This is a genomic window from Haloarcula argentinensis DSM 12282 (assembly GCA_000336895.1).
GTDB lineage: Archaea > Halobacteriota > Halobacteria > Halobacteriales > Haloarculaceae > Haloarcula > Haloarcula argentinensis.
The window spans coordinates 563,016-620,686 of the sequence record AOLX01000014.1; the positions used below are offsets into that span (position 1 = coordinate 563,016).

Below are 57,671 nucleotides of genomic sequence, written 5' to 3' on the forward strand. Positions count from 1 at the left end.
GGACGTCCTTGCTGTCGGTGGGGTATTCGGTATCCTGGGTATGGCGATCCGGCAGACGTCCGGTGGACTCGGGGTTCCGATCGATCCGCCTGCGGCAGGCGTCATCCTGACCGCTGTTATCGCCCGTCTAGTCTTTGGCTACCCGGTTATCGGCCGTGCCCGTGGAAGCGGCCTGCTCGATATGTCGCCGTTCGAGAGCGGAAAGATGCGGTCGGGTGAGGAAGTCGCAACGGACGGTGGAATGGCCGCCGAGCGACCGGCTGTCGAGCCGTGGCTGCCACACCAGTACAAATGGACACACGTCGCAATGCTCGGCCTCATCACCGGCATCCTTGGTGCATACATCTTCGCGAAAACCGGGAGTCTCTTCCTCCCATTCGGTATCTCAGCAGCGAGTCTGCTGTTCCTGAACCTCGGTGTGGAGAAATTCCCGGTTACGCACCACATGACGCTCCCGGCAACGTTCGTCGCCAGCATGGCGATGACGGACGGAGCAAGTGTCCTAGTCGCGCTCGGCCTAGGCGCGTTCTTCGGTATCCTGGGTGCGCTGTTCGGTGAGGTCTACCAGCGCATCTTCTACGCGCATTCGGATACGCACTTTGACCCGCCAGCCGCATCGATTATTACGACGACTCTCATCCTGGGCATTCTGGCACTGGCTGGAGTGTTCACGACGTCCGCCGCTATCCCTCTGCCGTAAGAACTCATACGGCTTTTTATTTACAGGTCCAATCGAATATACACACGATCTAATTGCCAAGCATGGACATCGAAGCGAGAATCAAGCGTCGACAACGCCGGAACGGTGAGCCACGGCTCATTCAGGATTACGAGTCGATCTCACCGGTCGTCCACATAGAGGAGCCGGCTGACCGCGGTCCAGTGCTTGAACGGCTTCTCGACCACCTTGATCCGGTGTTCGACGGGCAGCTTCCGCCGAACGCGTACGTGTACGGACCCCGTGGTTCAGGGAAGTCCGCAGTTATCACAGCGCTTTTCGCCAATTTAGAACAGCTTCCCACGGAGCAACAGGCGATCATCCACACGACGACCCGTGCACAGCCACCGACCTCGCCGTCGTTCGTGTACGTGAACGCCCGAGAGACCGCGAGCGAGTTCGCGTTCTACCATGCAGTGCTGGACTCGCTTGTGGACGACTCGGTGCCGGAACACGGGATCGGGACGGAGACGCTCAAATCACGACTCCACGAGCTAGTCCGAGAGCAACGCACAGGTATCGTCATCGCGGTTGACCACATCAGCGAACCGGAGAGCATTCAGGCCCCGGCTCTTGTTGACCTGTTTGCTGGCTTACCGAGTAACGTCAGCTGGCTCGCTATCGGTCGCGATGACCCGTCGGCAACTGAACTGACGCGGTACACCGCCGAGTCGATCAGTATTGACCGCTATCAACGGCAGATGCTTGTCGACGTGTTGATGACCAGGGCCTCGAACGGACTGGCCCAGCAGGGGCTCGACCACAGCCTGGCGAGGCATATCGCCGATTGGGCGGACGGAAACGCCCACGATGCCCTTGCCGCGCTGTTTATCGCCGCGGAGTTTGCCGAGGAACGGGGACAGGACCGCATCACACAGGCCAACGTCGACGCGGCCATCGCGGAGGTGCCCGATCCCTGCGTTTCGTTGGGGGTCGTCCTCTCCCTGCCGACGAACCGGCAGGCCGTCCTCAGAGAACTCATCGACTTAGAGGAGAGCGAACGCTCCTCGGTAACGGCAACGACGGAGGCGATTGCGTCGGTAGAATCGGTCGATCTCTCCGCCGGGACCGTCAAGCGGTTCCTCTACGAAATGGCGGAATCCGGTGTCGTTGATCGTGTCGAGGCGACGGTCACTAACGGTCAGGGACGCCCGCCAAGCCGTGTCGAACCGCGGTTCCCCGCCACGGCCTTCCGCCGGCTGTACGACCTGCAACAGTAGCCCGACGCTCCGCGGGCTGGTCGACGCTTTTCAGACGCGCTGTGATGGGTCACCTGTGCCGCCAGTCAGCGCGGACGCCAGTGCGCCGCGAACCACGACGTCGTCGCCGAACTGCGTCAACTGGATGTCCGGGATGTTCGACATCACCATGTCGTCAAGCCGCTCCCGGATCGGGTTTAGCACCTGCTCGGGGTTGTTGAGCGCAACGGCCCCGCCGACATAAACGACGAGTGGCGCGTACGCGTGAACGATGTTTGCAACGCCGATCGCGTTCCAGTGACAGATCTGATCGAGGACGTGGGACGCGAACTCGTCTTCGCCAGCATACTCGAAGATATCCGCCGCGGAAAACTCCTCAGTCTCGATTGGGAGCGCCGTCTCGACGGGGTCCTCCCGGTGTAACTGCGTGGCGTATCGCGGGATGTTCTCGCCCGAGCAGTACGCTTCCCAGTGGCCGTCGTGGCCGCAGCCACAGGTCATGAATCCGTTCGGATCGATTGTCAGGTGACCGACCTCGCCGGCGTTGCCGTCCCAGCCTGACAGGATGTTCCCGTCGACGGCGACCCCGGCACCGACTCCGGACGAGATAGTGAGATACACCATGTCATCGGGGCTCCGGTCCGAGTAGAACCGCTCGCCGATGACGCCGGCGTTCGCGTCGTTATGCAACGAGACCCGCTCACTGCCGATGAGATTTTCGACCGGCCCGGTCAGCGGAATCCGGTCGATGGTGTCGGGAAGGTTCGCCGGGTTTTCCACGACGCCTTCGGCCAGATCCATCGGACCGAAGGAACCGATCCCGGCGGCAACCACGTCTGTGGGTGCGATGTCGGCGGCATCACAGGCCTGCCGGATCGAGTCGAGGACCGCCTCCGTGACCGCGATACCTGCCGGTCCACGCGGTGTCTCAGTTTTGTGTGACGCGACGATCGAGCCCGTCTCGTCACCGATAACAGCCCGAATATGTGTCGCTCCGAGGTCGACCCCTGCGTAAGCGCCCATGCTGGTCGAAGGGTTGCCCCACCGATACTTAACTACACAGATTCTACTGCGGCTAGTAGTCTCGCTCCCTGCCCGAGATGTCCTCTCGCCCAACGGCCTCCTCGTAGACGACGCCGCGTTCAGAATCCAGGGTGACGGTCGACCCGTCGGAGACAGCATCGGGCAGGTCCGCGTTCGATATCATCGGAATCGACAGCTCGCGGGCGACGATGGCCGCGTAGCTCGTCACACCCTCATGGCCGTCGATGATGCCGCCGATGCGGCTAGTGTCGCCGACGAACTCGCCGTCGAACCCTTCCGGAACCGCCAGTATCGCCCCATCGGGGACGTTCGAGAGGTCGCCCGGCGACTCCCGGGGCGGGGCCGTCGAAATCCGATGGACGGGGCCGGTCACCAAGCCGTCGACGATGGACCGACCGCTGGCGACCGTTTCGGCCGCGACGTGGACTTTCAGCATGTTCGCCGTGTTCATCCCCTCCAGTTCGGTCATCATCCCGGACAGGACGACCACTGTGTCACCGCTGTCAGCGGCTTCGGTGTCGAGGGCCGACTGCACTGCTGTCTGAATGACGGCATCAGCGCCCTCGGTAGTGTACTCGGTCGTTACAGGCGTGATGCCCCACGAGAGCGCGAGCTTCCGGCGGACGCGCTCGCTTGGCGTCGACGCGACGATGGGAATCGACGGTCGGTACTTCGCCGATTTCAGGGCGGTGTAGCCGGACTCGGACGCGGCGACAATCGCCGATGCCCCGATGTCGCGGGCGAGGAACCGACCGGAGCGTGCGAGCGCGTCCGTCCGGGTATCACCGGCGTTTGGCACGCGCTGCTCGCGGGACTCAGCGTACTCCTCGCTGCCCTCGACATCGCGGATGATCCGATCCATCGTCTCGACGACGCGAGTCGGGTGGTCACCGATCGCCGTCTCGCCGGAGAGCATCACTGCGTCAGTTCCATCAAGCACGGCGTTAGCCACGTCGGAGGCTTCCGCGCGTGTCGGCCGCCGGGAGTGGACCATCGAGTCCAGCATCTCGGTTGCCGTGATGACCGGCACGCCAGCCTCGTGGCACCGGCGGATGATGCGCTTTTGAATGATCGGGACATCCTCAAGCGGGCACTCCACGCCGAGGTCGCCGCGGGCGACCATCACGCCGTAAGCCTCGTCGATGATCGAGTCGAGGTTCTCGACGGCCCCCGCCCGTTCGATCTTGGCGATGATCGGGATGTCGACGCCGCGCTCTTCGAGCGCCTGGCTGATCTCGTAAATGTCCTCGCCGTCGCGGACGAACGACGCGGCCACGAAATCGGGCTCCTTCTCGGCGGCCACGTCGAGTTCTTGCCTGTCGTTCTCCGTGATGGTCGGCAGGTCGAGTTCGACGCCAGGAACGTTGACGCCCTTGCGGGCGGAGAGCTTTCCGCCGTTCTCGACGGTCGCAAACACTGTGTCGTCCTCGACGCGCTCGACAGTCGTTTCGATGCGTCCGTCATCGAGCAACACGCGGTCGCCCGGTTCGACCGCCGTAATCGACTGCGAAAGACCGACCTCCTCCGGCGTCGCGTCGTCACCGACGACGTACCGGATAGTAGACCCTTCCGTGAGCTGAATCGGTTCGTCGATCTCCGCGGTCCGGACCTCCGGACCTGGCATGTCGAGCATGGCTGCGACCGGCTCCTCGACGGCTTCGTCTACCTCGCGGATTCGATCGATCATTTCACGGCGGTGTTCCGGCGAGCCGTGGCTCGCGTTCAGTCTGGCAACGGACATACCGGCCTTTGCAAGCGACGCGATATCGTCGATCGAGTCTGACGCGGGACCGAGAGTACAGACGATCTTTGCGCTACGCATTGTGACCTCCGTCTCCGGGGAACCACAGTTTACAGCGTTCATAGTTAATCATACCCTGCCGTTCCCCGCGAAGGGATAAGAAGCTTGCTGGACGGCGTAGCTACCGCGAAATCGCTTCCGTGTCGCCACTGAGAACCGAGCGGACTTCGTCGGGCGACACGACCGCAATGTCGCCCGGGATGGTTCGTTTGAGTGCGGCCGTCGCGGCACCCCAGGCAAGCCCGTCTGCAACAGTACCGCCGGAGAGATACTGCGAGAGGAAGCCACCGACAAAAGAGTCGCCGGTCCCGACCGGATGTGCGTCAGTCGACTCGAACGTCGGCTGCTCCGTTACGGTCCCGTCGGCAAGCGCGAGCGCGCCGTCACTGCCGCGGGTGATCACTGTCGCTTCGAACCCGTACTCGGCGGCGAGGTCCCGAGCAATCGTTTCCGCATCACCGGTCCTGTCCAACACGACGTTTGCGTCGCGTTCGGCGACGACGAGCACATCGACAGACGGGAATAGCTCGGTCAGAACTGAACGGGCTTTCGCCGGCGTCCAGAGCTTCGAGCGGTAGTTCAGGTCGAAGCTCGTGGTCGTACCCGCGTCCTGTGCGAGCGAGAGGAGGTCAGCAGTGGTCGATTCGAGCGTCTCGGAAAGCGCCGGTGTGATGCCCGAGGTGTGGAATCCCGCAGCGTCTGTGATGGTCCCCGTCGGAAGTTCAGCCGGTGTAGCGGTTGTGACACTGGCGTTTTGGCGGTCGTAGATAACATCGTTACCCCGTGGTGGACTGCCCTGTTCCAGGTAGTAGGTGCCCTGCCGGGCGCTGTCGGATTCGTCCCAGGCAATCTCGACCGACACGCCGTGGTGTTTGAGTTCACCCGTGACTCGGCGACCGACCGGTGAATCGGGGAGTTTCGAGGTCCACAGCGAATCGAGCCCAAGCCGCTGAGCGGCGACTGCAACGTTTGATTCTGCGCCAGCCGCCTTGACAGTGTACTGGTCTGCGGTCTCCAGTCGCTCATCGTCAGGTGGCGATAACCGCAACATCGTCTCGCCGAACGTCACTAACTCCGTCATATCCGACGTTGCTCACTGGCTGGGTATAAATCCTGGAGAACCAGTCGTCTGACGGGGCTGGTAGTCTCCGCTTACTATATTATAGTCAGTCAATTTGTAGTTTTAATCGCCGAGTACCGTCAGCATTAGTTTTCTCCAAAAGTTTATGTGCTATAGTAATTTACACACGCCAGTATGGATTCAGGGAGAAATGGTGGTGGGCCGTCTGTCTTTAGGCGGAACCTACTCCGCTCGATTGGTGCGGCCGGGCTGACCGGACTTGCAGGTTGTGGTGGTAGCGAGGGTGTGACAAATGGGGACGAGACGCCGACCCCAACTCCAGTTGGAAACTTTCCGGTGTCCGGGGATTCGGTGACGTTCGGTTTTAACGTCGCTTCTTCGGGAGCGTATTCAACGGCCGGTAAGCAGGAACTACGGGGTTTCAAACTCGCGGTCAAACACATTAACAACGGTGGTGGGTGGGTAACGAGCGAGAAGTACGAGTCGCCGCTTGACGGTGATGGCCTTCTGGATAAGGAAGTCGAATTCGCCGTCGAAGATACGGGCGGCAGTTCAGATACCGCCCGGAGCAACGCACAGCGGCTTGTCGATAGTGAAGATGTAATTATGCTTGCTGGTGGCACGTCCAGCAGCTCCGGTCTGGCCAATCAGGAGGTTGCGGCGCAGAACCAGGTCATCTACATGGCAACGATGGGTAACGCGAACTCGCTGACGGGTGCTGACTGCAACCGGTACTCCTTCCGCGAGATGTTCAACAACCGTATGGCGGCCGAAGCGCTGGCCCCGGCCCTCGGTGATGAGTTCGGAGACGACATCAACTACGTCAAGATCTCTCAGGACAACGAGTGGGGACGGACACTCCGGGACGATATGGAGACAACCCTCGGGAATCTCGGCTGGGCACCTGTCTGGGATACGACTGCACAGGTCGGGACAAGCGACTACTCCCAGTACGCAGCAGACATCAAGTCGGTCGATTTCGACGTGATCGTCCTCGGGCTTGGTGGCCTCGACGCAGTAAACGCACTCAGAGCGTTCCGAGACGAGTTCCCGGACTCGAATATCGTCCTTCCGATAGCCTCGAGAGATATTGCCCAGACCGCAGGCGGTGCGATAGAGGGCGTTATCGGAACAGTCGCCTGGAGTCCGGAGATCAACTCGCCGCTGTCGAATACTTTCCGAGAGACGTTCCGTGAAGAGTACGGCAGTTCGACGGGGACCTCGAAATCGGCGTCCCCATCAGGAGCAGCCCACATCGCATACACGCAAACGTTACAATATGCCAGCGCAGTCGAGCGGGCGGGAACGTTCAACCCGATCGATGTCATCGGAGCGCTCGAAGGACACGAGTACGACGCCGGTCTCGGAACACAGACCCTCCGGGCCTGTGATCACCAGGCGATGCGTCAAGTGCCGATTGTGAGAGGAAAGCCGGAGGTGCGGCAGTCCTATGGCAGCTACTACGGCCTAGTTGGAGAACCAGCGGATGTACAGTACGCCTGCGATAGCGGGCCAGCGGCTAACTGTTCGCTTGGGGGGAGCTAAGTATGAGTTCAGGAGATACACAGATACCAGACAGTTCAGAGACCGATTCGAACACCTCCGGTGGGATTCTAGCGACAGTCGTCCCGGATTTTATCCGGCGAAACTTCGCACTCAAATTCGGCATCGTCCTCTTCATTATGGCGCTGTCGGTTGGGCTCATCGGCCTTGCCGCGACAGAGCAAGTCAAGAACTACACCGAACAACAGGTTCTGAGCGACTACGAAAACGCCGCCGCACAGGAGGCAGACATCCTGTCACAGTGGGTTGACCGAAACCGGCTATCGACCCAATTCGTTTCTTCCGACGATATCTGGGCCAGTAGTGATACCGACGATATCGATATCGAACTTAACAATCGGAAAGCCGCCTTGTCCGCAGATGCTACCGACATCCATCTGGTCGAACGGAATGCCGGCCAATCACAGGTTGTCGCCAGCACATCTAACTCACAGGTGCTGACTAACTCACCGCTCGGATCGACGAGCAGGGCTTGGCTTACCGGTACGAACTTCGAAACGGCAAGCGATGTCGTCGTCTCCGACGTGTACCAGACGAACTCCGGCCCGGTCGTCGGCTTCGTCAGTCCTGTTGATGCCTCGCAGAACCGATATATCCTCATCGAGTATTCGCTTGACGAAATCGCGAACTCGCTTCAGGGGAACAACAGGGCCGAAGGCGGATTCACGCAGGTCGTCAACGGATCGGCGGTCGTCATGATCGACGAACCAAGAGACGGGAGCCGCGGCCTCGGCGAAAACATACTGCAGTCGTATAGCTCGAACAGCCCTGCCACCGAACCGATCGACGCGGCAGCTGACCTCCGCTCGTCGGAGCAACAGTCCGGCGTCACCGCTGACATGCCGGCGACCGACGTACTCAACGAGCGCTACACTGTCGGCTATGCACCGATTCAGGGCACTGACTGGGTCGTTCTCGTACACGCACCCAACTCCGCGGTCTTTGGCTTCGTCCAGAACGTCCAGCAGTACGGACTTATCGGCACGGCACTGATGGTGTTGCTCATCGCGGGTGTCGGTGCGATACTCGGGTACAACACGGCAACGTCGATTGACCGCCTGACCCGAAAAACGGACCAGATGCGACAGGGGAACCTCGACGTCGAGATCGCCACCAGTCGCATCGACAATATCGGCCGCCTGTACAGCGGATTCGCTGATATGCGCGACGGACTCAAACAGCAGATCAACGAGGCCGAGCGTGCACAGAAAGAGGCGGAGGTTTCCCGGGCCGAAGCCCTTGAAGTCAACAAATACCTCCAGAAGAAGGCCGAAGAATTCTCCGATGTGATGGAGGAGACGGCCGCTGGCAACCTCACCGAGCGGATGGCAACCGACGGCGAGAACGAGTCGATGGACCGTATCGCCAGCGAGTTCAACGGCATGGTCAATGAACTGGAAAAGACGATCGGTCAGCTCAACAGCTTCGCCGACGAAGTTGCAGAATCCGGAGACGTCGTTCTGTCAAGTGCGGAGTCCGTCCGTGACGCGTCCGAGCAGGTCGCCGAATCGACACAAAAGATCTCCGACGACGCTTACGATCAGAAGGATCGCCTCGCTACTATTTCCGAGGATCTCGATACCCTCGTGGACACACTCGAAGAACTGGAAGCGGAGAACCCGGACATCGACCTGGGCGACTCGCTCGAACGGTTCCGGACAGTTGCGACGACACTACAGTCAGCCGCCGAAACGAGTGACCAGATGATGGCCGAAACCCAGACCGTCGCTGGCGCAGCCGAAGAGCAGGCCGCAGAGCTCAACGAAGTGTCGTCACGGGCCGAACAGCTCAAACGCTACGCGAAGCCACTCGGGGATATCCTGAACCGCTTCGAAACCGAAGCCGAGCACGAGTTCGTCTTCTCGGGCGGTCCGTCACAGAGTCTCGGCGAAGAGGAAGAAGAGTAGCCCGCTTCACTGCGTTTACCGAAACCGATTTTCACACCGGCAACGTATCTCGCTCAATGAGCGACGACACGGGCGATATCTCACGGCCGGAACTCGCCGAGTACTGTCGAACCCAGGCTGCGATTCTTGCGGGGCATCTGGACCAGCGTAGTACGGAGCTCTCCGATTTGCTCGAAGAAATAGAACGGGACACTGCTAACGCTCGTGCGACATTGGCCGAGCGTTCCGGGCCGGATACCGATGCGGAAGCTACTATCGCCGAGATAGAGGACAAACAGGAGCGAGCACAGGCGGAGCAGGAGGAAATCGACGAATACAGGGCACTCGCACAGGGATATACGGATCTTGCCGAACAGCTCGCCGAGGGCTCCGGTGATCTCGAAACCGTTCTTGAATTCGAAATCGAAACCGACGCGCCGACGTATTTCGACGCAGAGACGACGATTCTGGGAGTTGCGACGGGAGAAGACCGGGGCTGAAGATTTTACCGGAGGCCTGATCAAGACCAGGCTGCCATACAACGCTGACATCTGCTGACGGCCATCGTTCTCACGGTGACCCAGTGCTAAATTCGAATAGCTTACGAGCAGAGGTATCCTCACTGCGAGGGTACGTGGCCCGGCTCGGCCTTTCTAGAAGTAAGTTGCCGTCCCAGCGCGATGAGGCTACGCTCATCGAGGTATTGATTCCGGTCCGAATCGGTAGCGACGCACTCGAATTCGATATAGCGATATGAGATTTATTTGTCCCAGGTAGATCACTGAGCTGTAGTATGAGGATTACCAGTAATAATTACAGAATCACACCACCCACGAAAATCTTAGCCAGAAATCCCTGCAGACCTGAGCTTACGAATTGAACGTGCGCTCGACGAGGTATTTGACCAGATAGAACCCGCCAATAAGAGTGATAATCATGACTACCAGTACAATCGCGATCATGAACAGAAGGACAAGTGCGTCGTTAGCCATCAGGCTCACCCGCCCGCGAGGGGTCGTTTCGTCGAGAACGCATATCGTTAGCTTCAGCCTCGACACGCTAATGTAGGTGGGTTTCGGTTCAACAGTCTACGGCACTATCTATCTGGCCTCCAGAGATCAGAGGTGCTCGGTGTTACGTGCACAGGAGGATGACAGAGCCACGCCGACCGAGGGCAACTTGAACGCAGAGATACGGCTGCTTTCGGAGCCTCTACCGCTCAACAGTGTGCGTAAACAGTGAAGCCTGACGCGGATTTTCGATACGAAAACAAATGACGAGCCGAATACGCCTGTTATAGAGCTCTAATCTACTGGGTTTCCGTGGCAACTATAACGATGGGCATCTACGTAAGGGCATCATTCGCAACATAATTTTGTCGTCCAGTTAGACGAGTGGTCCCGGCCTGAGCTACCGATCAAGAGCTAACCGAGAGGCAGGTAACATACCGGCGTCTCCGGATGGAAAGCGCTGACAGCTCAAATTACTGACGCCGAGAGACGGGGCTGGTTGGAACTGTGGCACGACAGGACTGATTGCTTCTACTGAGTTTTTCAGCCGGGACTGTTTCTGGCGAGGCACAGGACACGCAACTAGTCGACAGAACGGCTACTCTGGATATTGCTGCAAACACTCCTGTCGCTTATCCTGCCGCGGTCGGCGGGCAATACCTGGAAGGCTATGAGCTGGTCAAATGGTTCCGTGAGATGATGCGAAGCCCGGTTGCAACTGGAGTTGCCCGAGGCACAGTGCTTTTCGGGATACGAAGGCAGAACGACTACCTGACAGTCATACAGTAACGAATGTCTCCGCTAACTTGAACGAGCCCGACGCCGCTGTCACCTCTGAAGCACATGTCGTGCCCTGCTGGAACGACGGTATGAGGACGGCATAGACACGATGTATCTAGTCAAAAGCGTAGTCCTGCCCAGATGTTCACCTGTGGCGGCACACAGAACAGGCAGTCAGGCCGATAGCACGCTTGTGGCGGTTATTAGGCGACCACGACTGATCGGAGTCACACGCTCTTATCATCACAAGGACCGGACTACAGACCTGAGTACCATCCAACGTGACGGGCATATATTGTCGGGAAACTCTCAGACTGATTGAGAGCCGCACAGAGATCGCGCTGTTCTCTAGTAAAGGGAGGATCAGCACGGCTGATTCATTTTCTGTTTGAGAAACCGTGGCTGCTATGTAGTCTGGGGCGATTCGGGAACTAATTGTTGCAGGGAAATCGGTGCTACCGAACTGTTGGATAGACTCCTATCCATATCTGGCTTGGCTGAGTAACAAACCAGATCTGAATCATCCCGACTTACTTCCCAGTCGTTCACTAGATCAAATCAAATATTGGGGGATAGTTGACAGGCGGTACGCTGCTTTCGTCCGTCCGAATCTGTTGGGCAGGCAGACTAAACAAAGAGGACGGTAATCTGCGACCGATTTGTATTTGTGAATATGTACTCACTGGTTGATTAAGTATTGGATTATTGCCAGTATCGCGGCAAATAGCGGCGAAATAGGGTGTCACACGCCCAAATAAAGGCTTTTATCTCTAAGTATGGGACTACATTGAAGTCCCCCGCGTCCCAGGGGTAACTGTGTCCAGTGACAGTGAGCGAACGACGGTTCGGACGTACATTCCGGCCTATCAGAAAGAACAGTGGCAAGCCCACGCTGAGGAACTGGATATGAGTCAAAGCGAGTTCGTCCGGACGATGGTACAGGCGGGTCGAAGCGGATTCGAGTCAGCAGCCTCCGAGACGCCTGAATCGGACGACGCTGAGAGCGATAGCGAGGAACCCCGTTCTCCGGACGCTACCCCTGGGGGTGACGGGCTGAAAGACCGGGTCCGGGAGATCTTAGCTGACGGGGATTACTACGAGTGGGACGACCTACTCGCCGAACTGACCGATGATATCGAAGAACGCCTCGAAGATACGCTACAAGAACTGCAGTCCAACAACGAAGTGCAGTACAGCGGGCGACACGGGGGGTACGTTCGAGACGAATGAGCACGGATACAGCCACGCCAGACGCCGAGTCGGACCCTGTCGGGTATTTCCTCGATGACATCACGTATCACGGAAAGAGCGACCGGACCCGTGCGTCCTACGAGCGCGTCCTTCGGGACTTCGAGTCCTATCTGGCGGATGGCCACCAGGCCATTCCCATCCGAGAGGCTTCCCACCGGGACTGTATGGCATATGTCCACAGTCTTCGTGGAAACGTCGAAGAAAGCACAGTCGCAACGTATGCATCCTATCTACACCGGTTTTTCGCGTACATGACCCAGGTGGGGGTCTTCGAATCGAATCCGATGACGCTGGTCATGGAAGAGATGGACGAGTCCATCAACACCGACCCAACCCGCCGAGAGATAGACCTCCAGTCGATGCGTGCGTTCGTCGACAGCATCCCGCACCCACTTGAGCAAGCTATCGTAGTGACGCTATTGAAGACGGGAATGCGGGCCGGCGAACTGTGTAACCTCGATATCCGTGACCTCAACCTCGAAACCCCCGGCCCCAGGCCGGAGATACCGGTCCGGGCGGGGCTCGACGGGCGTCCGGACTCGTTGTTCGTCGCAGCGGAACCGACCCACGGAGAGACCAGTAATGAGGAGGAACGAACAGCATCCAACAAGCGCAAGCGCGAGACAACAGTCCCAATCGACGCAGAGCTGGGCTCAGTACTGCGGCGCTGGCTCGCAATCCGACCGGACACGCAGTCCCCGGCGGAGCCGCTGTTCGTCTCTACAAGCGACAGCTGGGGGGAGCGACTTACGCCGAACATGGTACACCATATCGTCGAGTCTCACGCCCGCGAGTTCGGTTGGTACACGGATGGTGGCGGAGCCGAAGAGAACGTGACGCCGCACTATTTCCGGCACTTCTTCACGACGCATCTCCGGGATCGGACCGGCGACCGTGGCGTCGTCAAATACCTCAGGGGCGACGTGGCACAAGATGTCATCGACACGTACACCCACGAATGGGGGACCCGAGTCAGGGATGTGTACGAGGCCGAAATCTACTCGCTACTGTGACTGTTATATTATTTATCTAACACTACAGCGATAGTGTGAATGGTAGCTGCGACACTCGTAAATCATATGCCGCTATATAGAAACGATCGATTCTGCTTCGCAGCTATGCTATCTCAATGGACGATCTCAGTGACCGCATACGACAGGAGTATCACCGGCGCGAACGGGACGTACCCAGAGACCGAAGACGCCAAGACGACACACGTCTCGGGGCTACCTACTCGGATGAAGTACTGATAGGGCTACTCGGGATCCAGAAGCTTCGACTCGGCAGTTCTGAGGTGTTCGAGGAGCGTCGTCTTCGAGATGTCCATCTCGGCGGCGAGCTCGCGGACCGAAATTCCACGCGGCCACTGATAGTAGCCGGCTTCGCGGGCCGCTTCGAAAGCCCGTCGCTGAGCCGGCGTTAGCGAGTCGGTTCGCAGCCCACCCACCGACCGCTCGGTATCGCTGTCCGGCGTGACGATGGATTCGACCGACACGTCAGCGTCGGCGTCGGCTTCGACGGCATCGAGTGCGGACTGGATTTCGGGCCGTTCGCCGGTGAAACTCACCTGCCACCGTTCGCGACCGTCTTCGATACGAACGGGCGCGCTGTGGACGAACCCGTGTTCGAGCAGCGTCGGGCAGACCAGCTCGTCCGGATCGTACTCCAGCAGGAACTGTCTGACGACGGTTCCGGGCGCGTCGTGTTTGTGTCCGATACGTGCCTGAAGCTCCTGTATCTCTCCGGCGTGGGGCGATGCACGGACTGCGTCAAGGCAGTTTTCGACGTCTGACTTCGTGGCTCCATACGCCGTAAACACGCCGTTGACCGATGCTGTCGGCGACTGGACGGTCTGTTGCACCGTGTGTGCCAGGATGCCACCATCGGTTCGGTCGGTCGCTTCGATAGCCCAGCAGTTCGGGTGCCACAGGTCGAGTGTAAGCCGTGCTCCGGCGCTATCGGTTTGACTCATGGGATGTGCTGCAATGTTTGATTGGTAACGGTAAGAGAGTAGTCATTGTCTGGTGTGTCCGACACCGGCTGTTGCAGTGTGCGATTCGACACGGTCCATCAGTGCTGATGCCGACACGACCAGCGCCAGATACAGTATCGCTACCAGCACGAACAGCTCTGTATACTGGTACGTCTCGTTAGCGATAGTACTTGTCCGGCCGTACAGTTCCTGCACAGTGATGAAACTCGCCAGCGAGGAGTACTTGATAAGGTACACGAGTTCGTTCGTCCAGCTGGGAAGCGCGAGTCGGAGGCCCTGTGGAACGACGACGTACCGTATCCCTTCGAGCTTCGAGAGCCCGATCGCGCGTGCGGCAGTCAGCTGCCCGCCGTCGACTGACTCTAGCGACGCACGCAGGTATTCGGACTGGTAGGCGGCGCTGTTCAGCGTGAAGCTGATGACAGCGACCCAGAACGCCTGTGCTGGGACGAAGCCGACACCGACTCCCGGGACACCTCTAAGAACCTGCGTCAGTGAGGTCGCGAAGTAGAGGACGAACAACTGGGCGAGCAATGGCGTCCCACGAATGAGTTCCGTGTACGACAGAGCGAACCACCGGGCCCACCGCCCGCCGTACACCCGGACGACGCTGAGCGGGAGCGCCAGCGCGAACCCGAGACAGACGCTGAAGACCGTCAGGAGAACGGTCGTCCAGATACCGTGTGCCAGCGCCGGCAGGTACGCCGTCGCGTCGGCGGCAAACCGGAGCGTGTCGGCGAACCACACGAGCGGCGCTCCGGCGACACCAAGTGGCGTGGCGAGCGACGCGACGGCATCCGCTGTTGTCAGGAACGGGGCCGCCGGAATAAATGGTGTGCCGCGGTCGAATCCGGAGACTCCTGCGAGGACGAAATCAGTGGTCCACCGGGCGAGAACCCAGACCCAGAACAGTGCCAGACCCACTGTGAGTGGGCGGACGGTGAAGACCGTCCCGACGCGGTCCCGGAGCCCCGGGTTCGGGGATGTTGTCGATTCAGCTGTGCTCATGCCGTTTCCTCGTGTGCATGCAATCTGCTCAGGAACTGTTCGGTTCGGTCCGCAGTGGGGTTCTGGAACAGTTGCTCCGGCGGGCCGTGTTCGACGATCTCGCCGTCGTCGAGGAACACGATGTCCGACGCGGCCGACCGGGCGAAGTCCATCTCGTGACTGACGACGAGCATCGTGATGCCCTCGTCGGCGAGGTCGCGCATCACCTCGACGACCTCGCCGACGAGTTCGGGATCGAGGGCGCTGGTCGGCTCGTCGAACAGCACCAGTTCCGGGTCCATCGCGAGTGCGCGCGCGATGCCGACACGCTGTTTCTGCCCGCCGGAGAGTTCAGCGGGGTAGGAGTCCGCTTGTTCCAGCAATCCGACCTGTTCGAGGTGGTTCCGTCCGGCCGCTTCGGCGTCAGCAGCGTCCATGCCGAGTACTTTTTTCGGGCCGAGCGTGACGTTCTCGAGCGCCGTCAGGTGCGCAAAGAGGTTGAAGTCCTGGAACACCATGCCGACCTGCTTTCGCAGTTCGTTGACGTCGGTGTCGGCTCCAGTCACGTCCTGCCCATCGAGGGCGATCCGGCCACTGTTGATTTCCGTCAGTCGGTTCACACATCGGAGCAACGTGGACTTGCCCGAGCCGCTGGGACCGATGAGAACCGTCACGTCACCTTGGTCCATCTCGAGGCCGACGCCTTCCAGTACCTCTTCGCTCCCGTAGGACTTGTGCAGATCGTCGATTGAGAGTAGTGGCTGTGTCATGTCGTTCCCTCCGGTACCGCGTAGTAGTCGCTGAGTCTGTCGAGTGACCGATTCGTCGCGAACGTCAGCACGAAGTAGACGAGGCTGACGGCGAGGAAAATCTCGAGTGCCGCTGTCGACTGTCCGCCTTCGTAGAGGTTCTGTCCTGTCGTCAGCAGCTCGCCGATTCCGATGACGATGGCGATACTCGTGTCTTTGAGGACGATGGTAAACTCGTTCTGGAAGCCCGGAACACTCCGGCGGAGCGCCTGCGGGACGACGACGTGCCGAATCGCTTCGAATCGGGACATCGCGACGGCGCGTGCCGCTTCCAGCTGCCCGTCGTCGACGCTCTGGAGCGCACCACGGAAGATCTGTGACTGGTAGGCGGCGCTCCGGAGGCCGAGTGCGATAGTCGCCGTGACGAACGCGCTACTGGAGATAGAGAGGCCGAAGTACAGGATCATAATGATGACCAGCAGCGGGGTACCACGGAGGACAACCCCGACCTGTTCGACCACCCGCCGGGCCCTGTCCGAGCCGTACACTTCTATCGCACCGGCCGGAAACCCGACGACGAATCCCAGGAGAATGCTGGCTACGGTGAGCGCGATAGTGACGACTGTCCCCCCGAGCAACAGGCCCATGTTGTCGATGACGAACAGCCAGTCGACGGTCTGCAGTAGGATTGCTGCCATGGCCTCACTTCTGTCCGAACCACTTCTCGGTCAGGTCCCGGTACGTCCCGTCGTCCTCAACTGTGGTCAGCCCACTGTTGAGCGCGCCCGCGAGTTCGTCGTTACCGGACTGAATCCCGAAGCCGAATTGCTCACCAGTCTCGTGGACGAACGCGGACTCAATGGGGCGATCTGCCACGAACGAGTTCGCGACGGGGACGTCGATGATGATGACGTCGACGTTTTCGTTCAGTAGGTCCTCGACGGCGAGCACGTAGTTGCCGTATGCGTTGTACTGGGACTCCGAAATCGTCCCCGCGTCGATCAGCTGGTCCTTGATAACGGATTCACCGGTCGTCCCCTTTTGTGCCCCGACTGTCGCTCCGGAGAGATCGTCCAGCGACGACGGCGAGAACGACCCGCTTTCCCGGGCGACGATGGCCTGATTCGAACTGTAGTATGGGTCAGAGAAGTCGATCGCTTCGTCACGGTCGTCGTTTATCGTCATGCCAGCTGCGACGACGTCGACATTCCCGTTGTTCAGCGCCGGAATAAGTGATTTGAACTCAAGTTCTTCCCAGCCGCTCAGTTCGTACTCCGACGCCGCGACAACGGCTTCCAGCAACTCGACGTCGAAGCCGACGAGTTCGCCGTCCTGTTTCATCTCAAACGGCGGAAAGCCCGGCGCTGTGCCCGCGGTAAGCGTCTGTGAGTCCCCGCTCCCCGATTGACAACCAGCGACCGACAGGGTCGCGACAGTGCCACCGATTGCCTGCAGATACCTCCGTCTGTCTACGCGTGCCTCTCGTGGCATAGTGCCACAATTGAATTAATCATATTTTAACATTGCGGTTACCGCAGAAGTCGCGAGAGTCAGGCCGACGCGACAGGGTCTGCAACCTCGGTAAACACCGAATCGAGGATGTCGAGACAGAGTTCAAGTTCGCGCTCGGTGACGTCGAGTGGCGGGAGGAGTCGGAGGGATTTCTGGCCACAGCCGAGCGTGAGGAGGCCGTGCTGGAGCGCTGTTTCCATCACGGCGTCGCGACGGTCGGCCGTATCGAACTCCAGTGCGGTCATCAGGCCGAGGCCACGCACGTCCTCGACCAGCAGACGGTCCGCCGAGATATCGCGGAGTCGATCCATGAAGTACGTCCCCTTCTCAGCGGCGTTGTCCAGTAGGTCGTGGTCCTCGATAGCGGCAAGCGTCAGCGCGCCACGCATCGAGCCGAGGATGTCGCCGGCCCCCCACGTCGAGGAGAGCCGAGACGTTTCGGACGGGAAGATGTCCGACCGGGAGATGGTCGCGCCGACCCGGAGCGCTTTGGCGCTCGTGATGACGTCCGGCTCGATGTCGTAGTGGTCGACGGCCCACATCTCGCCCGTGCGGCCGGCTCCCGACTGGATTTCGTCGGCGATGATCGGGATGTCGTGTTCTCGGCAGAGGTCGTCGACGGCAGAGAGGAACTCGGGGTTCGGAACACGATAGCCGCCTTCACCCTGTATCGGCTCCAGAATGAGGAACGCGACTTCTTCAGGCGGGATGTGGCCGGTGTCTGCGTCGAGTTTCGACCGGAGGCGCTCGACCCCGGCCTCCGAGTACTCCACGTCGTGAATCCCGCTGAGTTCGGGGAACTTCCGTCGATAGACCGACTTCGAACGGTTCAGGGAGAGTGCCCCCAGGGTCCGTCCGTGGAACGCGCCGTCGAAGGTAATGCCGTACTTCGGCGTCTCGCAGTTGTCGTAACAGATCTTCATCGCGTTCTCGACGGCCTCTGCGCCAGAGTTCGAGAGGAAAACGGTGTCGAAGTCGTAGTGGCTAGTAATGTCGGTCAACCGATCCATCAGGTGAGCAGGACCCGGTAGCGACGTTTCGTCGGGCGAGCCGCCGGTGCTGACGTAGAAGTCCTGGCCGGCGATTTTCAGCGGGTCGACCATGTCGAACTCGTCGGCCCGGTCGAGCACTTTCGGGTTGTTGTAGCCGAGCGGCGACGCGGCGACGTGGCAGGTGAAATCGAGCAGGACGTTGCCGTCCGCGTCTGTACAGAACGGACCGATTGCGTCCTCGGTGATGTCCCAGACGAAATCGTACACGTACGTGCTCGGCGCGGCGGTTTCGTGGTGGTACTCGACCCACTCGCTGCTCCGTGGGCCAGGAAGGCTATCGACACGCGGCTCCGCAGTATCGCGGTCCATGCTAACATAAAGGCAATCATTGGTAATAAATCACTGTGTTCTGGCCCCGCGTTGCGGACACGCAATTGAGTCCGTGCTGCGGTTCGAAACTGGGCTACAGGATCCGCTTGCCGAACGCGCTGGCGGCGAGTTCGGCCGCTCGCTCGCCCGTCGTGTTGCGCTGGTCGAGGATGGGGTTGACTTCGACGACGTCGAGCGAGCGCAGCACCGATTCGGCGGCGTCGCGGTCGGCGACCCGTTCCATCGCCGTATGTGCCTCCCGGTAGGTGACGCCGCCTGGGACTGGTGTCCCAACCCCTGGCGCGTCGTCCGGGTCGAGCCAGTCGAGGTCGAGACTCACGTGGATGTCGTCGACGCCGTCGGTCGCGATATCGAGCGCCTCGTCGGTGACTGGTCCGATACCACGCTTGTCGATGTCTTCCATCGTGAAGACGGAGATGTCGCTCTCACGGAGGACCGCTCGTTCGTCAGCATCGAGGCTCCGTGCGCCGACGATGACGGTGTTCTCCTCAGCGACATTCGGGGCGGTGGCCCACGGCATCTCTGCGAAGTCGCCGTAGCCGTGGGCGGCCGCAAGCGGCATACCGTGGACGTTCCCGCTGGGTGACGTAGTCGGGGTGTTGTAATCGCCGTGGGCGTCGAACCAGATGACGCCGAGTGCCGATGACTGAGCCGCACCGCGCATCGTCCCCATTGCGATAGAGTGGTCACCGCCTAACACCAGCGGGACGCTCCCGTCGGCTATTTCGGTCGCCACCCGGTCGGCGAGGGTGCCGGTCATTTCAGCGATAGCATCGAGGTACTTCGCGCTGTCGTCGTCGGACACTGGCTGGGACTGTAGGGTCGGCGGCGAGAGGTCGCCAACGTCAGTGTAGTCGACGCCGGCCGTGTCAAGCGCAGCGGTGAGGCCGCCGTAGCGAATCGCCGACGGGCCCATGTCGACGCCACGCCGGTCGGCACCGAGGGCGAACGGGACACCGAGCACCGCGACAGGTGACACGGGACGACTGTGGTCTCGCGAGTGGGTGGACTGAAGCGACATCCGTTGCTACGGCCATAGCCCGCGGGCGTTCATAGCGTCACCGATTCGCGAGAGCGCGACGATGTATGCTGCCGTTCGCCACGTGACATCGCGGTCCTCAACCTCGGCCTGAAGGGCCTCCCAGGCATCGAGCATCTCGGCTTCGAGTTCCTCGTTGACCTCCTCGCGTGACCAGCTTCGTCGGTTGATGTGCTGGAGCCATTCGAAGTAGCTCACGGTGACGCCACCGGCGTTCGCCAGGATATCCGGGATGACTGGGATGTCGCGCTCCTCGAACACTGTATCGGCCGCTGTCGTTGTCGGGCCGTTCGCCCCTTCGACGATAATGCTCGCCTGCACGTCCGCAGCGTTCTCCTCGGTCAGAACATTTCCGACTGCCGCGGGGATGAGGACATCGATATCGAGTTCCAGCAGTTCGGCATTGGATAGCTGCCGTGGTGCGTCAACAGCCCCTAGCTGGCCGTGTTCGTCGCCGTCAGCGGAAACCGATTCGATATCGAGGCCGGATTCGTCGTAGATGCCGCCGTCCACATCGCTGACAGCGACGACGGACGCACCCCACGAGTCGAGCAGGCGTGCGGCGTTCGCGCCCACGGCACCGAAGCCCTGGACGGCGACAGTCGCACCATCGATGTTCCCGTCGTAGTAGTCGAGTGCTTCGCGGGCGACGATAGCGACGCTTCGGCCGGGTGCCTCCTCACGGCCGTGTGTCCCACCGACCGCCGTCGGTTTGCCTGTCACGATACCGGGGACCGTCTCGCCTTCCTGCATCGAATACGCGTCCATGAACCAGGCGACGGTCTGCTCGTCGGTCCCCATATCGGGTGCGGGGATGTCTTTCGTCGGCCCGACGACTTCCCGTAGCTCCTCGGCGAACCGACGGGTCAGTTGCTCGGTCTCCTGTGCGTCGAGTGTCGACGGGTCGACGACGATGCCGCCCTTCGCGCCGCCGAAGGGGAGGTCCATCACCGAACATTTCCACGTCATCAACATCGCCAGCGCCGTACACTCCTCGGCGGAGACACTCGGGTGGTATCGCATACCGCCCTTGTACGGCCCTCTGACTTCGAAGTGCTGGACGCGATACCCGTCGAACACCTCGACACTCCCGTCGGACCGGCGGATCGGGACGGACACCTCGACGGTTTTCGATGGGTGGCGGAGCTGTTCAAGCATCCCCTCAGAAAGGTCGAGGTGTTCGGCCGCTTGCTCCAGCTGGTGGCGGGCAGTCGCGATTGGCGATTCGTCCTCGTCTGTTGCTTGCTCTGGTGGCTCCTTCTGTGTGCTCATGATTGGTTTGTGTTCGGTGGTGCGTACGCCCACTCGCTTCGGGACCAATGGGGCGAGTACGCTGAGTTGTTCAGCACGCTGATTCCGTCCTGACTGTCACCATCCGACGGCTGGAGTGAGACAGTGTATCGGCACCAATACCGGTATTGTTAATAAACATTTGGGACTGTCTGCGGGATGACTGGTTTGAATATAGCAAAAATCTCTGAGTACCGTTATTCGTCGCTCATGGATTATTGTAGAGTGGTTCAGAGGCTCATATGCGGGATATTTCGCAGATATAGAGTTGATATACTCAATGCAGATGCGGCCACATTGGTCAGCTGATGCCCCGCCAGATAGGACAAATATCGGCGTACGGATGCTTTATCCTGATCTGAACACTGAATTGAGCATCGTCCAGCGTTTTGACTACCTCAAAAATAGACTTGGCACGCAGTGGCGGAGTACTATACTGGAAGCGACCATCCACGACAGGTGTCAGTCCCGCATTGATCCGCTCGAAACAGCCTGTAGGCATGGCTATCGGGCCTGCTGCGCTATCACCGAACTCTTACTAACGATGGTACGACTGTTATTGTGGCTCATTTGCCGGGTGAACCACTCTGTTCGGCGGTCACAGTAGCGCAGCCGGGATTTGAGCTATCCAAATGTCGGAAACCGGGCGGCGTCGTCGTTTCGTGGTCGTCGCCGACACATAGCGACAAGTGTACAACGCCGTTGTTAGGTGCCCCGGTCGAACGAGGTCATTTCGAGATTGACTTCGATGAGGTTTGCGGCCTCCATCACCATCTCGGGAATTTCGGTGTCGAACCGGCTCCCTTTCAGACGGCTGGTCGGTGCAGTCACACTAACCGCGCCGACGACGGTCCCGTCGTTGTCCAGGATCGGCGCACCGATCGCCCGGAGGCCGCGGATCTCTTCCTCGTCGTTCGTCGCGAATCCCCGCTGCTGAATGGTTTTTAACTCGTCATAGAGCGTCTCTCGGTCCGTAATCGTATGCTGTGTCTGTCGTGAGAGGCCCTCCCGATCGATTATTTTCTCGACGCGCTCGTCCGGGAGACACGAGAGGATTGCCTTCCCCGAAGCGCTGTCATGGAGGTGTTGTGGTGCCTCCCGCAACTGGAGGTGGTAGTCCATCCCGACGGCGTGTTCGCCTCGCCGCTCGTAGATGGCGACTTCACGACCGTCGTTTTCGACAACCAGATGGACGTACTCGCCGGACCTGTCGGCCAATTTGTCGACTTCTTCCTGGCCGGCAGTATAGAGCTCTGTTTCGTTGCGGACGTGTTCGCCCATCGTGACGAACCGAAAGCCGAGCTGGTATGTATCGTTGTCCTTCGTGAGAAAACCACAGTCGGTCAGGGTCGCGAGATACGTGTGAAGCGTTCCCTGGGAGAGCTCGATTCGCTCGTTCAGTTCCTGCAACGTCGCGCTGTGTGACTCCTGAACGGCTTCAATGATCTCGCAGGCGTTCTCCACGGACTGTATCCGTCGGCCCGTGTTTTGTGTGTCGGCGTCGTCGGTCATTACCCGAGTAGAGTTGCCGTCATTATTTAAAAACCCGGATGTGAGCGATGAGCGACCGGAACAACCGCTCGACTGCTACCGACCGACAGATAGCAATACCTAGCACGCTAAAACCATTTGACTCCTCTGTTACAGAATTACTTGGAGACGAAACATGGCGAAGTCCACAGTTCTGATCCCACAACTGCCATCTGTCGGGATTTGTAGTCATATACTATCAGAATATATTTATAAACGGCTAATACGTATGCAAATATCTGTTGTGTAGCTCCAGAGTTTGCTAACTCTACCTGCAACTCCAGTTTTCACATTATACCGTTCTAAATAGCACAGATCTATGAGCAAATCTGAGAGTGGCACTCGTTCTCGAAATCAGATGCTATTCTACAGGCACTGACACTGTCAAGAGAGCGAAACCGCACGACACACCACGATCCCAACACTGCCGACGTGCTGAGACTATATAAATAGCCGTCCAGAACACGGGGGTGTTGACCGGTAACTAAAACACTTATTGTTGTTACTGAACGAGACACTAGTATGTCAACGACGCCTGCGCAGGACGGCACGCAGTGGTTCCTGCATACATGGCGAGACCACATTCTCGAGCCGATAGAGACGGCTCTCGCTGTTCTTGACGAGGAGCATACGGAGCTTGCCGCCGAGCAGGCTGGTCTCGAAGAATTCCTGCAGCGTCTCCGTGCCGTCGACCCCGTCGAACAGCCCTCCTCCCCCGTCGGTGCGCGAAGTCGACAGTCCGTATCCGACCCCGTCGAAGCGCTACGGCACGCCTACGCCGACACGGTGCTGGCTGTCGACCACTACGAGTCGGTGTACGACGAATCACTGGTCGAGAACGTCGCTATCGAGTTCGGGCCGGACTACGCAGCGCTGTTTCACCCTGAGACAAATGTCGGGTTCTCGCCGCCGCTCAAACGCTCGCTGGTGGCCGCGACCGAGCAAGCAATCGACGAACGGACCTCGCTAGACCGGGCTGTCAAAATCGAACAGGAATCGATGCGGGAGTACCGCGGCAGTCTGCGAGAGACCATCGAGACACTCGACAGCACAGTCGTCCCCGAGTGGTATCGCGAGACGTTCCAGAGCGACGTTACTGCGCTGTTACAGCAGCGACAGGACCAACTCCACTCAAGCGTCCACCGGTTCGAGACACAGGAGTTCTGCACGTACATGTACGAAGAGCAACTCTGGACGTATCCGGTGTTGACCAGTCTCGCGCGGCTACAGGAATCTGTCGACAGTTGAGCGAAGGCGGTCCCCGGGGCAGACAGCTGTAGGTGTCACCGAAGCGCGGTGCACTGGATGCTGCCACTCACCACATGACCCGGGGACCTCAGAGACGATTGCACAGCCGTTGTATTTTGTGCCGGCCTTCACGACGAGATACCATCCACTATGTGGCGGCGAACATATTCGCCCCACTTCCTGCGAGCTGAGAGTGCGGTTCCCTATATATACAGGTAGGTCTTCGAGTTGCAGCCGTGAGCTACAATGGCAACGCGTAGAACATTCGTGCGCGGTCTGGGCGTCGCGGCCGGAGTCGCGCTAGCTGGCTGTTCATCGGGCGGCGGGTCCGATAGCGGCGGTGACGGCGACTCGGGTGGCGGCGGTGACGGGTCAGACGGCGGCGAGACCGAGTCCAGCGACGGCGGAAGCGGGTCCGAGTGGACCGAGACGAGTACCGTCGAAATGACGGACGAACTGGCATACGAACCGAAGAAAATCCAGGTCGAGGCAGGGACGACAGTCACGTTCGAGAACGTCGGTAGCATCGGCCACACGGTGACAGCCTACGAAGACAAGCTCCCCGACGGTGCGGACTACTTCGCGTCTGGGGGGTTCGACTCCCAGCAGGCCGCGAAAGACGGGTACAGCAACGGGCAGGAAGGCAACATCCCGAAAGGTGAGAGCTACGAGGTCACGCTGGAGACGACGGGCACGTACGAGTACTACTGCATCCCCCACGAGATGAACGGGATGGTCGGCACAATCAAGGTGGTCTGATATGAGCAAGAACGAAACCCCACGCGATCCGAACGAAGTTCTCGAAGAGTACGAAGAAACCCTCGACTCGGTACTGGCGGAGGTCGAGTCCCCGGACGAAACGACTGAGGACGACGACCTCTCGCTGGGACTGCCCGGCCTCTCGCTCGGCCGCCGGGACTTCATGAAGGCCGGCGTCGCCGCCGGTGCAATGGGATCCGTCGCCGGCTGCTCGGCGCTGACCGGCGGAGACGGCAGCGCTGGCAGCCAATCGACACCCTCTGGCAGCGGCGCGAGCCACACGGTCGAGCCCGGCGAACACGACGAATACTACGGCTTCTGGTCCGGTGGCCACTCCGGCGAACTGCGGGTCGTCGGCATCCCGTCGATGCGCGAACTCACCCGCATTCCGGTGTTCAACACCGACTGTGCGTCGGGGTACGGGTACACCGACGGCACGCAGGAGATGCTGGAGGAGGGCGGCGGGTATAGCTGGGGTGACAACCATCACCCGAACCTCTCGGAGACGGACGGGGATTACGACGGTGAGTACCTGTACGTCAACGACAAAGCCAACGGCCGCATCGCCCGCGTGAACCTCACGTACTTCGAGACGGACGCGATCACTGACGTCCCGAACATGCAGGCCATCCACGGCTGTACCGTCCTCTCACCGGACACGAAGTACGTGCTGGGGAACGGCGAGTTCCGCGTGCCGCTACCCAACGACGGGACCGACGTGAAGAACCCGGACAACTACACGTCGCTGTTCGTCGCCGTCGACCCCGAATCGATGGAGACCCAGTGGCAGGTCAAGGTCGATGGGAACCTCGACATCGTCGACACCGGTAAAGAGGGTCGGTGGGCCATCTCCTCGGCGTACAACAGCGAAGAGGCCACCGACATTCAGGGTATGACGAAGGACGACCGGGACAACGTCAAGGCCTTCGACATCCCGGCTATCGAGCAGGCCGTCGAGAACGGCAACTACGAGGGGGTCAACGGCATTCCTGTCGTCGACGGGACGCAGGGCAGTTCGCTCAACCAGGGCGATCGCCCGATCGTGAAGTACATCCCGACGCCGAAAAGCCCCCACTGTGTCGAGGTCGGTCCGAACGGCGACTACGCATTCATCGCGGGGAAGCTCTCGCCGACGGTGACGATGCTCGACCTGAATGCGCTGGCCGACTCCTCCGACCCCGAAGAGGTCGTCGCCGGGCGGCCACGCGTCGGACTCGGGCCGCTTCACACCACTTTCGACGGGAACGGGCACGCCTACACGTCGCTGTTCATCGACTCTCAAGCAGTCAAGTGGGACATCGAGGCGGCCGTCGAGGCCGAAGAGGGGTCCGAAGACCCCATCATCGAGAAGCAGGACGTCCATTACAACCCCGGCCACATTCAGGCGCTTGAGGCGATGACGACCGACCCGGACGGGGAATGGCTTGTCAGCCTGAACAAGCTCTCGAAAGACCGGTTCCTCCCCGTCGGCCCGATCATGCCCGACAACGACCAACTCATCCACATCGGGCAGGGCGAGGAGGAGATGGAACTGGTCGCGGACCACCCGGCCTACCCCGAGCCACACGACTGCGTGTTCGCCCACAAGGACAAGATCGACGCGAAGAAGGTCTACGACAAGGACGACTACGAGGAGACCTACATCACCGAGGAGGACTCCGGCGTCGAGCGCACGGGCGAGAACAGCGTTCACGTCAAGATGACGACCAAGCGCTCGGAGTTCGGCCTGCCGGACTTCACCGTTCAGGAGGGCGACGAGGTGAAACTGTCCACGACCAACATCGAGGGCGTGCAGGACATTATCCACGGCGTTGCCATCCCCGAGCACGACATCAACTACGCCGTGGCCCCACAGGACACTCGCGAGGTCACCTTCACGGCTGACGACCCCGGCGTGTACTGGATCTACTGCACGTACTTCTGTAGCGCCCTGCACCTGGAGATGCGCAGCCGGATGATCGTCGAGCCGTCGGAGGGGTAGCGCCACAACCGTTTCCGAGGTGTTCAGCCATGCAAAGACCCACCATCGACGACTTCCGTGAGATCCGGCGGGGCCTCCCCGCGATAGCGGCGCTGCTGTTCGTCGCGGCGCTCGCGTTTCCGATGTGGCGCATTAGCGTTGATGCGGTGCAATATCCCAGCACGACGCTCCGCGTCTCCCTGTACGCCTACCCCCACCTGACCGGGGACTTCATCGAGATGGCGCGGCTGAACCACTACGTCGGGTTCTACTTCCCCGACCCGGTGTTAGTCGAGCCCAACTTCCCCGTCGAGGAGAACGCCATCGACGTGCCCGAGTGGTCGCTGGGCCCGGTCGCGTTCATCGGCGTGTCACTGCTGTCGGTGTTCGTCGCCGTCGCGCCGACTACTGAAAAGCTCAAGCGTGGCCTGAAATACCAGTTCGGCGGCACCGTGCTAGTGTTCACCGTGATGCTGGCTGATATCCAGTACCGACTCTGGGAGGCCGGCCACACGCTCGACCCGGGTGCGCCGGTGATGGGCGTCGACGGCTTCACGCCGCCGCTGTGGGGCCAGTACCAGGTCGCCAACATCACCAGCGTCTCCCGGTTCGGTCTCGGCGCGTACATGGCCGCCACAGCCGTTGGACTGCTCGCGGTTTCGTACTACTACCGGGATCAAGCTGCGACGCTCAGCGAGCTCCCGGCCCGACTCCGTGACCGGCTCACCGGATTTCCAGATGCCGTTCAGGAGCGTCTGGGCCGCGACGGCGACACCGAAGACGAGGAAGACGCTCCGCACCGCCCGACGACCACCGCGGCCGAATCTGACCACCCAGAACCCTACTCATGAGGCCACTGTCCCACGATTTCGAGCGTGTGTTCGCCGTTGGTACCGCGGTCCTACTCGTGCTGTCAGTCATGGCTGTCGGGATGGCCAGCGCCGGCGAGACCGGCGGGACCCACGACGACCTCGCCTTCGACCCCGACGTGCCTGACACCGACTCGTTCACCGCCCCGTCGACCGACGGCACCGCGACGGTCGACGGCAAGACCTACGACAGCGCGCAGGCGGCGGTCGATGCCGCGGACCCCGGCGACACCGTCACGCTCGACGGTCGCTTCGACGAGACCCTCGTCGTGACGACGCCGAACGTCACGCTGTCCGGGAGCGGTCCCGGGTCGACGCTGCTGCACGGCGACGGCGCAGGCGATGTGCTCGCCATCGAAGCGCAGGGCGTCACCGTCACCGACCTATGGGTCCGCAACAGCGGCTACGACACTGCAACGAATGATGCCGCGATATTCGTCAACGCCAGCGACGTCACGGTTCGCGACAGCCGCGTGACCGACATGACCTTCGGCATCTGGCTCGACGGCGTCGACGACGCCGAGATCCGCAACAACACCATCGTCGGCCGCGAGGAGATTACGCAGTTGACCAAGCGCGGCAACGGCATCCAGATCTGGAAGACCGAGGACAGCGTCATCCGGAACAACGACATCACCACTGTCCGGGACGGGCTCTATTTCAACTGGGCCAAGGACGTGAATGCGACCGGCAACACCATGTGGGACCTCCGGTACGGCGTCCACTACATGTACTCCGACGACTGCCACCTGCGGGACAACACCGCTTTCGACAACGACGTCGGGTACGCGCTGATGGTGTCGAAACACCTCGTCATCGCGGACAACGTCGCGGTGAACAACAGTGGCCAGTCCGGCCACGGGATCCTCGTCAAGAGCATCGACGACACGGACATCCGCGGTAACCACCTCGTCGACAACGAGAACGGGCTGTTCGTCTACAACTCAGTCAGCAACCGCATCGTCGGTAACCTCGTCGTCGGCAACGACGTCGGCGTCCACATCGCCGCGGGGAGCACCGACGGTACCGTGACCGAGAACAGTTTCATCCGCAACAACAGGCCGGTGCTCGCGGTCATGAGCGCCCAGGTCCACTGGAACGAGAGCGTCGGGAACTACTGGTCCCAGGCGAACCCGACGGACGTCAATGACGATGGCGTCGGCGACACCCGCTACCAGCCGGCCGGGACCGTCCAGCAAGTGACTGCCCAAAAGCCTGCTGCGCGGGTGTTCGCCAGCAGCCCGGCCTTCGACGCCGTTCGGCTGGCCGAATCGTCCGTTCCGGTCGTCCGGTCGCCCGGCGTCGTCGATGCCCGCCCGCTCACCGAACCACCCCACGAGAACTGGAGGAGCTACTATGAACGTGATTGACGTCGACGACGTATCGAAAGCCTACGGCGACGTGCAGGCGCTCGACGGACTGAGTCTGTCTGTCGAGCAGGGGGCCACCCTCGGCGTGTTTGGCACGAACGGGGCCGGCAAGACGACGCTGTTCAAACTGTTGGTCGGGCTGAACCGACCGGACGATGGCAGCGTCTCCGTCGCCGGTGCGGACCCGACCAACGGGACCGCCGTTCGCGAGCGGGTGCGCTACCTGCCGGAACACGCCGGCTTCCCGCCGAGCCTGACCGGCCGCGAGATACTCAGTTTCCATGCCCGGATGCGCTCGGTGCCCCGGGAAGACAGGGACCACCACGTCGAGCGCATCCTGCACACCGTCGGACTCGCGGACGCCGCGGACCGCCGGGTCGGCGGCTACTCCAACGGGATGAACCGCCGGCTCGGCCTCGGCACCGCGCTCGTCGGTGAGCCGGCCGTGCTGATACTCGATGAACCGACCGCGGGGCTCGACCCCGACGGTATCCGGGCGTTCCACGAGGTCGTGGAATCCCTGGCGTCGGAGACGGACGTGACTATCGTCTTTTCCTCGCACGCGCTCGGGGAGATTCAGCGGCTCTGCTCGGAGGCGGTCATCATCGCCGACGGACAGGTGGCGACTGCGGGCCCGGTCGAAGAGCTTCGCCGCGCCGCCGCCGACGAGGTGACGGTGTCGCTGTCGCTGGCCTCCGAGGCGGCTGCGAGCGATGTGGCAGGCATGCTTCGCAACCACGAGGGTGCGTCGAGTGTCAACCGTACCGGCGTTGACCTGACTGTCACCGCCGCCCCGACCGACGCCTACGACCTGCTAACCGCCGTCGGTGAGAGGTACGACATCGACCGCTTCGAGGTCCGGGAACCCGGCCTCGAAGCCGCGTTCCACGAGGCCGTCGGGGCTGATGGCGGCGATGGCTCCGGATCCGACGGCACAGCGGGGGCAGCGGCTGCGGAGGCGGCGACCGAGGACGTGGGAGGTGAGCCGGTATGAGCGAGGCTGACTCCTCGACAGATCCGACCCCGGACGGCGGCGTTGTCGCGGCCGACACTCCAACTACCCGGTTGCACGATGGCGGAACCGAGACGGAGACGGCGATGGACGCGGCCGACGAATCGGCGCTTGCCCGGCTCGCCGACAGCAGCCTGCTCACCATCGCTCGCCGCGAGTACCGGCTAGCCGTCCGGAGCCGGTGGGCACTCGGCGTGGCGCTGCTGTTCGGCCTCTTTACCACCGCAGTCGTCCAGTTCGGGGCGAGTTCAGTTGGCCCGGGCCGCTTCGATGCGGTCATTGCAACCATCGCGGAACTCGGCGTCTACCTCGTCCCCCTAGCCGCGCTGGCGGTCGGCTACGACGCCATCGTCGGGGCCGACGAACGCGGCTCGCTGGAGCTCATGCTCGCGCTCCCGGTGACGAAAGGCCGTGTCGTCGTCGGGACCGCCATTGGCCGGGCGGCGGTGCTGTCCGGCGCGATGTTGCTCGGCTTCGTTCCCGGCGCACTGTTGACAGTCCGCTACATCGGCCTCGCCAGCGTCGGCCAGTACGCGGCGGTCGCCCTCGCAGCGGTGTTGACCGCCTGTGCGATGCTCGGCGTGGCGGTGCTGGTCTCGACGCTCGCTCAGACCAAAACACACGCGCTCGGTGCCGTACTGGCCATCTGGCTGTGGGTCGCGCTGTTGCACGACCTGATCGCGCTCGGGGCGGTCGCAGGGTTCGACCTCGGGTCCGGCGCTATCGCCGCGGCGATACTGTTCAACCCCGTGGACTGCTTCCGCGTGCTCGCGCTCTCGCAGGTGGACGTGGTCGCTGGCGGCTTCGGTAGCGTGCTGGCACAGGCCGGGCTGACCACGCCGATGGTCGCCGCGGGACTCGTAGCGTGGGTCGTCGTGCCTGTCAGCATTGCCGCAAAACTCATCCAGCAGCGGCGTCTCTGAAGCTAAATCGACTGCAGCGCTGTTTCTTCTGGCTCTTCGAACAGACTGGCGACCTGTTCCGTCGTCTCAGTACGTTCGTGGGCGTTTTCCAGAAGGACAGTCTCGCTGGGGAACAGCTGCTCGCCGAGTTCGAGGCCGTGATCGCGAGCAGTCGACCCCGTGACGGTGAGGTAGACGCCGAGGCCGGTCGCCGCGATGTCTGCTTCCTCTTCGCCACCCTCCATGGGATACGTAAAGGAGACGCCATCGAGCGCACTCGTCCCGAGGACGGCTTCGACGAGTCGCTCGTATCGCGGTGAGATACAGAGTTCGCCCTCGTAGTTGGTGACGAAAGTCCGGTCGAGGGGCTCATCCTGTGAGTCCATGACCTCCGGCGTCGCCAGCAGCGTGTGGTATACCGTATCGCCCAATCCGGTCACGACTCGCACGTCAGTGTCCAGCGGGTCGATACGGTCGTTGATTTCGTGGATGGCGGTCAGCGGCTCGTCCCGAAGCTGGACGACCTCTTCGAGTACGAGGTCGGCGCTGTCGAACCCGAGTGCAAACTCGTGGGTCCGGAGCGCCCGAAACGGTTCCTCGCGGCCGACCAGCTGGACATCCCCGTATTCGGTCGGCACGGTAACGCTGTCGAAGACGATTCGTCGGGGCATCCCGTCGCGGTCGTCACGGAGCAGCGTGTATTCCGGCTCGTATGGCGTATCGAGCGAGGAGTAGTCGCTGATGCGATGGTACACGTCGGCGACCGCGTCCTGATTGCCTTTGGTGACGGCCTTCTCGTAGCGAAGCGTCGAGATGATCTCGTCGGCCAGGTCGGTCGTCCCCGTGCGTCCGGCGAGTCGCTCCAGCACTGCTTCGAGAGGCCGGCCCTTTCGCGGAACGGCCACTCTCGTCGTCGTCATTATGCAGGCACAGACGGGGGATCGGTAAAACGAGTTCGGTTAGTCGCCGCCGCCGATAACCGACGATAGCTGTTCGCGCCACTGTTTGAGCTCCTCGATCTCCGATTCGGTCTCGTCGATCCGCTCTGCGAGGTCACCCTCGTCTATCTCCTCGCGGACGGCTTCGATATCGTCTTCGAGATCGTCGAGCTGGCCTTCGACGCTCTCGACTTCCTCGGAAAGGTCGTCGACCTGATCGGAGGCCGAACTGGCTGTGTCCGTCGCCGACTGGACTTCGTCCTGGAACCCCTCTAGAGCCTCTTCGAAGGAGTCGAGGCGCTCGCCGAACTCCTGAATCATATCCTCGCCGGTACCGTTCTCTTCGAGGAACTCTTCGAGGGCATCGGTGTACGCACGGAGGTCTGCGACATCGCTCTGGATGCGCTGGATCCGAGCATCGTTGACGCCGCCGGCGTCACTGTCGTTGTCATCTTCGGAGACGGCGTCGAGCGCACGCTTGAGGAGCTTCACGTCTTCGGGGGAGACGTTCTGGTCGCGGATTTCCTGTGCCATCGTCGCGACGACTGCGCCGGATTGGACCTCGGAATCTGCCGGCGCAGCGTTGCTCTCTTCGGGGGCTTCGACGCTTGAGTCCGGGTTGTTCGGATCAGAGAGGTCCAGCGTCTCGATGTCTTCGTCGTTATCGTCTTCGAGGCCGGGAACGCTGTCGGCGTCACCGGCGATGACGTCCCGAACAGCCTCGTCGCCCCCACCGACGAGGTCCTCTTCGTCCTCGTCCAGGGGCGGGTCCACACTCTCGATTTTTGGTTCCGTCAGGAACTTCTCGACGTCGTCGGTTCCCGTCGCACGGATACCGTAGACGGTCGTGTAGTCGGCTTCGGATTCGAGTTCTTTCTCGAAGGCGATCCGGTTTTCGTTGATGTCCCAGTACTCACTGCCGTACTCGGGATGGAAGCCCAGGTCTTCGACCGCTACGTCTTCTGGAACGGTGTCGACTAACCTGACTGTCACCGCAACAGACCGTCGCGAAGTGAGATTGAACGCTATCGCGGGTACGGGGAACTCGTCCGCCTCGAACCGCTTGGTCACTGTCACGCCATCTGCGGCGACAGTGACTTCGTCGTAGGCTTGCGAATTGCTCATGGTCTGTATGGTCTCAGCAATAGTATTAAAGGTACGTACCTGACCAACATTTACACCTTTTTTCGATACTATACTGATTAATATAATCTAGAGACGTAACCTCAGTAACACGAAAAGGACGTGAGCCAGCAAAGACGGACAGTCCGTCCGTGTGGTACCGGCGAGTCGTTTTCAGTCGAGATCGTACCGGTCGCCGATTTCAACAATTGAAAGCGTCGAGGGATACGCGAAGCTGTTGGCGTGGTTGTGCAGGACGGTCGGCTCCGTCGTCATCCCCTTCCACATATCCCAGTGGGTCGGGACGAGGGTGTCCAACTGGAGTTCGTTCGCGGCTTCGATAATCATGTTCTCGTCGTTGTACCACTGCGTTCGCGTGGATTCGCCGGTCTCCTTGTCGTCGATCATCCCGACAGTCCCGAACGCGAGGACACCGACATCGATATCGTAGCGCTCACCGACGGATTCGAACTCGCCGGGGCGGGCGTCGCCCCCGTGGAAGAACGTCCCGGACTCGTGCTCGAACACGTACGACACCGGATGCTCGGCGTCGGGGTCGTTGGCCGGTTCGACATGGATAATCAGGTCCCCGATTTCGAGCGTGTCACCCTCCGTGACCTCGTGCAACTGGTCGTCGGTGACGCCGTAGTTCTCCAGCCACGCTTCCTCCCGGATGACGTCGTGACCGCTGTCAGTCGTGTAGTAGTCCGCGCCCGTCCCAGCAAGAATCGGGGCCTGGGACGGCCCGTGAACGTGGTCGGTATGTTCGTGGGTCCCCAGGACGGCATCGCACTCGGTGATGTCCTCGGGGTTGAACGGCACTGGGACCATCCGAACGGTTCGCGGCGGGTCGCCCGTACCGAGATACGGGTCGATGAAGACGGTCGTCCCGCCGCTCGATTTCAGGATGAAGCCGTTACAACCCAGATACCAGAATGCCAGTCCGTCAGGCGTCGCCGACTCCACTGCACGCGGGAGCCAGTCGTCCCAATCAGATTCGACTGTCATGTCGGAAGATGCCACGCCCGGTCGCTAAGATGTTTCGAAGACGCCAGGCCGTCTCCCGCTATTTGAGAACGGAACCCTCGCTTTATTTCCTACCTGAGAGAAATACGACCTGTATGTACGATCACATCCTCCTCGCCTCAGATGGGACAGAAGCCTCGACCAACGCCGAATCCCACGCGATTGCCCTCGCAGCGGAACACGGCGCGGCCCTCCATGCGCTGTATGTCGTCGACGAAGACGTCTACACGGCCTACAGCGGCGACGAGTACGTCGACGAATCGGAGGGACCGGAGCACGGCCTCGAAGAGACGGGTCAGGAGACGCTGGCCCGGATAGAGGCCGATGCAGCGGCATCCGGCGTCGACGTGACGACGACCCTGAAACACGGACGACCGGCTGAATCCATCATCGAGACTGCCGACGAGGCGGACGTCGACCTGCTCGTCCTCGGGACGAAGCGGCGGCCAGCGGAGTACCGGAGTCTCCTCGGCAGCATCACCGACAAGGTGCTTCGACTGACCGAGCGACCGGCGGTCGTGGTGAAAACCGAAGTCGAGGAGTAACTGTCCAGTCGGTCGAGTGCATCACTGACTGGCGATACCTGTCGGTGGAACAGTGTCGCTGACGGATGGTAGCTGTCGGCGGTATCGACGTTCTTGACCGATGGCTTCGGAGTCAGAGAAAAAACGCGACCGCAAGAAGTACCGCCGTTCAGTCCTCGCAGCAACCGCCGGCTTTCTGGCCGAAGTCGACGGCCAGTTCCTCGGAGACGATCTCGTTGAGTTCCTGCAGGCGCAGTTCGAGTTCGTTCTGGGCTTCCAGATAGTCACTCATTACCGGGATGTCGTGGAGTTCCTCCTGCTTCTGCTGGACTTTCCGGAGGTCCTCCTGAGAGGCGTTCCCGGTCTGGCGGGCGAGCATGAACTCCTCGCGAATCTGCTCGAACTCTTGGATGGCCGCCTGCGCCTCGTCGTGGTTCTCGACAGCGTCTTTCGTCTCCTTGAATCGCTGGTACACCGGTAGCTCGGCGATCGCTTCGCCGAACTCTGTAGCGAGCGCCTCGACGTGGTCACCGTCGATATCAGCGGCGGTATCGGTCTCGATGCTCATCACCGATTGGTATGAACTCGGGTGGTATAGACCTGCCGAAACCGTGTTGTTCTCTGCGGGATATCGGTCCCTGGCAGCGTTCCTGCCGTGTTGTCGCTCGCATCGGATTCTCGGGCCGGCAGTTGTTCAACGTTGAATCGGGAAGCCGTGTTTGTCGCAGTCGTTTCGGTCTGCAGGAGCGCCACTATACTGGTCGCTCTGTAGCTTCGCTCCTGGTGAGATTCGCTCAAACCAGTTATCAGCTGATATAATCAGTCGAAAACGGTATATTAGTTTCTAAGATAGGTCTTACAATGGCAAAAACTGCATCCGAAGACGGTCTGTTACCCGAGTCTGTCGACGACAGCGGGGAATTCTGGCTCCACACGTTCGAATCGCTTGTCGAGGATTTACCGGAAGCTGCGTTCGTGGTCGATGCGGACGGCGATATCACACACTGGAACGACACGGTTGGACAGATGCTCGGGCTCCCGGCGAGCGAGGCGGTCGGGATGAACGCATACGACGTGTTTGGCACAGAGGGGCAGGACGAAACGCTCGCTCAGGAAGTCATCAGAACGGGCGAGCCAGTCCGCGAAGACGAGTTCCGCTCGGCCGAGCGGCCCGACGGGACGATGGCACACGCGCGGGCGGTGGCTATCCCGCTAATGGGTCCCGGCGGGGACGCTATCGGTGCGCTAGAGCTACTGATCGATTTCAGTGATATCGTTGAACAGCGTGAGGCGCTCCAGAACCTCCAGTCACAGATGGCGACAGACGTCGAGTCAGCTGTCGGCGAAATCGGCGACTCCGCCGCGGCCGTTACCGAGCAGTCCGACGAAATCAAGGAGATGGCCGGCGAGCAATCCGACAACCTCGATGAGGTCCAGTCCGAAGTCTCCGGGTTCAGCGCGACCGTCGAGGAAATCGCCTCCAGCGCCGAGGAAGTGAGCAGTCAGAGCGGCGAGGCCAGGGAACTCGCCGAGGAATCCGTCGAGACGGCCGAGGAAACAATCGAACGCGTCGAGGATGCGACGGAGTCCGCCGAACAGGTCGCGTCGGACTCGACGGAGCTCCGCGGCCACATCGAGGAAATCGATGAGTTCGTCGAGGTCATCAACGACATCGCGGACCAGACGAACATGCTGGCGCTGAACGCCAACATCGAAGCCGCACGGAGCAACAGCGACAGTGACGGGTTTGCGGTCGTCGCCGACGAAATCAAAGAGCTGGCCGACGAGTCGAAACAGCACGCCGACGAGGTCGAGCGGATCGTCGGGGAGGTCCGCGAGATGGCCGACAGCACCGCCGAGAACGTCGAGGAGACGACGGGCGCGATTCAGCAGGCGCTCACTGACTTAGAGACGGTGCTCGACAACCAGCAGGCCATCGTCGACGCGACCTCAGAGACGGAACAGGGTATCGGCGAAGTCGCGGCGGCGACGGACGACCAGGCTGCAAGCGCCGAAGAGATCGCTAGCATGATCGACGAAATCGCCCAGCGTGCTGCCGAGGTGTCCGAGTCCATCGACGAGCTGGCTGGCGCAAACGAGACCCAGCACCGGATGGCTCAGGACTTAGAAGAGAACGTCGAGCGGGTCGAGCGCCGACTCGCCGAGATTATGGAGTGACTGTCGCTCACGGAAACACGGGGGTTATCACTCTCGAACGGATACAGGGGTGCAATGAGTCAAGAGCGGACTGACGGCGACCTCCGGAACACCGGACTGTCGCTCAAGCACGACCGCGAGTGGGATTACGAACTCGACCGAATCATCGAAGCTGTCGAGGAGCGCGACGCCGAGAAGGTGGGCCTGCAGTTCCCAGAGGGACTAAAGCGCCGCGGCCCGGCCGTGGCCGATGACCTCCGCGAGCACCTCCCCGACGACGTGACGGTGCTGCTCTCGGGCCAGCCCTGTTACGGTGCCTGCGACCTCGATACGTACATGATGCGCCGGACGGACGTGTTCGTCCACTTCGGCCACTCACCGATGAAGGAATCAGACAAGATCATCTACGTGCCGCTGTTCTCCAACGTCGACGTCTTCCCCATCATGGAGCAGGCCCGCGAGGAGCAACTGGCCGACCCCGAAGCGGACCCCGACGTGGGGCTGGTGACGACGGCCCAGCACATGAACAAGTTCGACGAGATGCGCGAGTGGCTGGAAGAGCGCGGCTACAACGTGCACACACGGCGCGGCGACGAGCGGTTGACTCACGAGGGCCAGGTGCTCGGCTGTAACTACGCCAGCGCCGATGTTGACGCCGACCAGATGCTGTACGTCGGTGGCGGGAAGTTCCACCCGCTCGGGTTGGCGATGGAGCACCCCGACAAACACGTTGTCATCGCCGACCCCGTGAACAACGTCGTCACTGTCGCCGACACGGAGAAGTTCATGAAACAGCGCTACGGCGCAGTCCACCGCGCGATGGACGCCGAGTCTTGGGGGGTCATCTTCTGTACCAAAATCGGACAAGGTCGCTGGGATCAGGCCCAAGAAATCGTCGAGAACAATGAGAACGCCTACCTCATCACTATGGATGAGGTGACGCCGGACCGGCTGACGAACTTCGGGATGGACGCCTACGTTAACACCGGCTGTCCGCGCATCACCACCGACGACGGCCCGCAGTTCAAGAAGCCGATGCTCACCCCCGGCGAGTACGAGATCGCCATCGGCGAGAAGCCGCTCGATTCGCTGGAGTTCGACACCTTCCACGGCACCTGGTAGCGTTCTCACACCTGAGAACGGCGGGAGTACAGTCTTGTAGCCTGCCAGCGCACCACACGTATGGCTTCTACGGAGGACACTGCTCTTTTCCGTGACGTGTTCCAGGCAAATCCGGACCCGATTATGATCCACGACGCCGACACCGGGACTGTCGTCAGAGCGAACGAGGCAGCGGGCGCGTTGCTCGGGCGTCCGCCGGCAGATGTCGTCGGGATGCACGTCGGCGAGTTCAGCCCGCCGGGGTTTTCGACGGCAGACGCAAACGCTCTGATTACGGAGGCAGCCACATCGGGGTCGGCACAGGTCGAGTGGTCGACACAGGGTCCGGACGGTGAGAGCCGGCTGGTCGAAGTGTCGCTCGAACGCGCCGTCATCGACGACACAACCCGCGTTGTGGCGTTCATTCACGACGTGACCGAGATCCGCCGACAGGAGCGCAAACACACTGAACGGAGCAAGCAACTCCAGACGCTGATCGAGAACCTTCCGGTCGTCGTGTTCACGCTCAACCCTGACGGCGTCTTTACTTACTCGGCTGGGAAGGGACTGGACGAACTCGGGATCGAACCCGGCGAGTTCGAAGGGGCCTCTGTGTTCGAGGTCTATAGCCAGTATCCGGACATCATCACTGCCGTCGAGCGAGCGCTGGACGGGGAGGAGATCCGGGTGACCCAGGAGATCGACGGCCTCGTTTTCGAGACGTGGTATCGGCCGGTGTTCGACGACGGAGAGCTAACGCAGGTGGTCAGCGTCGCCCGCGACATCACTGACCTCAAACAGCGCGAAGCACGCATCGAAACACTCAGCGAGGCGACGAACGAACTGCTGTACACTCGCACGGAGCGTGCGGTCGCGGACACGGTGACGCAGATCGCACAGCGCATCATCGACCAGCCGCTGGCGGCGATGTGGTCCTACGACAGCGACGACGACACCCTCTATCCGATCGGTGCAACAAGCGAGGCGGCAGACTTCGCGGCGGTTGAGACGGCATCTGACCTCCCACCGATGGGTCCCGAAAGCGACGAAAACCGCCTGTTCCACGATGGCAGTCCGACCGTCGTCGAGGACTACCAGACGCTATCGAACCCATCAGTCCCTCAGACACCGCTGCGGACGGTGCTGTTTCTCCCCCTCGAGGACTACGGGATGCTGTGTATCGGCTCGCCGACTGTCGAATCCTTCGACAGCCACGACCGGTTCTTGCTCGAGATTCTTGCGAGTACCGGGGCCGCTGCGCTGGACCGGGTCGAACGGGAGACCCGGCTCAAATCCAAGCAGACGGAACTCGAACGATCAAACGAGGCACTTCAGCAGTTCGCCTACATCGCGTCGCATGACCTGCAGGAGCCCCTCCGAATGGTGTCGAGTTACGTCGACCTGCTGGACAGCGAATACGGTGACGACCTCGACGAGGAGGCGGCCGAGTACATGGCCTTCGCCGTCGACGGGGCTCGTCGAATGCAGGAGATGGTCAACGCCTTGCTCCGGTACTCGCGGGTCGAGACAAACTCGGGTGACTTCGAGGAAACAGACCCGGAGGCGGTGCTCGACCGGACGGGAGACGCCTTGCAGATGCGAATAGAGGAGGTGGACGCGACCATCACAGCGGAGTCACTGCCACCCGTCGAAGCCGATCCGAACCAGGTCGGGCAAGTGTTCCAGAATCTGCTGGAAAACGCCATCGAGTACGCCGTGGAAGCCGATATCGAACCCCGCGTCGAGGTCAGCGCCGAAGAAGACGACGACATGGTGACGTTCACCGTCTCGGACAACGGACCCGGGATTCCGGCGGCGGACCACGAGGAGGTGTTCGACATCTTCCACCGCGCCGGGGCCCACGACACGGAGGGAACCGGCATCGGGCTGGCCGTCTGCCAGCGAATCGTCCTGCGCCACGACGGGCGTATCTGGGTCGAACCGTCGGACGATGGCGCGACATTCAAATTTACGCTGCCCGCGGTGACGGAGGTGAGTGGCGATGACTGAGTCCGCCGAAGGTCGGCCAGTGGAGATTCTGCTGGCGGAGGACAATCCCGGCGATGTCAAGCTGACCGAGAAAGCGCTGGAGAAGGGGAAGGTGCTGAACAATCTGCACGTGGTCAACGACGGTGTCGAGGCACTGGCGTTCCTCCAGCAGCAAGGTGAGTACAGTGACGCACCGCGGCCAGATCTGTTGTTGCTCGATCTTAATATGCCACGTAAAGGCGGACAGGAGGTCCTCGAAGAGATGAAAGACGACGAGTCGCTCCGGCGGATTCCGGTCGTCGTGCTGACCAGTTCCGAGGCGGAAGAGGACATCATCGAATCGTACGACCTCCACGCGAATGCCTACCTGACGAAACCCGTGGACTTCGACGGCTTCGTCGACATCGTCAGTAGCGTCGAAGATTTCTTCCTCACGGTCGTCAAGCGGCCGCCGAAATAACGATGACTGAGTCGGTACATCTCGACGTGCTCCTCGTTGAGGACAACCCGGGCGATGCCCGCCTTGTCGAGCATCACCTGAACTCGCCGGCGGTGGCGCACTTCGTCGATGACGTGACGATTTCCCACGTCGAGTCGCTAGCGCCGGTTGACGAACAGTCGGGGGCAGCCTACGACGTGGTACTGCTCGACCTCGGACTCCCCGAGTCGACAGGGCTCACAACACTCGATCGGGCGACCGAGATGATAGATGAGGTGCCGATCATCGTCCTCACAGGCATGGAGGACCGGGAGATGGCCATCGAAGCGATCAACCGAGGCGCACAGGACTACCTGCCGAAAGCGGATCTGGACGGCGACCGGCTCGTGAGAGCACTCCGGTATGCAGTCGTCAGGAGCCGTCAGCAGCGTGCCATTCAGCGCCAGACCGACCAGATGGACTTCTTCAACAGTATTCTACAACACGACATCCTCAATGGGATGAACGTCATCCGGGCGCGGGGCGAACTCCTCGAAGAGACACTCGACAGCGAGGAACGCGAGTACGCGTCGACAATCGTCCAGTGGAGTGACGACCTTATCGAACTCACCGAAAAGGTCCGGTCAGTGCTTGAGACGGTCACCGAAGAGGACGGACGGGACCACGAACACCGGGAGATACAGGCCGTCCTCGACAATGCGGCGGACCGCGCCCGGTCGGTCAGCGACGACTGTACCGTCACAATCGAGCCACAGGCGGTCACTGTTGTCGCTGACGAGTTACTCGATGACGTGTTCGGGAACCTCTTTCTCAACGCGGTCGAACACGGTGGCAACGACGTGACTATCGACGTGACGACGACGGTTGCGGACGGCACCGTGACTGTCTGTCTTGCGGACGACGGGGAGGGTATACCGAGCAGCGACGCTCGCCGCATCTTCGAGCGTGGTGAGAAGGGGTCTGAGTCCGGCGGGACTGGCTTCGGCCTCTACTTCGTGGACACGATGGTCCGGAGCTATGGCGGCGACGTCTGGGTCGAGGACAGCGACCACGGCGGCGCGGCGTTCTATGTTGAACTCCCACACGCAACTCTGTAGGGGGAGTCGACTGTCACACTGTCGTCGATCACCCGCATTTCAGCTTCTGAGAAACGGGTCCGAATCTTCAATTCCGGGGAGTCCGTGTCACCTGCTATGGATGATCCGCTGGATGGTGCCGATGGTAGCGATTCGGGTAAACGGGATCGCTACCTCGCGGCCATGCAGGACCTCACTGCGGCGATGGCGGCCAGCGGAACTACCTTTCAGGAGCGTGTAGAACCGGTCTTGGCTGTCGGGCGAGAGCATCTGGGGTTCCCGAACGGCCACATCACGGTCGTCTCCGGGGACGAACACAAAGTCGTCGCCAGCAGTGGTCTGGCATCAACGATTGCAGCGGGCGTCGAACGCCCACTCTCCAAAACATACTGTAAGCACACCCTCAACGACTCCGGGATTCACATCATCACTAACGCGAGCGAATCGATGGCGGCCGACCCTGCATACAAGGAGGCCGGACTGGAGGCGTACGTCGGCACGACGCTTCGGGCGAACGGGTCAGAGTACGGGACGCTGTGTTTCGTCAACGATGACGAGGCGATTTCGGAGTTCTCGGACTGGCAGCAGACGCTGCTCAAGCATCTGACGCAGTGGGTCGAAGCGGAGATTGAACGCGAGCTAGCTGTCGATTCACAAGAGGAGAGCCAGCGGCTGCTGGAAGCGACGTTCAACTCACCGGAGACGTTCATCGGTATCCTCGACGCCGACGGGAACCTCGTCAGAGCGAACGAGACCGCACTCGGGTTCATCGACGCTGACGACGACGCCATCTTCGGAGAGCCGTTCTGGGAAACACCCTGGTGGAACCACAACGAGAGCGTAGCGTGCCGTTGCCAAGACGCTGTCGAGCGGGCGAGTGAGGGTGAGATGGTCAGGTTCGAAGCCGAGCACGTCGGCGCAGACGGCCAGCGCATCTCGACCTCCGTCGTGGCCCGACCGGTCGCGGTCGACGGCACCGTGGAGAAAATAATCGTCGAGGGAACAGATATTACCGACCTCAAGCGCCGCGAAGAGCAGATGGAGTTTTTCAATAGCATTCTCAGACACGACATCCTCAACGGGATGACCGTCATCGAAGCGCGCGCAGAGACGCTTGCAGATACGCTCGACGGGACACAGGCGAACTACGCCGAGACGATTCTGGATTGGAGTCAGGACATCGTCGACCTCACACAGAAGGTCCGGAGCGTCCTCAATACGATGTCGGATGACGGGTTGACAGAGGCAGAGACAATCGCCTTAGGACCGGTCATCGAAGGGGCAACAAAAAAAGCGGCCTCGATGGACGAGGACTGCACGCTCAGGACAGATATCCACGACGATATCGAGGTCGTGGCTGACGACCTTCTCGACGATGTCGTCGGAAACATCTTGACGAACGCCGTCGAGCACGGTGGCCCAGGTACCACAATCGAGGTCACGACGGAACGTGTCGGGCCGATGATTCACCTTCATATCGCTGACGACGGGCACGGAATACCGCCCGCAGAGCGTGAGACAATCTTCGAGAAGGGGGAGCGTGGAACCGAATCGACAGGGACCGGGTTCGGACTCTATTTCGTCTCGGTGATGGTTGACAGCTACGGTGGCAACATCTGGGTCGAAGAGAGCGACCTCGGCGGCAGCGAGTTCGTCGTTGCGCTCCCGATAGAATAACTACTGAGCATTTCCAAACGTTTTTGAATGAATCGGGCGTATCTCGGGTAATGCCGACAAAGAGTGCGCTCGCCCAGCAACTCGCCGTTGTCGCCGGGTTCGACAACCCACGGGCCAGTCTCGAACAGTACCGGACACCGCCGGATCTGGCCGCCCATCTGGTCCATACGGCTGACCTCCAGGACGATATTCAGGGACAGACGGTCGTCGACCTGGGCTGTGGAACCGGGATGCTGGCGCTGGGTGCAGCGCTGCGGTCGCCGGCTCGGGTGGTCGGGCTAGACATCGACCCCGCACCGCTGTCGACGGCGCGTGAAAACGAGCGGAAGGTCGGGTCGACGACGCCAGTGTCGTGGATTCGAGCAGATGCCACCACAGCCCCGCTGTGTCCGCCCGCCGAAGAAACCACCGTCGTCATGAACCCGCCCTTTGGCGCACAGTCGGACAACGAACACGCCGACCGACGGTTCCTCGAAACTGCCGCGTCCATCGCGGGCGTCTCGTACTCGATTCACAACGAGGGAAGCCAATCGTTCGTCGAATCCTTCGCCGGGGACAACGGCGGCGAAGTGACCCACGCCTTCGAAACGGAGTTCGACCTGCCGCGACAGTTCGACTTCCACAAATCGGATCGACAGGCGATTACGGCGGAAGTGTACCGCATCGACTGGACCTAGCTCCGCGTCGCTTGCTGGCGGTGCTCGGCGATTTTGACGCGAGTGTCGTCCGTGCGTGCGTATAGCCGCGAGCGGTTCCGCTCGAAAGTCAGCCCGCCGATCCGCGTCCGCGTCATGTTCGCCGGGAGCGGTGCCTGCCCGAGCGTTTCGTTCCTCCGTGTTACGACCACATCGAATCCGTTCTGCCGGGCCGCCACTGTTACGTTCCGTCCGTCGAGTATCACGTCCGCCGTCGACGGCTCCGAGGTGTACGCCGTCCGGGGCTGGCCGCCCTCACGCCTGAGTTGGACCCGGTAGACGCTGGAATTGCCGAGGACCGACCAGTCCGTCCGGTTTGCGTACACCGACTCGCGCCAGGTCGCCCCGCCGACCGTGACTCGTTCCTGACCGTTGACGGCGAGCCGGCCCGGCTGGACGGCGACGATCCAGACCTCCCGCTCCGCGCTGGCGACGATGACGCCGCTGGCGTTGACGCTTGTCCCCGCTTGCTGCGTCGGCACCCAGATGCTCTCGAAGTACGCGTTCGGGACGTTCTCGTCGTAGGTCACTACGTAGTCTCTGACCTCGATGCCGTCTTCAGGAAGCTGGTCCGCCTGCAGGTCGACGACGTTCGTCGGGACGGCAGCGAAACTCAGTGCACCGAGGACGACGAGCAGAACCATCACTGCGAGTGACGCCGGGCGGCGGTCGAACGACGGGCGAAAACGCCGGTCAGAACCGACGGTCGCCGCGGCGACGACGAGCGCGAGGACAAACACCAGTGCCGTCCCGGCCCAGCGGAACAACCGAAACCGGCCGCCGCCGAGCGGGATGTACACCGCCCAGAGCCCCTGTGCGACGGCGAACACGAGCGTCGCAAAGAACACCCGCAGCGTATCGGGGCGTTCGTCCCGGTTCCACAGTAGCGCGAGGGCCACGATGACGCCGGCCAGGATACCGATAGCGTGTCCCTGAATGGCGATGTTGGACCACCACGGCGTCACGAAGCGGGTCTGACCCGAGGCCGTCGACACGGGGTAGCGAAGCGCCGAATACAGGAGGTCGAGCACGCGGTTTCCGAGAAACGCACCGAGAAACAGCGTCGGCCGTGTCACGAGCGCGAACCCGGCAATAGCGAACACCACGCCGGAAAAGCCCACAATCGGCCCGATAGCGAACACCGCGGAGAACACGCCCACAGCGAACATGGCGACCGGAACGACCAGAATTCGGGTAAACGGGTTCGTCCGAAGCGACGTGAAGGTCTGCACCCCGCGCTTGCGAGGGTAGTGTCCCCAGACGTACTCCGCGACCGTTCCGTACACCAGTGTCCCCATGAGGTTCCCCGTGATGTGGCCTTGGCTGCCGTGAGTGAACGCCCCGGTGAGCATCCCGAACGGGTAGAAGTACGACCACGTCCGGAACGGGGTAACAAGCGGGTTCCGTGGATGCCACCACGCGCCCTGCAAGAACAGGTACACTGCCGCGACACCCGCAATCGTCAGCAGTGTTCCCCACGGGACTCCGAGGAGGAGTCGCGCCCGTATCCCGTCACCAACTCGCGCATCCGAGAAGCGCCGGACGGCAAGGAGGACAGCGAGCACCACGGCGAGGACGACCGCTTCCTGCCACGGGAGCCATGCAGGCATGGCCGGCGTCGGCAGCGACTGCATCATTCACGCACAGTTCAGGTACGGGGCGGCTTATGGATGGCGGCAGGTGTCACTCCTGAACAGTGATTGGGCCACAGTCAGGCGACCGGACTAAACAGGGTCGCCGCCTCAGAACAGGGACAGACCGACGCTGTACGGCCACGCCGTGCCGGCCACCGCAAGCAGCGACAGCGCGCCACCAGCGAGTGCGATGTTCTTGAGGAACTGTGTCATCTCGTCTTGCATCTGGTCGTCCGGGACCGCCCAGAAGTTGTGCATCATAACGGCGGAAGCGACGAGGAACGTCGCCAGCGCCCCGGCCGCGATGACGGGGTACGCGCCGAGGATGAGGAGGACGCCGCTGACGAGGAGCAGTCCACCGCTTCCGTAGACCGACGCCGCGGGTGCTGGGAGCCCTTTCGCCTCCGCGTAGGGGGTCATCTGTCCGGCGTTCTGGAAGTGGTTCAGGCCCATGAAGGCGAGCACCCCACCGAACAGGAGTCGGCCCAGCAAGAACAGTTCGCCCGCACCGGCGGACTCGAACGCCATCAGGCGCTCACCTCCGGGGCAGGGATAGTTTCGCTGCGAGACTGTCGAACCGCGATTTGTGGTTTCATTACGTTACTTGGTTCGTATCCGAACCTATTTGTACGTTCCCGGACAAAGAGGATACCAGGTAGCACCGATGTCATCTGAAGTATTCACCGCTGCGGAGGAGGAGGAAGAGAGCGGACCGTGTGCCGTCATCGAGTCGCTGGAACAGATCGGATCGCGCTGGCGACTGGTCGTACTCCACGAACTCCAGAAGGGCGAACAGCGGTTCAACGAACTCAAACGCGCCACCGACGCCAGCTCCCGAACCCTCTCGCGGGTCCTCGACGACCTTCAGGAGATGGACTTCGTCGACCGACGGCTCGAAGAGGACGCACCCGTCGCGACGTACTATCAGCTCACGCCGAAGGGTGAATCCCTCTGTCCGGTGTTCGACGAAATCGAGGACTGGGCCGAAGAGTGGCTGGCCGGGTGCAAGAACTGACCAGACAACGTAGACTTTTCTATCCCCCGGCCCCATCGCTTTAGCAATGGGAGTACGGCCACCAGCCGATAACAGCGACGAGCCAGACGTCATCGAGTTCGGTATCGCGGCACTCGACGCCCGCCTGTCGGACGTGGATATCGAGTATCCCGCGACACCAAGGGAGGTTCGGGACGCCGCCGGCCACATCGCGGTCCCGTTCGACGCGTCGGGCCACTCGATGACCGTCGCCGAGGCGCTCGAGGAGACGAACGCCACGGAGTTCGACAACGAGCAGGAGTTGCTCAACGACCTCCATCCGATATTCGAACGGAAACGTGAAGCCACGAAAAACAGTATTCTCTCTCAGCTTCGCGCGCTGGTCCCGTTCTAACTCACTCGTCGGGCTGGTACGGAGACACCGCCGGCTCTGTCTCTGTGTCGCTATCTTCGGTGCCCTCCGCGTCGCCGACCTGCTGGTCGTCAAGCAGGTCCACCGACCGATTGCGGCTCTCGTGTGTGAGTTGGACGGCGATATCCTCCAGCCGGCGCGTCTGTTCGCGGTTCACTGCCACGAGCATATCGGACAGGACACCGAACATGAGAAGCTGAATCCCCAGCAGAATAGCAAAGGAGCCGATAACTGCAATTACCTCGTGTGAAATGCTGTTGACAACCCAGTCATAGGCCACGTACGCACCGAGCAGGAACCCGACCACAGTGCTCCCGAGGCCGACGCTCCCGAAGTAAAACAGGGGGTTGTTGGTCTTTGCCATCTGGTACAGCGTCAGGATAATCGTCGCGCCGTCACGGAACGGGCGGAGGTTCGTGTCGGACTCGTCGGGTCGGGGCTGGTAGGTGATCGGTACCACCGCCGTCGAGATGTTGTGTTTGACACACTCGACGGCCATCTCCGTCTCGATACCGAAGCCCGACGCCGTCAGCGAACTCCGCTGGAAGGACTGTCGGGTGAACGCTCGGTACCCCGAGAGGATATCGGTGAGGTCGCGTCCGTGAATCGTTTCGAAGGCACTGTTGATGATGCGGTTGCCGATCTGGTTCAGTTTCGTCATCGCGCCGGGTTGCATGTCCGCAAACCGGTTTCCGATGACGTGAGCGGCCTGGCCCGACAACAGTGGTTCCAGTAGCCTGTCCGCCTCGTCGGGCCGATAGGTCGCGTCGCCGTCGGCCATCAGGACGTACGGCTGCTCGATGTGGCGTGTCACCGCCTCCCTGACAGCCTGTCCCTTCCCCGAGCCGGACTGTTCGACAATCCGTGCGCCGGCCGATTCGGCGAGATCCTGTGTCCCGTCGGTCGAGCCGCCGTCGATGACGAGGACGTTGTCAAAGCCCTGCTCGCGGAACCCGGACACGACCGACTCGATAGTCTCGGCCTCGTTGAATGTCGGCAACAGTATACAGACGTCGTCTCGGTCGGCCATTGATTCAACGTCAGCCACCCGAAGGCAAATAAATGCGGGTCTGGCCGCGTCCGGGTTTTCGGTCCGGATCCTTGCCAGTCATTGGCGAAAAAGCGGTGACAGCCGGGAGTAGCCGACGAGAGCCGTGTCAGTCGTCGCGCTGCTCGCTCATGTGCTCCCAGACCTCCGCACAGCCACAGCCGTCTTCGATGTCTGCCAAGTGATCGTCTTCCTCGGTCTGGGATGTCGCAGTCATGTTACTCACTCTGCGAGTAACTACTTGCGGCCATCCACTAATAGATTCCGGCGTCGGGCGACGCGTTTTACATCCCCTGCCACACATGGGCGTGTATGAGCGACCCTGCGGACGTGTTCGACCTGGTTGGGCTGACCGAATACGAGGCGACGGCGCTGGAAGAGTTGCTCTCGCTCGGCCGGACGACGGCTCCGAACCTCGCGGAAGCCAGCGGCATCCCGAAAGCCCGCGTCTACGGCGTGCTGGAGTCGCTGTCCGACCGGGGCTTCATCAAGGTTATCCCCGGCCGTCCAAAGGAGTACCAGCCGAAATCTCCCGGCGACATCCTCGACCGGGCCGTCGAAAACCGCAGGCAGTCATACGAGTCGTTTACCGCAGACATCGACTCCTACCGCGACAGCTTCCTCGCCGAGTACGAACCGCGGTTTGAACGGGCGAGCGAAGACATATCACCGACAGCCGAACTGTTCCACGTCGTTGACGTGGGCGAACCGAGCGAACGCGAGACCCGCCGGCTGTACGACGACGCAGAGGAGACACTTCGCGTCATCACCAATAGCTTCGCGTACCTCGATAACGTCGAGCGCGCACTGGCAGAGACACTCGACCGCGGCGTCGATATCAGCGTTCTCTTTCTGCATCCCGATGCACTCCCACCGGAGAAAGCTGCTGTGCAGGCCGACATTATTGACCGGCTAACAGCGGAGTACCCCGCTGTCGACCTGCGGTTCAGCACGGAGAAGCTCCCCTGGCGTGGCACGCTCGTCGATCCGAGCATGGACTACGACAGCGGCGAGGCGATTTTGCTCGTCGAGGAGCCGGACGTTCCAAACCATATGCGCCAGGCCGCGATTACTGACAACGGCTCGTTCGTCGCTGGGATGAAGCGCTACTTCGATCTGATCTGGGAGTACGAAAGCGTCCCGACGGCCCGTCAGACGTAGCCGAGGTCTTCCAACCGCTGGTAGGTCCCGTCGTCGAGGTCGTCGAAGTCCTCGCCCGCCGTCTTGACGTCGAGTTCCGCTATCGATTCGAACGCGCGGTCGACGTGCTCGGCACCGTCGTCGGCTATCTTGTACGAGGTCTGGGCGTCGCGACTGGCGACCGTGGCGGCACGGTCGCGGTTGGTACAGTACTTGCGGACCCCCTCGCCGTCGTCTTCGAACACCGCTCGCGACGTGGCTGTCCACGGCGACAGGTCCTCGACGTACGCACTGGCACGTTCCTGCAGCGGTTCGTCGAGGCCGACCGCGGTAGCGATGACCGGGCCGTCCGGACAGAAGCCGTCAGTCTGTTGGTCGCCGTCCCGCACCCGATCCACGACTCGCGGAAATTCGACCAGCGACGCGGGGCGGTCGACCCGGTGAGACTCAGTCTGGCCCGGATAGCGCACAATGAGTGGGACGTGGAGCAGACAGTCGTGAATCGCGACGCCGTGTTCTGCGACCCGGACGCCCGGCCGCACGTCGCTTCGCTCGCCGAAGCCCTCGCCGTGGTCGCTCGTAATGACGAGGAGCGTGTCGTCGAGCTCGCCACGCTGTTCCAGCGCCGAGATAAGCCGTTCGAGTTCCGCGTCCATCTGGCGGATCGCGCCGTCGTACAATGACTCGACCGCCTTCTTTTGCCACCACGGCCGGTGGCCGCCGTTGAAATCCCACTTCTGGTCCTCGAAGGAAGCCTGTAGCGACGACGCCTCCGAGCCGCCCCACTGGTCGTACTCCGGCATCGGTTCGTACGGAATATGGGCATCCATCAGATTGAGACACGCCGCCCACGGCCCGTCCTGATGGTCGGTCCAGTCCAGCAGTGAGTCCACGTAGACATCTGCCGGCGTCGACGCCCTGACACTATCCGGGAGGAATCGCTTGTAATCGGACTGGAGTTTCGTCGCAACGCCGTTGGCCAGCGACCGGAGCGGTGCGTCACTGCCCAGCGCGAGTTTGAGGAACTCCATGTACTGTCCGCGGCCCTCGTTCGAGACGAATTCGTGGGGGTTGACTGCCCCCGGGAACGGGACGTTCCGCGCTCCGACGATCTTGTCGAATCCGTCGCGGAGTCCGACGTCGACGGCCGTCAGCCAATCGTTCTCGGTGAACACGCCGGTGCTGTACCCGTCTTCGCGCAGTTGCGTGAAGATCGAGGCCGACGGGTCAAGCCGATGCCCGGCCGAGACGATGCCGTGTTCTTCGACGTGTAACCCGGAGAAGATGCTCGCGTGGCTCGTGACGCTCCGCGCACCGGGGGACCGGGCCTGTTCGTACAGCGTTGCTCGCTCTGTGGCGAAGGAGTCCAGAAACGGCGTTGTCTCGTTGACATGGCCGTAGGCGCTGAGGTTCTGTGCCCGCACGCTGTCGAGGATGACCAGCAGGACGTTTGGCTCGTCCGACATAGCTACATGTACCCGAGGTCTTCGAGGTGCTCTTTGACTTCTGCCCCCGACCGACCGCCGTCGTCCGATGCCGTCACCTGCGGTGTCGACGTGTGGTCGGTCCCGTCGAGTTCGGCTTCGATAGCCGCCCGGACATCGACGACGCTCTCGATCGCGTCGACCATGTCGGGGTCGGTCCCCGCGACCATCGCCTCGTCGGTGTGGACGCCGTCCTGCAGGCCGTGGTCGCTGACCAGCAGTAGTTCGTCGTTATCACCGAGGTCATCTCGGACCTCCCCGACGAACTCGTCGAGTTCCTCGTAGGCGCGGTCCTGCAGCGAGGGCTGTTCGTACGCGACGTGACCAATGAGATCGAGTCCGCTCGTGTATGCAAACACCAGTTCATGTCGGCCACCTCTGAGCGCCCGTCGTGCGCGAGCGAGGCGAACCATCGACATTTCGAGGCACTGCTCGTAGAACAGCGCCGGGTCTGTCGACGAGTGCCCGCCTTTCGCTTCGAGATCACGCTCGAAGAGGTCACCGAGGTTCCGTCGGAGGCTGTGTTCACGGTCCTCTGTGTCCGGGTCGATCACATAGTTGGGGATGCCGATCGGTGCCGCCTCCCGACCGTCGAACACCGTCGTCAGATCGTTCTCCTCGTAGTAAGTGGCCGGAATCCGGAACGCGTCCTGTTCGGTATTGTTCAGGAGCCACGCGCCGAGACGCGTCTGTAGCCCCGACGGGAGGAGGTAGTCCGCGGCAGCACTCCCGAATCGGAGGATGGGGTTCTCCCAGGCAACGCCGTCGTCGAGCGTGATGCCGTGTTCCGGTGGCCTGAGGCCAGTAATGATTGTCGGCCAGAGTTCGTGGGTGCTGGGGCCACCTTCGACGCTCCTGATCGTCTCGATGGCGTGGTGGTCGGCGAGCGTCAAGTTCGGATGTGCCGTCGAATCTACTAGTTCCGGGTCGAGTGCATCGATACCCAGCACTACGAGGACCATATCTACCCCGAACGTCTCAGTCGATGGCTTAAGACCTTTCGATGCAGACGATAGACGGCGGTACGGCCTCAGCCAGACAGCGACCGGTACAGGTCGAGGTACTCCGCCGCGATTTTCCGCCAGTCGTACTTCTCCTCGATGCGCTCTCGCGCCTGTCTCGATATCTGTTTCGTGAGTTCGTAATCAGAGAGCAAGGTAGTGACGGCGTCAGCGATCGGTTCCGGCGACTCTATCGGAACGACAAAGCCCTCCTCTCCATCGCGGACCATCTCGCGCGCCCCGGAGATGTCAGTGACGACCACCGGACAGCCGGTCGACATAGCTTCTAAACGGACGAGGGAGAAACTCTCCGATCTCGACGGGTGGATGAAGGCACGCGCCCGAGAAAGGTGTTCTCGGACGATAGACTGGTCGACGTATCCGTGGAACGTGACGTTCTCCTCTAAATCGAGCTGGTCGACCTGCGCGTGCAGTTCGTCTTCCAGTGGCCCATCGCCGAAGACGTTGAGATGGGCCTCGGGATACTCCTGTCGGATGCTGTCGAGCGCCTCAAACAAAATGTCGTAGCCCTTCCGTTCCCTGAGGCTCCCGATCGCCACGAGCTCCTTGGAATCGGCGGGCTCGCTGTACTCGAAAAAGTCCGGGTCGACGCCAAGCGGGATCGTCCGGAGTTTCGACTCGTCGACAAAATCGGCGTACACTTCTCGGGCTTCCTCGTGGACGACGACGACCCGATCTGCGGCCGCAAGCGACCGTTTGAATAAGTCCATCCGGGGTGGGTCCAGCACCACATCACGCGTTGCGTCGACAGCCCCGTGTAGCGGGTCTGTCAGCGGGCGCGGCAGATCTGACCCGACCCAGGAGGAGACCATACGATTGAACTCTTCGGCCATGATTGCGTGTCCCGCCTGGCAGGGCCCGATAACGACGGGGACATCCCCCTGAAGACCTGAAACCAGAAGCGGATTGAACCACCGATAGCTGAGGTTCATGTGGTGGTAGATGTCAACAGGACCGTTGCGGAGCTCTCTCAGGAGCGTCCGGTATAACTTCGCGTAGTACGTGATCCGGTTGGAGCCACCGAGCGGATACACGGTGACGTTCTCGGGGTCGAGCCGGTCGGAAACCGTCCGCGTGTATGTATCGACAGTGAACTCGTCGTCGTGGAGGTTATTCAAGAGATTGTAGCTCTTTCCGTATTCGTCGTTAGACATATCCGCCTTTGTCGGCCCGACGAGAACCCGCGGCATGAGTGGTGATGGAGCAGTGGGGGAGTTAACCGTTATGTCTGGCGTTTTGGCATTGACTGCACTCGATAGTTTGCACGCTGTAGGTCACGAAAGACATATTATCGCGACTCCAGTCACTCAACGCAATGGATTCGCCGAACGTTCTCCTCGTCATTCTCGATAGTGTCCGGGCGAGAAATATGAGTCTCTATGGGAGCGGCGCCCGGACAACGCCGTTTCTCGAACGGTTTGCCGACGAAGCTGAGGTGTACGAGCAGGCGCGTGCGCCGAGCATTCACAGCGTCGCAAGCCACGCGAGCATCTTTACCGGCTATCACGTCCCCGAGCACGGCGTGACCAAGCACGAATCAGAGCTTGACCCAGAGAGCACGATCTGGCACGAACTCGCGGCGGACTACGGGTACGAAACGGGAATCTTCACACCGAACGTGGTGGTGGGCGTGTCGTCGAATCTGACCGAACCGTTCCAGACTGTCGACGGGCCGCGGCAAGATCCCGGACATCGCTACTTCGAAGCCGGTATCGCGCCCTCGGATATCGAAGGTCACCAGACGAACCGGGAGTACCTCACCCGGTGCTTCAACAGCGATGCGCCACTGCGGTCGGTCATCAACGGGCTGTACTTCCAGTACTACGACGGCGGAACCGAGGCCGAAGACGAATCGGCCACAGAATACATCGATTCGTTTCTGGACTGGTCAGGATCGCAGAACGGTCCGTGGGCGGCGTGTCTCAACCTGATGGACGCGCACTACCCGTACGAACCGATGCCGGAGTACGATCAGTGGGGCGGTAGCGAGCTACAGGCCCTCCACGACTCCCTGTCAGCCCCGCCGTCACGGGAGATTGTGACAAACGGAGACTGGTGGAAGCTCCGGGCAGTGGAGAGCCTTTACGACGGGTGTATCAGGCAACTCGATGCTTCGATGGAGTATCTCACCGCAGCACTCGAGGAGCGAGGCGATCTGGACGACACGCTCCTCGTCATCACGAGCGATCACGGCGAAGGGTTCGGTGAACGAAGCCGAATCGACCCCCGTGTTCAGGTTGCGGATCACAGCTGGGGCATCAGCGAGGTACAGACGCATGTGCCACTCGTCGTGCGGCGACCGGGCGAGTCAGACGGCGTCGTCGAAAACCGGATCGCGAGCCTCACTCGGTTCCCCGACGTTGTCAGGGACGAAGTGGCCGGCGAGCGTGGTTCGTTTACCGTAGACGACCGTGCAATCGCTATGACGAATCGTCTCGAACAGCCCGAGCGAGTGCTCCCGGCGTCGTGCCAGGATAGATCGAAGTACGGCGGCCCGTGGCGAGCAGTCTATCGACAGGCTGGAGACGACGTGCGGAAGGACGCCGACCACGGGTCAACCGCGCGGACGGTTCTGATAGAGGACGCGCAGGTGTCATATCCGCGGGACGACGAGGAGCCGTCGCTCGGGAGCGTTTACGACAGCTTCGGAGACAAGGGCGTTCGGAAGGATCAGGCGGACGAACAGGCACTTGACGACGATGTCGAACAGCAGCTAGAAGAACTGGGATACCTCCGGTAATCGGTCTCACCAGCTACCGCAGCGAGGCGACCTTTGGGACGTTGTCGAGAACGACAGTTCGGAACTGAGCGGAGATGGACACTAGCACTGCGAAATAGGTGGCCGCCCCGAGGATAATGAGTGCGGTCGTAGCGATCTCGTTGGGTAATGGTTCATTTGCTCGCGCCAGCGCACCGTTGAGGACGGTGACGAGTACACCCATCGCCACTGTTGCCCCGATTTGCCGCGAGATTTCTGCGACGGGAACGCTGAAGTCGATGTGTCTGCCAAGGATGTAGTAGCCGCCGATCAGGCTCAGCACCGAGGACGTCGCAGACGCCAGCGCAGCCCCGATCATACCGATAGAGTAGACCAAGACCGCGTTCAGCACCACGTTCGAAGCGATCAGTATCCCGTTTACTTTGAACGCAGCCTTCGGCTGGTCGATGCCCCCGAGTGCGTTCGTGAACTGCTTTTGATAGCCGTAGAACAACACTGAGAGGATGAGGAGTCCGAGAACCTGTGCCCCCTGTGCGAACTCGTCACCGAAGATCCGAAGGATGCGGTTGGACAACAGTAGCCCACCGACGAGGCCAGGTATTGTTACCAATCCGGTGTAGGATAACGCGTCTTGGACGAGAGACGCGACCTGTTGGTCCCGGTCGTCTACCGACAGCTTACTTAGTTCTGGAAACAGCGCGCCACTGATGGACGTACTGAAAATGATGAGGAAGTTCGCAACATTCCACGTGACACCGTAGACCCCAACGAGCGAACTCGGCACAAACAGTCCGAGAATGATAACGTCGGCTTGCTGGAACGTTTTTCCTTCGAGCCGCCCCATCCAGGCGTACTTCGCGTAGTCGATAAGCCGTTCAAAGTGCTTTTTTTGTGGCAAGTGGTACGGACCACCGAGAACGTAGAGCCCGCCGATCACGAGGACAAGGCCACCCAGCGCATACCCCATTACGAGCGCAGTCAAGCCGAAGCTGAGAAGTACGCCACCGACCTGTAGAGCCGTTCTGGCGATTCGTCGCGCAACTTTGAGCACCGCCGCGACGTGGACCTTGTGGGCCCCATTGAGCATCGCGTCGACGTACGACCCGAGCAATCCGACAGCGAGGAGGATAATCACGAATCCGATGCGGTCAACCTCGAAGCTGCTGGTGACAAGGTCCTGAAAGAGCAACAGACCGACAATAATTAGCACACCGATAACTGCAATCGTAAGCCCCCCTGCAAGCTTGTATTCCCCGATATCCGTGCCCTCGCTGACTCGCTTCGTGATTGCACTGCCGATCCCGATCGAACCGAGAAGCGAGAGCCACGCGACGATAGAGAGCAAGAGATAGTACTTGCCGAGGACTTCCGGACCGAGTAGCCGTGCGAACAGGATTGTCGCAATAAAGCCAGCCGCAGAAGAGAGTCCCTTCGAAACAAAAGAGATGAACGATGTTTGTCCGATTCGCATCTGTATACATCAAGAGATACACAAGACGTTATTAGAATTTGTTGATATCTCTGTAATCGCGGTAGTGAATCGGCGCATACGGAGGCAGCGCACAGAATCAGACTGTGTGCGGCCACAGGTAGCGGGCCAGTTAGCGAAATGGCTATAGCTGCCACGCTTACAGTCGCTTGAGTATCGACCTGTACCGCTCACAGGCCGCTTCGAAACTGTACTCGGACTCAACCAGATCGCGTCCGTTCTCACTGATCCTGTCCAGACCATCGCATTCGAGAATCTCGAGTATCGTCTCGCGAAGAACGGCCGCCCCGTGTGAATCGAGCAGGAAACCGGTTTCGCCCTCGCGGACGACGTCGGGGACGCCCGAAACCGGCGAGGCCAGTACCGGTGTCCCACAGGCCAAGGCTTCCAGAATCGTTGTCGGAAGTCCTTCAGTCGGTTGTGACGGCAAGACGAGCAGCGAGAGCTCGTTCAGTTGGTCCGGCACGTCGTCATGATCCACCCAGCCGGTGAGTTCGACTGCTCCGCGGTCGATCTCTGACGCGAGTTCGGATTCCAGCCACGCCCGGAGGTCACCATCGCCGATGAATCGGAAGGTCACATCGTCGGGTAGCTCGGCGGCGACAGCAGCGAGGTCGCGGATGTTCTTTTCTTCGTCGAGCCGTCCGAGGAACCCCACGACGCGGTCGCGGTCAACGTAGGGTCGCTGAACGCGAAACTCGTCCGTCCGGACGTAGCGCGCGCCTGTGGGATACACTCCCGGAGCCTCCGGATGCAGGTCCAACTGCCGAGCCATCTCCGGCGTGTAGGTGATGACGCCGTGAGCCGCGGCGAAGCCGGCCCGTTCCAGCGCACGCACCGCGCCGGCGAGTCCGGCGGCCACCTGACCGGGCAGCTGCTGTTCCCAGTTCAGCCGGAGTGTTAGCGGTACGTCGCCGCGAGGTTCGACGAGAACCGTTTTCCCGAGCAACCGAGCCGCGATAATCGGTAACAGGTACGACGTTGCCCCAAAAAACAGGACCACGTCTTCGTCGCGGTCAGCTATGACGCGGCACATCCGGAGCTGATTCAGCAGAAACCGGACCGCAGCGGTGACGACAGAGTCACCCGCGCCTTTCTGCGTGAGTTCGATGAGTTCGTGCCGGTCACGGATCTCGGAATCAGCCGGGAGGTCAGCCGTCACGAGCGCGACCGATGTCACAGCCGACAGGATATCAAGCAGGCTTCGCGTGGCGTTTTCGCCGGCAGCAGCAAGGGGATGAGTGACGACACAAACGTTCGGGAGTGATTCGTCAGTCACAGATTTCGCCCTCGCTCAGTATCACGGACGACCCGCTTGCTATCACATGGGGTGTGTAGCCGGAGCGAACAGAGTGCCGCGAGTGATTGCTGCAGACAGTTGTCATCAGCAGGTCGGTTCATCGTCTATCCGTTTCAGCACAACGATAGTCGGGTTCCCGTCCTCGGGGAACGACGAAAGCCCGGCACTGTCTCTGAACTTTCGCTCCGCGCTGAGTTCGGTGTCTACTGGCGGGCCGAACGTTCGGACAATCTCGTAGTCCTCCTCGGCGAACAGCGCCGACATGCGTTCAGTTACATTCGGGTATACGGACGGATCCTTGAAAAAACGAAAGTAGTGGTAGCTAGAGAGTACGACGTACTCGGGCGCGTTACAGTCCAGACGCTCGAGACCTGGCTGCCACTCTTCACGGGGGAATGTCGAGTGGATGACGTAGCGGTTCACGGTCGCTTCTTCGGGGAACTCTGGAAGGTACACCCGCTGAGAATACACGTCGACAGAATCGGAGCTATCTAGATTCGCGTGTGTCCATTCGGTCGCCTCCTGCCGTGACTGGCTGATATCAGCGACGCCGGCGGCAGTGTGGACCCCGGAAAAGACAACGGCGAGCGTGAGAAGTCCGATCCCGACAACTCGGACAGAACGAGTGGATCGGGTTAGCTCGGACCCGGCGACGCCAGCGAGAACTGCGAGAATCGGGAACAGTGGCATCACCCGAGGGAACTGTGTCATGTTCCCCTGAATGATAACTGCGAAGTACGGGATCGCATA

General features: G+C 61.1%; 52 protein-coding genes (2 of these 52 cut by a window edge). 26 read left to right on the forward strand and 26 right to left on the reverse strand.

What is annotated here, in order from left to right:
- Positions 1-700: the 3' portion of a hypothetical protein gene (locus tag C443_RS06400; RefSeq protein ID WP_005534839.1), read on the forward strand. 383 nt of this gene lie to the left of the window's left edge; 700 of the gene's 1,083 nt are visible here — the last part of the coding sequence; its start codon lies off the left edge, out of view; its stop codon occupies positions 698-700.
- Between the two features lie 62 nt (positions 701-762).
- Positions 763-1,938: a Cdc6/Cdc18 family protein gene (locus C443_RS06405; protein ID WP_005534841.1), complete on the forward strand. Its 1,176-nt coding sequence runs from the start codon at positions 763-765 to the stop codon at positions 1,936-1,938.
- Positions 1,939-1,968: 30 nt separating this feature from the next.
- Here C443_RS06405 and C443_RS06410 read toward each other — a convergent pair whose 3' ends face one another.
- The 3 genes from C443_RS06410 to kdgK1 all read right to left on the reverse strand — a co-directional run bounded on the left by C443_RS06410 (position 1,969) and on the right by kdgK1 (position 5,843).
- On the reverse strand, positions 1,969-2,940 hold the full coding sequence (locus C443_RS06410; RefSeq protein WP_005534842.1) for an ROK family protein: 972 nt from the start codon (positions 2,938-2,940) through the stop codon (positions 1,969-1,971).
- Positions 2,941-2,992: 52 nt separating this feature from the next.
- Complete coding sequence (gene pyk / locus C443_RS06415; protein WP_005534843.1) at positions 2,993-4,783, reverse strand: pyruvate kinase; 1,791 nt, start codon at positions 4,781-4,783, stop codon at positions 2,993-2,995.
- Positions 4,784-4,883: 100 nt separating this feature from the next.
- Positions 4,884-5,843 (reverse strand): bifunctional 2-dehydro-3-deoxygluconokinase/2-dehydro-3-deoxygalactonokinase, encoded by a 960-nt coding sequence (gene kdgK1 / locus C443_RS06420; RefSeq protein ID WP_005534844.1) that lies wholly within the window; start codon positions 5,841-5,843, stop codon positions 4,884-4,886.
- A gap of 336 nt (positions 5,844-6,179) precedes the next feature.
- On the opposite strand from kdgK1, the gene C443_RS06425 reads away from it, so the two are divergent.
- From C443_RS06425 to C443_RS06435, 3 genes are read left to right on the forward strand one after another with little or no spacing between them, the layout of a single operon-like run.
- Entirely contained in the window at positions 6,180-7,388 is a 1,209-nt protein-coding gene (locus C443_RS06425) for an ABC transporter substrate-binding protein (protein ID WP_005534845.1), read from the forward strand.
- A gap of 2 nt (positions 7,389-7,390) precedes the next feature.
- Positions 7,391-9,313: a HAMP domain-containing protein gene (locus tag C443_RS06430; protein WP_005534846.1), complete on the forward strand. Its 1,923-nt coding sequence runs from the start codon at positions 7,391-7,393 to the stop codon at positions 9,311-9,313.
- Positions 9,314-9,369: 56 nt separating this feature from the next.
- Positions 9,370-9,792, forward strand: a complete 423-nt coding sequence (locus C443_RS06435; RefSeq protein ID WP_005534847.1) for a hypothetical protein — start codon at positions 9,370-9,372, stop codon at positions 9,790-9,792.
- Positions 9,793-10,161: 369 nt separating this feature from the next.
- On the opposite strand, the gene C443_RS21920 is transcribed toward C443_RS06435, so the two are convergent.
- Complete coding sequence (locus C443_RS21920) at positions 10,162-10,284, reverse strand: hypothetical protein (protein ID WP_268237848.1); 123 nt, start codon at positions 10,282-10,284, stop codon at positions 10,162-10,164.
- Between the two features lie 1,614 nt (positions 10,285-11,898).
- Here C443_RS21920 and C443_RS06445 point away from each other — a divergent pair.
- Together C443_RS06445 and C443_RS06450 are read left to right on the forward strand one after the other, a co-directional pair.
- Entirely contained in the window at positions 11,899-12,312 is a 414-nt protein-coding gene (locus tag C443_RS06445) for a DUF5805 domain-containing protein (RefSeq protein WP_005534849.1), read from the forward strand.
- A complete protein-coding gene (locus C443_RS06450; protein WP_005534850.1) occupies positions 12,309-13,346 on the forward strand; it encodes a tyrosine-type recombinase/integrase in 1,038 nt (345 codons plus the stop codon). The genes C443_RS06445 and C443_RS06450 overlap by 4 nt, the downstream gene beginning before the upstream one ends.
- Positions 13,347-13,588: 242 nt before the next feature.
- Here C443_RS06450 and C443_RS06455 read toward each other — a convergent pair whose 3' ends face one another.
- The 9 genes from C443_RS06455 to C443_RS06495 all read right to left on the reverse strand — a co-directional run bounded on the left by C443_RS06455 (position 13,589) and on the right by C443_RS06495 (position 22,797).
- A complete protein-coding gene (locus C443_RS06455) occupies positions 13,589-14,305 on the reverse strand; it encodes a helix-turn-helix domain-containing protein (protein WP_005534851.1) in 717 nt (238 codons plus the stop codon).
- A gap of 42 nt (positions 14,306-14,347) precedes the next feature.
- Positions 14,348-15,334 carry an amino acid ABC transporter permease gene (locus C443_RS06460; RefSeq protein ID WP_005534852.1) on the reverse strand — a complete coding sequence of 329 codons (987 nt, stop codon included), beginning with the start codon at positions 15,332-15,334 and terminating at the stop codon, positions 14,348-14,350.
- Entirely contained in the window at positions 15,331-16,083 is a 753-nt protein-coding gene (locus tag C443_RS06465; RefSeq protein ID WP_005534853.1) for an amino acid ABC transporter ATP-binding protein, read from the reverse strand. Before C443_RS06465 ends, C443_RS06460 begins: the two co-directional genes overlap by 4 nt.
- Positions 16,080-16,760: an amino acid ABC transporter permease gene (locus C443_RS06470; protein ID WP_005534854.1), complete on the reverse strand. Its 681-nt coding sequence runs from the start codon at positions 16,758-16,760 to the stop codon at positions 16,080-16,082. Before C443_RS06470 ends, C443_RS06465 begins: the two co-directional genes overlap by 4 nt.
- Positions 16,761-16,764: 4 nt before the next feature.
- Positions 16,765-17,553 (reverse strand): transporter substrate-binding domain-containing protein, encoded by a 789-nt coding sequence (locus C443_RS06475; protein WP_049943930.1) that lies wholly within the window; start codon positions 17,551-17,553, stop codon positions 16,765-16,767.
- A gap of 59 nt (positions 17,554-17,612) precedes the next feature.
- Positions 17,613-18,935: a class-III pyridoxal-phosphate-dependent aminotransferase gene (locus C443_RS06480; protein WP_005534858.1), complete on the reverse strand. Its 1,323-nt coding sequence runs from the start codon at positions 18,933-18,935 to the stop codon at positions 17,613-17,615.
- A 94-nt stretch (positions 18,936-19,029) separates the two neighbouring features.
- Positions 19,030-19,977 carry an arginase gene (gene rocF / locus C443_RS06485; protein WP_049943931.1) on the reverse strand — a complete coding sequence of 316 codons (948 nt, stop codon included), beginning with the start codon at positions 19,975-19,977 and terminating at the stop codon, positions 19,030-19,032.
- Between the two features lie 6 nt (positions 19,978-19,983).
- A complete protein-coding gene (gdhB, locus tag C443_RS06490; RefSeq protein WP_005534862.1) occupies positions 19,984-21,267 on the reverse strand; it encodes a glutamate dehydrogenase GdhB in 1,284 nt (427 codons plus the stop codon).
- Positions 21,268-21,990: 723 nt separating this feature from the next.
- On the reverse strand, positions 21,991-22,797 hold the full coding sequence (locus tag C443_RS06495; protein WP_005534864.1) for an IclR family transcriptional regulator: 807 nt from the start codon (positions 22,795-22,797) through the stop codon (positions 21,991-21,993).
- Between the two features lie 540 nt (positions 22,798-23,337).
- Between C443_RS06495 and C443_RS06500 the strand changes: the two genes are divergently transcribed.
- The 7 genes from C443_RS06500 (at position 23,338) to C443_RS06530 (ending at position 30,956) form a co-directional block, all read left to right on the forward strand.
- The gene (locus C443_RS06500) at positions 23,338-24,063 is read left to right on the forward strand and encodes a DUF7260 family protein (protein ID WP_005534866.1); all 726 of its coding nucleotides are present in this window, start codon (positions 23,338-23,340) and stop codon (positions 24,061-24,063) included.
- A gap of 246 nt (positions 24,064-24,309) precedes the next feature.
- Positions 24,310-24,822 (forward strand): plastocyanin/azurin family copper-binding protein, encoded by a 513-nt coding sequence (locus tag C443_RS06505; RefSeq protein WP_005534868.1) that lies wholly within the window; start codon positions 24,310-24,312, stop codon positions 24,820-24,822.
- A gap of 1 nt (position 24,823) precedes the next feature.
- Positions 24,824-26,803: a TAT-dependent nitrous-oxide reductase gene (gene nosZ, locus C443_RS06510; protein ID WP_005534870.1), complete on the forward strand. Its 1,980-nt coding sequence runs from the start codon at positions 24,824-24,826 to the stop codon at positions 26,801-26,803.
- Positions 26,804-26,832: 29 nt separating this feature from the next.
- Positions 26,833-27,633: a hypothetical protein gene (locus C443_RS06515; RefSeq protein ID WP_005534872.1), complete on the forward strand. Its 801-nt coding sequence runs from the start codon at positions 26,833-26,835 to the stop codon at positions 27,631-27,633.
- Positions 27,630-29,021: a nitrous oxide reductase family maturation protein NosD gene (gene nosD, locus C443_RS06520; RefSeq protein WP_005534875.1), complete on the forward strand. Its 1,392-nt coding sequence runs from the start codon at positions 27,630-27,632 to the stop codon at positions 29,019-29,021. Before C443_RS06515 ends, nosD begins: the two co-directional genes overlap by 4 nt.
- A complete protein-coding gene (locus C443_RS06525; protein ID WP_005534877.1) occupies positions 29,008-30,015 on the forward strand; it encodes an ABC transporter ATP-binding protein in 1,008 nt (335 codons plus the stop codon). The genes nosD and C443_RS06525 overlap by 14 nt, the downstream gene beginning before the upstream one ends.
- A complete protein-coding gene (locus C443_RS06530) occupies positions 30,012-30,956 on the forward strand; it encodes an ABC transporter permease (RefSeq protein WP_005534880.1) in 945 nt (314 codons plus the stop codon). Before C443_RS06525 ends, C443_RS06530 begins: the two co-directional genes overlap by 4 nt.
- A gap of 2 nt (positions 30,957-30,958) precedes the next feature.
- Here the strand turns inward: C443_RS06530 and C443_RS06535 are convergent, their stop codons facing one another.
- The 3 genes from C443_RS06535 to C443_RS06545 form a co-directional block, all read right to left on the reverse strand.
- The gene (locus C443_RS06535) at positions 30,959-31,855 is read right to left on the reverse strand and encodes a hypothetical protein (RefSeq protein ID WP_005534882.1); all 897 of its coding nucleotides are present in this window, start codon (positions 31,853-31,855) and stop codon (positions 30,959-30,961) included.
- A 39-nt stretch (positions 31,856-31,894) separates the two neighbouring features.
- Positions 31,895-32,998, reverse strand: a complete 1,104-nt coding sequence (locus C443_RS06540) for a hypothetical protein (protein ID WP_005534884.1) — start codon at positions 32,996-32,998, stop codon at positions 31,895-31,897.
- A 171-nt stretch (positions 32,999-33,169) separates the two neighbouring features.
- Positions 33,170-34,003: an MBL fold metallo-hydrolase gene (locus C443_RS06545; RefSeq protein WP_005534886.1), complete on the reverse strand. Its 834-nt coding sequence runs from the start codon at positions 34,001-34,003 to the stop codon at positions 33,170-33,172.
- A 113-nt stretch (positions 34,004-34,116) separates the two neighbouring features.
- Between C443_RS06545 and C443_RS06550 the strand changes: the two genes are divergently transcribed.
- Positions 34,117-34,566, forward strand: coding sequence for a universal stress protein (locus C443_RS06550; RefSeq protein WP_005534888.1), 450 nt, complete (start codon positions 34,117-34,119; stop codon positions 34,564-34,566).
- 148 nt (positions 34,567-34,714) lie between these two features.
- Here C443_RS06550 and C443_RS06555 read toward each other — a convergent pair whose 3' ends face one another.
- A complete protein-coding gene (locus tag C443_RS06555; RefSeq protein ID WP_004593080.1) occupies positions 34,715-35,113 on the reverse strand; it encodes a YlbF family regulator in 399 nt (132 codons plus the stop codon).
- Between the two features lie 293 nt (positions 35,114-35,406).
- On the opposite strand from C443_RS06555, the gene C443_RS06560 reads away from it, so the two are divergent.
- The 7 genes from C443_RS06560 to C443_RS06590 all read left to right on the forward strand — a co-directional run bounded on the left by C443_RS06560 (position 35,407) and on the right by C443_RS06590 (position 43,661).
- Positions 35,407-36,723, forward strand: coding sequence for a methyl-accepting chemotaxis protein (locus tag C443_RS06560; protein WP_005534892.1), 1,317 nt, complete (start codon positions 35,407-35,409; stop codon positions 36,721-36,723).
- Positions 36,724-36,777: 54 nt separating this feature from the next.
- Positions 36,778-37,824, forward strand: coding sequence for a diphthamide biosynthesis enzyme Dph2 (dph2, locus tag C443_RS06565; RefSeq protein ID WP_005534893.1), 1,047 nt, complete (start codon positions 36,778-36,780; stop codon positions 37,822-37,824).
- Between the two features lie 60 nt (positions 37,825-37,884).
- On the forward strand, positions 37,885-39,813 hold the full coding sequence (locus tag C443_RS06570) for a PAS domain-containing sensor histidine kinase (protein ID WP_005534894.1): 1,929 nt from the start codon (positions 37,885-37,887) through the stop codon (positions 39,811-39,813).
- On the forward strand, positions 39,806-40,252 hold the full coding sequence (locus C443_RS06575) for a response regulator (protein ID WP_005534895.1): 447 nt from the start codon (positions 39,806-39,808) through the stop codon (positions 40,250-40,252). The genes C443_RS06570 and C443_RS06575 overlap by 8 nt, the downstream gene beginning before the upstream one ends.
- A gap of 2 nt (positions 40,253-40,254) precedes the next feature.
- Positions 40,255-41,328 (forward strand): hybrid sensor histidine kinase/response regulator, encoded by a 1,074-nt coding sequence (locus C443_RS06580; protein WP_005534896.1) that lies wholly within the window; start codon positions 40,255-40,257, stop codon positions 41,326-41,328.
- A gap of 96 nt (positions 41,329-41,424) precedes the next feature.
- A complete protein-coding gene (locus tag C443_RS06585) occupies positions 41,425-42,984 on the forward strand; it encodes a sensor histidine kinase (RefSeq protein ID WP_005534897.1) in 1,560 nt (519 codons plus the stop codon).
- Between the two features lie 50 nt (positions 42,985-43,034).
- Positions 43,035-43,661, forward strand: coding sequence for an METTL5 family protein (locus C443_RS06590; RefSeq protein ID WP_005534898.1), 627 nt, complete (start codon positions 43,035-43,037; stop codon positions 43,659-43,661).
- On the opposite strand, the gene C443_RS06595 is transcribed toward C443_RS06590, so the two are convergent.
- Together C443_RS06595 and C443_RS06600 are read right to left on the reverse strand one after the other, a co-directional pair.
- Positions 43,658-45,316, reverse strand: a complete 1,659-nt coding sequence (locus tag C443_RS06595; protein ID WP_005534900.1) for a rhomboid family intramembrane serine protease — start codon at positions 45,314-45,316, stop codon at positions 43,658-43,660. The genes C443_RS06590 and C443_RS06595 overlap by 4 nt on opposite strands.
- Before the next feature lie 105 nt (positions 45,317-45,421).
- Positions 45,422-45,841, reverse strand: coding sequence for a DoxX family membrane protein (locus C443_RS06600; protein ID WP_005534902.1), 420 nt, complete (start codon positions 45,839-45,841; stop codon positions 45,422-45,424).
- 136 nt (positions 45,842-45,977) lie between these two features.
- Here C443_RS06600 and C443_RS06605 point away from each other — a divergent pair, with 136 nt between their 5' ends.
- Positions 45,978-46,328 carry a winged helix-turn-helix transcriptional regulator gene (locus C443_RS06605; RefSeq protein WP_005534904.1) on the forward strand — a complete coding sequence of 117 codons (351 nt, stop codon included), beginning with the start codon at positions 45,978-45,980 and terminating at the stop codon, positions 46,326-46,328.
- A 46-nt stretch (positions 46,329-46,374) separates the two neighbouring features.
- Positions 46,375-46,701, forward strand: coding sequence for a hypothetical protein (locus C443_RS06610; RefSeq protein ID WP_005534906.1), 327 nt, complete (start codon positions 46,375-46,377; stop codon positions 46,699-46,701).
- A 1-nt stretch (position 46,702) separates the two neighbouring features.
- Here C443_RS06610 and aglJ read toward each other — a convergent pair whose 3' ends face one another.
- The gene (gene aglJ / locus C443_RS06615) at positions 46,703-47,749 is read right to left on the reverse strand and encodes an S-layer glycoprotein N-glycosyltransferase AglJ (protein ID WP_005534909.1); all 1,047 of its coding nucleotides are present in this window, start codon (positions 47,747-47,749) and stop codon (positions 46,703-46,705) included.
- Between the two features lie 330 nt (positions 47,750-48,079).
- Between aglJ and C443_RS06620 the strand changes: the two genes are divergently transcribed.
- On the forward strand, positions 48,080-48,928 hold the full coding sequence (locus C443_RS06620) for a TrmB family transcriptional regulator (RefSeq protein ID WP_005534913.1): 849 nt from the start codon (positions 48,080-48,082) through the stop codon (positions 48,926-48,928).
- Here C443_RS06620 and C443_RS06625 read toward each other — a convergent pair.
- The 3 genes from C443_RS06625 to C443_RS06635 all read right to left on the reverse strand — a co-directional run bounded on the left by C443_RS06625 (position 48,919) and on the right by C443_RS06635 (position 52,603).
- Positions 48,919-50,373 (reverse strand): sulfatase, encoded by a 1,455-nt coding sequence (locus C443_RS06625; protein WP_005534914.1) that lies wholly within the window; start codon positions 50,371-50,373, stop codon positions 48,919-48,921. The two genes, C443_RS06620 and C443_RS06625, sit on opposite strands and share 10 nt — an antisense overlap.
- Before the next feature lie 2 nt (positions 50,374-50,375).
- Positions 50,376-51,353: an alkaline phosphatase family protein gene (locus C443_RS06630; protein WP_005534916.1), complete on the reverse strand. Its 978-nt coding sequence runs from the start codon at positions 51,351-51,353 to the stop codon at positions 50,376-50,378.
- A 68-nt stretch (positions 51,354-51,421) separates the two neighbouring features.
- Positions 51,422-52,603, reverse strand: a complete 1,182-nt coding sequence (locus tag C443_RS06635; RefSeq protein WP_005534917.1) for a glycosyltransferase family 4 protein — start codon at positions 52,601-52,603, stop codon at positions 51,422-51,424.
- A gap of 125 nt (positions 52,604-52,728) precedes the next feature.
- On the opposite strand from C443_RS06635, the gene C443_RS06640 reads away from it, so the two are divergent.
- Complete coding sequence (locus C443_RS06640) at positions 52,729-54,153, forward strand: sulfatase-like hydrolase/transferase (protein WP_005534919.1); 1,425 nt, start codon at positions 52,729-52,731, stop codon at positions 54,151-54,153.
- Positions 54,154-54,166: 13 nt separating this feature from the next.
- Here C443_RS06640 and C443_RS06645 read toward each other — a convergent pair whose 3' ends face one another.
- The 3 genes from C443_RS06645 to C443_RS06655 form a co-directional block, all read right to left on the reverse strand.
- Positions 54,167-55,603, reverse strand: coding sequence for a flippase (locus C443_RS06645; RefSeq protein WP_005534921.1), 1,437 nt, complete (start codon positions 55,601-55,603; stop codon positions 54,167-54,169).
- 157 nt (positions 55,604-55,760) lie between these two features.
- Positions 55,761-56,900: a glycosyltransferase family 4 protein gene (locus C443_RS06650; RefSeq protein WP_005534923.1), complete on the reverse strand. Its 1,140-nt coding sequence runs from the start codon at positions 56,898-56,900 to the stop codon at positions 55,761-55,763.
- Positions 56,901-57,005: 105 nt separating this feature from the next.
- On the reverse strand, positions 57,006-57,671 hold the end of the coding sequence (locus C443_RS06655; RefSeq protein ID WP_005534925.1) for a glycosyltransferase family 39 protein. Its footprint extends 1,035 nt past the window's final position; 666 of the gene's 1,701 nt are visible here — the last part of the coding sequence; its start codon lies off the right edge, out of view; the stop codon is at positions 57,006-57,008.

Excerpts from the sequence above, each read along its gene's own strand:
- C443_RS06595 (WP_005534900.1), bottom strand. The coding sequence starts at position 45,316 with ATGATGCAGTCGCTGCCGACGCCGGCCATGCCTGCATGGCTCCCGTGG.
- C443_RS06525 (WP_005534877.1), top strand. The coding sequence starts at position 29,008 with ATGAACGTGATTGACGTCGACGACGTATCGAAAGCCTACGGCGACGTG.
- C443_RS06555 (WP_004593080.1), bottom strand. The coding sequence starts at position 35,113 with ATGAGCATCGAGACCGATACCGCCGCTGATATCGACGGTGACCACGTC.
- C443_RS06430 (WP_005534846.1), top strand. The coding sequence starts at position 7,391 with ATGAGTTCAGGAGATACACAGATACCAGACAGTTCAGAGACCGATTCG.
- C443_RS06465 (WP_005534853.1), bottom strand. The coding sequence starts at position 16,083 with ATGACACAGCCACTACTCTCAATCGACGATCTGCACAAGTCCTACGGG.
- gdhB (WP_005534862.1), bottom strand. The coding sequence starts at position 21,267 with ATGAGCACACAGAAGGAGCCACCAGAGCAAGCAACAGACGAGGACGAA.
- C443_RS06610 (WP_005534906.1), top strand. The coding sequence starts at position 46,375 with ATGGGAGTACGGCCACCAGCCGATAACAGCGACGAGCCAGACGTCATC.
- nosD (WP_005534875.1), top strand. The coding sequence starts at position 27,630 with ATGAGGCCACTGTCCCACGATTTCGAGCGTGTGTTCGCCGTTGGTACC.
- C443_RS06495 (WP_005534864.1), bottom strand. The coding sequence starts at position 22,797 with ATGACCGACGACGCCGACACACAAAACACGGGCCGACGGATACAGTCC.
- kdgK1 (WP_005534844.1), bottom strand. The coding sequence starts at position 5,843 with ATGACGGAGTTAGTGACGTTCGGCGAGACGATGTTGCGGTTATCGCCA.
- C443_RS06625 (WP_005534914.1), bottom strand. The coding sequence starts at position 50,373 with ATGTCGGACGAGCCAAACGTCCTGCTGGTCATCCTCGACAGCGTGCGG.
- C443_RS06635 (WP_005534917.1), bottom strand. The coding sequence starts at position 52,603 with ATGCCGCGGGTTCTCGTCGGGCCGACAAAGGCGGATATGTCTAACGAC.
- C443_RS06575 (WP_005534895.1), top strand. The coding sequence starts at position 39,806 with ATGACTGAGTCCGCCGAAGGTCGGCCAGTGGAGATTCTGCTGGCGGAG.
- dph2 (WP_005534893.1), top strand. The coding sequence starts at position 36,778 with ATGAGTCAAGAGCGGACTGACGGCGACCTCCGGAACACCGGACTGTCG.
- C443_RS06450 (WP_005534850.1), top strand. The coding sequence starts at position 12,309 with ATGAGCACGGATACAGCCACGCCAGACGCCGAGTCGGACCCTGTCGGG.
- C443_RS06590 (WP_005534898.1), top strand. The coding sequence starts at position 43,035 with ATGCCGACAAAGAGTGCGCTCGCCCAGCAACTCGCCGTTGTCGCCGGG.
- C443_RS06640 (WP_005534919.1), top strand. The coding sequence starts at position 52,729 with ATGGATTCGCCGAACGTTCTCCTCGTCATTCTCGATAGTGTCCGGGCG.
- C443_RS06535 (WP_005534882.1), bottom strand. The coding sequence starts at position 31,855 with ATGACGACGACGAGAGTGGCCGTTCCGCGAAAGGGCCGGCCTCTCGAA.
- C443_RS06515 (WP_005534872.1), top strand. The coding sequence starts at position 26,833 with ATGCAAAGACCCACCATCGACGACTTCCGTGAGATCCGGCGGGGCCTC.
- C443_RS06580 (WP_005534896.1), top strand. The coding sequence starts at position 40,255 with ATGACTGAGTCGGTACATCTCGACGTGCTCCTCGTTGAGGACAACCCG.
- C443_RS06540 (WP_005534884.1), bottom strand. The coding sequence starts at position 32,998 with ATGAGCAATTCGCAAGCCTACGACGAAGTCACTGTCGCCGCAGATGGC.
- C443_RS06500 (WP_005534866.1), top strand. The coding sequence starts at position 23,338 with ATGTCAACGACGCCTGCGCAGGACGGCACGCAGTGGTTCCTGCATACA.
- C443_RS06455 (WP_005534851.1), bottom strand. The coding sequence starts at position 14,305 with ATGAGTCAAACCGATAGCGCCGGAGCACGGCTTACACTCGACCTGTGG.
- C443_RS06545 (WP_005534886.1), bottom strand. The coding sequence starts at position 34,003 with ATGACAGTCGAATCTGATTGGGACGACTGGCTCCCGCGTGCAGTGGAG.
- C443_RS06620 (WP_005534913.1), top strand. The coding sequence starts at position 48,080 with ATGAGCGACCCTGCGGACGTGTTCGACCTGGTTGGGCTGACCGAATAC.
- C443_RS06410 (WP_005534842.1), bottom strand. The coding sequence starts at position 2,940 with ATGGGCGCTTACGCAGGGGTCGACCTCGGAGCGACACATATTCGGGCT.
- rocF (WP_049943931.1), bottom strand. The coding sequence starts at position 19,977 with ATGTCGCTTCAGTCCACCCACTCGCGAGACCACAGTCGTCCCGTGTCA.
- C443_RS06470 (WP_005534854.1), bottom strand. The coding sequence starts at position 16,760 with ATGGCAGCAATCCTACTGCAGACCGTCGACTGGCTGTTCGTCATCGAC.
- C443_RS21920 (WP_268237848.1), bottom strand. The coding sequence starts at position 10,284 with ATGGCTAACGACGCACTTGTCCTTCTGTTCATGATCGCGATTGTACTG.
- C443_RS06505 (WP_005534868.1), top strand. The coding sequence starts at position 24,310 with ATGGCAACGCGTAGAACATTCGTGCGCGGTCTGGGCGTCGCGGCCGGA.
- C443_RS06530 (WP_005534880.1), top strand. The coding sequence starts at position 30,012 with ATGAGCGAGGCTGACTCCTCGACAGATCCGACCCCGGACGGCGGCGTT.
- C443_RS06480 (WP_005534858.1), bottom strand. The coding sequence starts at position 18,935 with ATGGACCGCGATACTGCGGAGCCGCGTGTCGATAGCCTTCCTGGCCCA.
- C443_RS06585 (WP_005534897.1), top strand. The coding sequence starts at position 41,425 with ATGGATGATCCGCTGGATGGTGCCGATGGTAGCGATTCGGGTAAACGG.
- C443_RS06645 (WP_005534921.1), bottom strand. The coding sequence starts at position 55,603 with ATGCGAATCGGACAAACATCGTTCATCTCTTTTGTTTCGAAGGGACTC.
- C443_RS06550 (WP_005534888.1), top strand. The coding sequence starts at position 34,117 with ATGTACGATCACATCCTCCTCGCCTCAGATGGGACAGAAGCCTCGACC.
- C443_RS06460 (WP_005534852.1), bottom strand. The coding sequence starts at position 15,334 with ATGAGCACAGCTGAATCGACAACATCCCCGAACCCGGGGCTCCGGGAC.
- C443_RS06560 (WP_005534892.1), top strand. The coding sequence starts at position 35,407 with ATGGCAAAAACTGCATCCGAAGACGGTCTGTTACCCGAGTCTGTCGAC.
- aglJ (WP_005534909.1), bottom strand. The coding sequence starts at position 47,749 with ATGGCCGACCGAGACGACGTCTGTATACTGTTGCCGACATTCAACGAG.
- C443_RS06435 (WP_005534847.1), top strand. The coding sequence starts at position 9,370 with ATGAGCGACGACACGGGCGATATCTCACGGCCGGAACTCGCCGAGTAC.
- nosZ (WP_005534870.1), top strand. The coding sequence starts at position 24,824 with ATGAGCAAGAACGAAACCCCACGCGATCCGAACGAAGTTCTCGAAGAG.
- C443_RS06475 (WP_049943930.1), bottom strand. The coding sequence starts at position 17,553 with ATGCCACGAGAGGCACGCGTAGACAGACGGAGGTATCTGCAGGCAATC.
- C443_RS06605 (WP_005534904.1), top strand. The coding sequence starts at position 45,978 with ATGTCATCTGAAGTATTCACCGCTGCGGAGGAGGAGGAAGAGAGCGGA.
- C443_RS06405 (WP_005534841.1), top strand. The coding sequence starts at position 763 with ATGGACATCGAAGCGAGAATCAAGCGTCGACAACGCCGGAACGGTGAG.
- pyk (WP_005534843.1), bottom strand. The coding sequence starts at position 4,783 with ATGCGTAGCGCAAAGATCGTCTGTACTCTCGGTCCCGCGTCAGACTCG.
- C443_RS06630 (WP_005534916.1), bottom strand. The coding sequence starts at position 51,353 with ATGGTCCTCGTAGTGCTGGGTATCGATGCACTCGACCCGGAACTAGTA.
- C443_RS06600 (WP_005534902.1), bottom strand. The coding sequence starts at position 45,841 with ATGGCGTTCGAGTCCGCCGGTGCGGGCGAACTGTTCTTGCTGGGCCGA.
- C443_RS06570 (WP_005534894.1), top strand. The coding sequence starts at position 37,885 with ATGGCTTCTACGGAGGACACTGCTCTTTTCCGTGACGTGTTCCAGGCA.